Origin of the sequence: Billgrantia zhangzhouensis (assembly GCF_021404465.1) — a bacterium.
Taxonomy (GTDB): Bacteria; Pseudomonadota; Gammaproteobacteria; order Pseudomonadales; family Halomonadaceae; genus Halomonas; species Halomonas zhangzhouensis.
In genome coordinates, this window is the sequence record NZ_JABFTT010000016.1 from 57,672 (window position 1) to 110,868 (window position 53,197).

Annotated in this window: 52 protein-coding genes and 1 pseudogene; 44 read left to right on the plus strand and 9 right to left on the minus strand. The window is 63.0% G+C overall.

Features of this window, described 5'->3' with window-relative positions:
- The first annotated feature begins 21 nt into the window (after nt 1-21).
- Genes HOP51_RS18430 through HOP51_RS18440 form a run of 3 tightly spaced genes read left to right on the plus strand, consistent with a single transcriptional unit; the run spans nt 22 to nt 2,874 of the window.
- Nucleotides 22-1,056: a TRAP transporter substrate-binding protein gene (locus tag HOP51_RS18430; RefSeq protein ID WP_234275343.1), complete on the plus strand. Its 1,035-nt coding sequence runs from the start codon at nt 22-24 to the stop codon at nt 1,054-1,056.
- A 14-nt stretch (nt 1,057-1,070) separates the two neighbouring features.
- On the plus strand, nt 1,071-1,595 hold the full coding sequence (locus tag HOP51_RS18435) for a TRAP transporter small permease (RefSeq protein WP_234275344.1): 525 nt from the start codon (nt 1,071-1,073) through the stop codon (nt 1,593-1,595).
- Entirely contained in the window at nt 1,588-2,874 is a 1,287-nt protein-coding gene (locus HOP51_RS18440) for a TRAP transporter large permease (RefSeq protein ID WP_234275345.1), read from the plus strand. The genes HOP51_RS18435 and HOP51_RS18440 overlap by 8 nt, the downstream gene beginning before the upstream one ends.
- A gap of 61 nt (nt 2,875-2,935) precedes the next feature.
- On the opposite strand, the gene HOP51_RS18445 is transcribed toward HOP51_RS18440, so the two are convergent.
- Complete coding sequence (locus HOP51_RS18445; protein ID WP_234275346.1) at nt 2,936-3,850, minus strand: helix-turn-helix domain-containing protein; 915 nt, start codon at nt 3,848-3,850, stop codon at nt 2,936-2,938.
- A 142-nt stretch (nt 3,851-3,992) separates the two neighbouring features.
- On the opposite strand from HOP51_RS18445, the gene pobA reads away from it, so the two are divergent.
- Together pobA and HOP51_RS18455 are read left to right on the plus strand one after the other, a co-directional pair.
- Complete coding sequence (gene pobA / locus HOP51_RS18450) at nt 3,993-5,177, plus strand: 4-hydroxybenzoate 3-monooxygenase (RefSeq protein WP_234275347.1); 1,185 nt, start codon at nt 3,993-3,995, stop codon at nt 5,175-5,177.
- A gap of 337 nt (nt 5,178-5,514) precedes the next feature.
- Nucleotides 5,515-6,120, plus strand: coding sequence for a class I SAM-dependent methyltransferase (locus HOP51_RS18455; RefSeq protein ID WP_234275348.1), 606 nt, complete (start codon nt 5,515-5,517; stop codon nt 6,118-6,120).
- A 104-nt stretch (nt 6,121-6,224) separates the two neighbouring features.
- Here HOP51_RS18455 and HOP51_RS18460 read toward each other — a convergent pair whose 3' ends face one another.
- The 4 genes from HOP51_RS18460 to HOP51_RS18475 form a co-directional block, all read right to left on the minus strand.
- A complete protein-coding gene (locus HOP51_RS18460; protein WP_234275349.1) occupies nt 6,225-6,695 on the minus strand; it encodes a MarR family winged helix-turn-helix transcriptional regulator in 471 nt (156 codons plus the stop codon).
- A 151-nt stretch (nt 6,696-6,846) separates the two neighbouring features.
- A complete protein-coding gene (locus HOP51_RS18465; protein ID WP_234275350.1) occupies nt 6,847-8,106 on the minus strand; it encodes a TRAP transporter large permease in 1,260 nt (419 codons plus the stop codon).
- A 4-nt stretch (nt 8,107-8,110) separates the two neighbouring features.
- Nucleotides 8,111-8,629, minus strand: coding sequence for a TRAP transporter small permease (locus HOP51_RS18470; protein ID WP_234275351.1), 519 nt, complete (start codon nt 8,627-8,629; stop codon nt 8,111-8,113).
- Between the two features lie 46 nt (nt 8,630-8,675).
- Nucleotides 8,676-9,683 (minus strand): TRAP transporter substrate-binding protein, encoded by a 1,008-nt coding sequence (locus tag HOP51_RS18475; RefSeq protein ID WP_234275352.1) that lies wholly within the window; start codon nt 9,681-9,683, stop codon nt 8,676-8,678.
- 284 nt (nt 9,684-9,967) lie between these two features.
- Here HOP51_RS18475 and HOP51_RS18480 point away from each other — a divergent pair, with 284 nt between their 5' ends.
- Nucleotides 9,968-11,857, plus strand: a complete 1,890-nt coding sequence (locus HOP51_RS18480) for an FAD-dependent monooxygenase (RefSeq protein ID WP_234275353.1) — start codon at nt 9,968-9,970, stop codon at nt 11,855-11,857.
- Nucleotides 11,858-11,917: 60 nt separating this feature from the next.
- Here HOP51_RS18480 and HOP51_RS18485 read toward each other — a convergent pair whose 3' ends face one another.
- On the minus strand, nt 11,918-12,820 hold the full coding sequence (locus HOP51_RS18485; RefSeq protein ID WP_234275354.1) for a LysR family transcriptional regulator: 903 nt from the start codon (nt 12,818-12,820) through the stop codon (nt 11,918-11,920).
- A 102-nt stretch (nt 12,821-12,922) separates the two neighbouring features.
- On the opposite strand from HOP51_RS18485, the gene HOP51_RS18490 reads away from it, so the two are divergent.
- The 35 genes from HOP51_RS18490 (at nt 12,923) to HOP51_RS18660 (ending at nt 47,375) form a co-directional block, all read left to right on the plus strand.
- Nucleotides 12,923-14,041 carry a muconate cycloisomerase family protein gene (locus HOP51_RS18490; protein WP_234275355.1) on the plus strand — a complete coding sequence of 373 codons (1,119 nt, stop codon included), beginning with the start codon at nt 12,923-12,925 and terminating at the stop codon, nt 14,039-14,041.
- A 16-nt stretch (nt 14,042-14,057) separates the two neighbouring features.
- On the plus strand, nt 14,058-14,348 hold the full coding sequence (catC, locus tag HOP51_RS18495; RefSeq protein ID WP_234275356.1) for a muconolactone Delta-isomerase: 291 nt from the start codon (nt 14,058-14,060) through the stop codon (nt 14,346-14,348).
- 56 nt (nt 14,349-14,404) lie between these two features.
- Nucleotides 14,405-15,379, plus strand: a complete 975-nt coding sequence (gene catA / locus HOP51_RS18500; RefSeq protein WP_234275357.1) for a catechol 1,2-dioxygenase — start codon at nt 14,405-14,407, stop codon at nt 15,377-15,379.
- Nucleotides 15,380-15,489: 110 nt separating this feature from the next.
- Nucleotides 15,490-16,857: a Rieske 2Fe-2S domain-containing protein gene (locus HOP51_RS18505; RefSeq protein ID WP_234275358.1), complete on the plus strand. Its 1,368-nt coding sequence runs from the start codon at nt 15,490-15,492 to the stop codon at nt 16,855-16,857.
- Between the two features lie 14 nt (nt 16,858-16,871).
- Nucleotides 16,872-17,357 carry a benzoate 1,2-dioxygenase small subunit gene (gene benB, locus HOP51_RS18510; protein ID WP_234275359.1) on the plus strand — a complete coding sequence of 162 codons (486 nt, stop codon included), beginning with the start codon at nt 16,872-16,874 and terminating at the stop codon, nt 17,355-17,357.
- Between the two features lie 31 nt (nt 17,358-17,388).
- The gene (gene benC, locus HOP51_RS18515) at nt 17,389-18,447 is read left to right on the plus strand and encodes a benzoate 1,2-dioxygenase electron transfer component BenC (protein ID WP_234275360.1); all 1,059 of its coding nucleotides are present in this window, start codon (nt 17,389-17,391) and stop codon (nt 18,445-18,447) included.
- Entirely contained in the window at nt 18,444-19,226 is a 783-nt protein-coding gene (gene benD, locus HOP51_RS18520; RefSeq protein WP_234275361.1) for a benzoate diol dehydrogenase BenD, read from the plus strand. Before benC ends, benD begins: the two co-directional genes overlap by 4 nt.
- A gap of 70 nt (nt 19,227-19,296) precedes the next feature.
- On the plus strand, nt 19,297-20,550 hold the full coding sequence (locus HOP51_RS18525; protein WP_234275362.1) for a benzoate/H(+) symporter BenE family transporter: 1,254 nt from the start codon (nt 19,297-19,299) through the stop codon (nt 20,548-20,550).
- A 99-nt stretch (nt 20,551-20,649) separates the two neighbouring features.
- Nucleotides 20,650-21,867, plus strand: a complete 1,218-nt coding sequence (locus tag HOP51_RS18530; protein WP_234275363.1) for a benzoate/H(+) symporter BenE family transporter — start codon at nt 20,650-20,652, stop codon at nt 21,865-21,867.
- A gap of 1,011 nt (nt 21,868-22,878) precedes the next feature.
- Complete coding sequence (gene catA, locus HOP51_RS18535) at nt 22,879-23,853, plus strand: catechol 1,2-dioxygenase (RefSeq protein ID WP_234275364.1); 975 nt, start codon at nt 22,879-22,881, stop codon at nt 23,851-23,853.
- A 346-nt stretch (nt 23,854-24,199) separates the two neighbouring features.
- Complete coding sequence (locus tag HOP51_RS18540; protein ID WP_234275365.1) at nt 24,200-25,306, plus strand: NAD/NADP-dependent octopine/nopaline dehydrogenase family protein; 1,107 nt, start codon at nt 24,200-24,202, stop codon at nt 25,304-25,306.
- A 27-nt stretch (nt 25,307-25,333) separates the two neighbouring features.
- Complete coding sequence (locus tag HOP51_RS18545) at nt 25,334-26,329, plus strand: 3-hydroxybutyryl-CoA dehydrogenase (protein WP_234275366.1); 996 nt, start codon at nt 25,334-25,336, stop codon at nt 26,327-26,329.
- A 21-nt stretch (nt 26,330-26,350) separates the two neighbouring features.
- Nucleotides 26,351-27,397, plus strand: a complete 1,047-nt coding sequence (locus HOP51_RS18550) for a TRAP transporter substrate-binding protein (protein WP_234275367.1) — start codon at nt 26,351-26,353, stop codon at nt 27,395-27,397.
- A gap of 61 nt (nt 27,398-27,458) precedes the next feature.
- Nucleotides 27,459-28,445 (plus strand): TRAP transporter substrate-binding protein, encoded by a 987-nt coding sequence (locus tag HOP51_RS18555; RefSeq protein ID WP_234275368.1) that lies wholly within the window; start codon nt 27,459-27,461, stop codon nt 28,443-28,445.
- Nucleotides 28,446-28,521: 76 nt separating this feature from the next.
- Nucleotides 28,522-29,049 (plus strand): TRAP transporter small permease subunit, encoded by a 528-nt coding sequence (locus HOP51_RS18560; RefSeq protein ID WP_234275369.1) that lies wholly within the window; start codon nt 28,522-28,524, stop codon nt 29,047-29,049.
- Entirely contained in the window at nt 29,049-30,371 is a 1,323-nt protein-coding gene (locus HOP51_RS18565) for a TRAP transporter large permease (RefSeq protein WP_234275370.1), read from the plus strand. The genes HOP51_RS18560 and HOP51_RS18565 overlap by 1 nt, the downstream gene beginning before the upstream one ends.
- A 16-nt stretch (nt 30,372-30,387) precedes the next feature.
- Nucleotides 30,388-31,578 carry a mandelate racemase/muconate lactonizing enzyme family protein gene (locus tag HOP51_RS18570; RefSeq protein WP_234275371.1) on the plus strand — a complete coding sequence of 397 codons (1,191 nt, stop codon included), beginning with the start codon at nt 30,388-30,390 and terminating at the stop codon, nt 31,576-31,578.
- A 49-nt stretch (nt 31,579-31,627) separates the two neighbouring features.
- Nucleotides 31,628-32,359, plus strand: a complete 732-nt coding sequence (locus HOP51_RS18575; protein WP_267957798.1) for an arylmalonate decarboxylase — start codon at nt 31,628-31,630, stop codon at nt 32,357-32,359.
- A 365-nt stretch (nt 32,360-32,724) separates the two neighbouring features.
- Nucleotides 32,725-33,783, plus strand: coding sequence for a TRAP transporter substrate-binding protein (locus HOP51_RS18580; protein WP_234275373.1), 1,059 nt, complete (start codon nt 32,725-32,727; stop codon nt 33,781-33,783).
- Between the two features lie 65 nt (nt 33,784-33,848).
- A complete protein-coding gene (locus HOP51_RS18585) occupies nt 33,849-34,343 on the plus strand; it encodes a TRAP transporter small permease (RefSeq protein ID WP_234275374.1) in 495 nt (164 codons plus the stop codon).
- Nucleotides 34,340-35,629 carry a TRAP transporter large permease gene (locus tag HOP51_RS18590; RefSeq protein ID WP_234275375.1) on the plus strand — a complete coding sequence of 430 codons (1,290 nt, stop codon included), beginning with the start codon at nt 34,340-34,342 and terminating at the stop codon, nt 35,627-35,629. Before HOP51_RS18585 ends, HOP51_RS18590 begins: the two co-directional genes overlap by 4 nt.
- Nucleotides 35,630-35,706: 77 nt before the next feature.
- On the plus strand, nt 35,707-36,831 hold the full coding sequence (locus HOP51_RS18595) for an amidase (protein WP_234275376.1): 1,125 nt from the start codon (nt 35,707-35,709) through the stop codon (nt 36,829-36,831).
- A 17-nt stretch (nt 36,832-36,848) separates the two neighbouring features.
- Nucleotides 36,849-37,994: an acyl-CoA dehydrogenase family protein gene (locus HOP51_RS18600; RefSeq protein ID WP_234275377.1), complete on the plus strand. Its 1,146-nt coding sequence runs from the start codon at nt 36,849-36,851 to the stop codon at nt 37,992-37,994.
- A gap of 38 nt (nt 37,995-38,032) precedes the next feature.
- Nucleotides 38,033-38,377, plus strand: a complete 345-nt coding sequence (locus HOP51_RS18605; RefSeq protein WP_234275378.1) for an IacB protein — start codon at nt 38,033-38,035, stop codon at nt 38,375-38,377.
- A gap of 48 nt (nt 38,378-38,425) precedes the next feature.
- Nucleotides 38,426-39,715 carry an aromatic ring-hydroxylating oxygenase subunit alpha gene (locus tag HOP51_RS18610; RefSeq protein ID WP_234275379.1) on the plus strand — a complete coding sequence of 430 codons (1,290 nt, stop codon included), beginning with the start codon at nt 38,426-38,428 and terminating at the stop codon, nt 39,713-39,715.
- A gap of 6 nt (nt 39,716-39,721) precedes the next feature.
- Nucleotides 39,722-40,198 carry an aromatic-ring-hydroxylating dioxygenase subunit beta gene (locus HOP51_RS18615; protein ID WP_234275380.1) on the plus strand — a complete coding sequence of 159 codons (477 nt, stop codon included), beginning with the start codon at nt 39,722-39,724 and terminating at the stop codon, nt 40,196-40,198.
- Nucleotides 40,199-40,219: 21 nt separating this feature from the next.
- The gene (locus HOP51_RS18620; protein ID WP_234275381.1) at nt 40,220-40,963 is read left to right on the plus strand and encodes an SDR family NAD(P)-dependent oxidoreductase; all 744 of its coding nucleotides are present in this window, start codon (nt 40,220-40,222) and stop codon (nt 40,961-40,963) included.
- A 24-nt stretch (nt 40,964-40,987) separates the two neighbouring features.
- A complete protein-coding gene (locus tag HOP51_RS18625; protein ID WP_234275382.1) occupies nt 40,988-41,944 on the plus strand; it encodes a PDR/VanB family oxidoreductase in 957 nt (318 codons plus the stop codon).
- Between the two features lie 26 nt (nt 41,945-41,970).
- The gene (locus HOP51_RS18630) at nt 41,971-42,519 is read left to right on the plus strand and encodes a TRAP transporter small permease subunit (protein WP_234275383.1); all 549 of its coding nucleotides are present in this window, start codon (nt 41,971-41,973) and stop codon (nt 42,517-42,519) included.
- Nucleotides 42,512-43,843, plus strand: coding sequence for a TRAP transporter large permease (locus HOP51_RS18635; RefSeq protein ID WP_234275384.1), 1,332 nt, complete (start codon nt 42,512-42,514; stop codon nt 43,841-43,843). Before HOP51_RS18630 ends, HOP51_RS18635 begins: the two co-directional genes overlap by 8 nt.
- Nucleotides 43,844-43,886: 43 nt before the next feature.
- On the plus strand, nt 43,887-44,915 hold the full coding sequence (locus HOP51_RS18640; RefSeq protein ID WP_234275385.1) for a TRAP transporter substrate-binding protein: 1,029 nt from the start codon (nt 43,887-43,889) through the stop codon (nt 44,913-44,915).
- Nucleotides 44,916-44,920: 5 nt separating this feature from the next.
- Nucleotides 44,921-45,163 carry a 2-hydroxymuconate tautomerase gene (locus HOP51_RS18645; protein ID WP_338073054.1) on the plus strand — a complete coding sequence of 81 codons (243 nt, stop codon included), beginning with the start codon at nt 44,921-44,923 and terminating at the stop codon, nt 45,161-45,163.
- 45 nt (nt 45,164-45,208) lie between these two features.
- On the plus strand, nt 45,209-46,126 hold the full coding sequence (locus HOP51_RS18650; protein WP_234275387.1) for a flavin reductase: 918 nt from the start codon (nt 45,209-45,211) through the stop codon (nt 46,124-46,126).
- A gap of 48 nt (nt 46,127-46,174) precedes the next feature.
- Nucleotides 46,175-46,744, plus strand: a complete 570-nt coding sequence (locus tag HOP51_RS18655; protein WP_234275388.1) for a nuclear transport factor 2 family protein — start codon at nt 46,175-46,177, stop codon at nt 46,742-46,744.
- 154 nt (nt 46,745-46,898) lie between these two features.
- Complete coding sequence (locus HOP51_RS18660) at nt 46,899-47,375, plus strand: MarR family winged helix-turn-helix transcriptional regulator (RefSeq protein WP_234275389.1); 477 nt, start codon at nt 46,899-46,901, stop codon at nt 47,373-47,375.
- A gap of 467 nt (nt 47,376-47,842) precedes the next feature.
- Here HOP51_RS18660 and HOP51_RS18665 read toward each other — a convergent pair whose 3' ends face one another.
- Complete coding sequence (locus tag HOP51_RS18665; RefSeq protein ID WP_234275390.1) at nt 47,843-48,712, minus strand: LysR family transcriptional regulator; 870 nt, start codon at nt 48,710-48,712, stop codon at nt 47,843-47,845.
- A 105-nt stretch (nt 48,713-48,817) separates the two neighbouring features.
- On the opposite strand from HOP51_RS18665, the gene HOP51_RS18670 reads away from it, so the two are divergent.
- The 3 genes from HOP51_RS18670 to HOP51_RS18680 all read left to right on the plus strand — a co-directional run bounded on the left by HOP51_RS18670 (nt 48,818) and on the right by HOP51_RS18680 (nt 51,851).
- Nucleotides 48,818-49,936 carry a muconate cycloisomerase family protein gene (locus HOP51_RS18670; RefSeq protein WP_234275391.1) on the plus strand — a complete coding sequence of 373 codons (1,119 nt, stop codon included), beginning with the start codon at nt 48,818-48,820 and terminating at the stop codon, nt 49,934-49,936.
- A 32-nt stretch (nt 49,937-49,968) separates the two neighbouring features.
- Nucleotides 49,969-50,259, plus strand: a complete 291-nt coding sequence (gene catC, locus HOP51_RS18675) for a muconolactone Delta-isomerase (protein ID WP_234275392.1) — start codon at nt 49,969-49,971, stop codon at nt 50,257-50,259.
- An 89-nt stretch (nt 50,260-50,348) separates the two neighbouring features.
- Nucleotides 50,349-51,851 carry an SLC13 family permease gene (locus HOP51_RS18680; protein WP_234275393.1) on the plus strand — a complete coding sequence of 501 codons (1,503 nt, stop codon included), beginning with the start codon at nt 50,349-50,351 and terminating at the stop codon, nt 51,849-51,851.
- 378 nt (nt 51,852-52,229) lie between these two features.
- On the opposite strand, the gene gfa is transcribed toward HOP51_RS18680, so the two are convergent.
- A complete protein-coding gene (gfa, locus tag HOP51_RS18685) occupies nt 52,230-52,805 on the minus strand; it encodes an S-(hydroxymethyl)glutathione synthase (RefSeq protein WP_234275394.1) in 576 nt (191 codons plus the stop codon).
- A gap of 275 nt (nt 52,806-53,080) precedes the next feature.
- Nucleotides 53,081-53,197, minus strand: a pseudogene (locus HOP51_RS18690) (S-(hydroxymethyl)glutathione dehydrogenase); the annotation flags it as partial.

Sequence of the window (53,197 nt, forward strand, 5' to 3'; positions counted from 1 at the left end):
AACGATCTCCCGGAGGCACTCATGAACCGTATCCTGACGCGCTACCTGCTGGCCGCTTCCATTGCTGGTCTTACCGCGGCTTCCGCCGCCCAGGCCTCCACCACCCTGCGCATGTCGCATTTCTGGCCGGACGGCTCCGGCATCAACCAGGAGATCTTCCAGGCCTGGGCCGATGCCGTGCAGGAGGCCTCCGGAGGCGAGCTACAGGTCGAGAACTATCCGTCCCAGACCCTGACCCGTGCTGACCAGGCCTATCAGGGGGCGGTCAACGGCATCTCCGACATCGCCATCACCGCCCAGGGCTACACTGCCGGGCGCTTCCCGCTGTCGCAGATCGTCGAGCTGCCGGGCATTTCCGATACCGCCAGCCAGGGGGCGTGCATCCTGCAAACCCTCTACGACGATGGCCATATCGCCAGCGAGTACGACGACACCAAGGTGCTGTTCATGTTCACCACGGGACCGGGCTACCTGCACACCGTGGACAACGACATCCAGTCGCCCGCCGACCTGTCGGGCCTGCGCATCCGTCGCCCCACCGCCGTGGCCGGTGAGATGCTCGAGCAGCTCGGTGCGCAGCCGGTCGGCATGCCGGCACCGGAAATCTACACCTCCCTGCAGCGGGGCGTGATCGACGGCCTCAGCTTCCCCTGGGAGGGCATGAAGGTGTTCCGTCTCAACGAGCTGGCCAACTACCACACCCAGGTGCCGTTCTATTCACTGGTCTTCGTCGCCACCATGAACCAGAACAGCTTCGATCGCCTGAGCCCCGAACAGCAGGCCGCCATCGAGGCCAACATGGGCATGCAGTGGAGCGAAGTGGCCGGCCGGGTGTTCGACGGCCTGGACGAAGCCGGCAAGCAGGAAGCCGAGGAGGCCGGGCACACCATTCGCGTGATCGACAACCCGCTGGAGCACGACGAATGGGCCGGTCCGCTCGAGACAGGCATCGAGAACTACCTGCGCGAGCTCGAAGGCCGCGGCCTGGACAATGCTCGCGACGTCTATGATGCCGCCATGGCGGCGCGCGAGTCCTGCTCCGTCGAGCAGGGCTGAGCCGGGAGCCTGTGATGCAAGCCTTGTCGTTCGTGAGTCGCCAGTTGGCACGGCTGTGCCTGCTGGTGGCGGGTCTGGCGCTGCTCGGCCTGATGGGCGTGACCATCGTCGACGTGCTGCTGCGCCTAGTATTCCGGCTGTCGGGAGGCGCGCTGAACTGGAGCGTGATCGGCAGCGTCGAGCTGGTGCGCTACCTTCTTATGTTCTCCTTGCTGGCGGCTATGGCTGCCAGCGTGGAGCGTAGCCAGGTTGTGGTGGAGGCCTTTAGCCACGGTTTATCGCCAGCACTCAAGGAGCGTTTGGGGGGGATTTTTTTGATTGGCTTCGTAGTGCTGGGAGCGGTAATGGCGGTCGGGCTGTGGCAGGAAGCCAGCATCGCCTCTCAGCGTGGCCAGGTGACCCAGGACCTGCGCATTCCCATGGCGCCGATCTATCAGTTCGGTGCCGTGCTGTGCGCACTGCTGGCGCTGCGCAGCCTGGTTCACGCCGCGCTTGGGACACTCTTCGCCACCGAGGGAGGAGGTGTTCACCATGGGTAGCGAAATGATCGGTGGCATCGGCCTCGTCGGTTTGCTGCTGTTGCTGGTGCTGCGGGTGCCCGTGGCACTCTCGATGCTGATCGTCGGTGTGGTGGGCTTCGCCCAAGTGATCTCCTGGGGTGCGGCGCTCTCTATGGTCAAGTCGGTACCGGTGGACGTGCTCTCCAGCTACAGCTTCAGCGCCATTCCGATGTTCATTCTCATGGGCGTGCTCGCCGCACACTCGGGCATGGCCGGGATGCTATTCAACTCGACGCGCACCATCTGCGGCGGCTGGAAGGGCGGCATGGCGATTGCCACGGTGGGCTCCTGCGGGGTGTTCTCGGCGATCTCCGGTTCGTCGCTGGCAACCGCCAGCACCATGACCCGCGTTGCCCTGCCCGAGATGGAGAAGCACGGCTATGCGCGTTCGCTGGCGACCGGCACCCTGGCGGCGGGTGGCACTCTGGGCATCATGATTCCGCCCAGCATCGCGTTGCTGATCTACGCCGTCATCACCGAGCAGTCGGTGGGCGACATGTTCGCCGCGGGGATCATTCCCGGCCTGCTGGGGCTCGTCTTCTATGCCCTGACGGTCAGCGTGGTGATGCGTCTCAAGCCCGGCCTGGCGGTGCCCGGCGAACCCACCAGCTTCGCCGAGAAGTTTCGTTCGCTGGCCGGCCTACTGCCCTTCTTCACGGTGTTCGTGATCATCATTGCGGGCATCTACCAGGGCATGTTCACGCCCACCGAGGGTGCCAGCGTGGGTGCCTTTGCCACCCTGCTGTATGCCTTCTACAAGGGCATGCGCCTGGCCGGGCTGTGGCAGAGCGTGCAGGAGACCCTGGCGTTGTCGGCGGTAGTGTTCTTCATGCTGGTGGGGGCCGAGACGCTGGGCTATTTCATCTCGGTGTCGCGGATCTCTTTTACCATCAGCACCTTCCTCGGCGGCCTGGACGTACCGACTATGGTGATCCTGCTGCTGATCCTGCTGCTCTACTTCGTGCTCGGAATGTTCATGGACTCGATTGCCATGCTGGTAATCACGGTGCCGGTGGTGTTTCCGATCATCACCATGCTCGGTATTGATCCGGTGTGGTTCGGCATCCTCACCGTGCTGACGGTGGAGCTGGGGCTGGTGACGCCCCCAGTGGGCATGAACGTGTTCGTGATCAAGGCGATGGCGCCGCATGTCGGTCTGGGCGAAATCTACCGTGGGGTGGCGCCGTTCATCGTGGCGGACCTGCTGCGCCTGGCACTGCTGATCGCCTTCCCCATCCTCACGCTGTGGATGCTGTAGCAGGTTCGCCACGGCGTTTACGCTAATGGCGCATTGTGGCCCTGCCCTTCGGCAGGGCCTTTTACCGTGCGTGTTCGTCAAGACTCTGGCGCAGACGGAACGCCTTGGGGGAAAGGTCGGTGTTGCGCTTGAAGAAGCGGGTGAAATAGGCCGGTTCGGAGAAGCCCAGGCTGTCGGCGACCTGGCTGATGGTCATGTTGGTGTAGATGAGCTGACGCTTGGCCTCGAGCAGCAGGCGCTCATGGAGCAACTGGAGCGCGCTGCGGTCCGCCAGCCGACGGCACAGGGCATTGAGGTGTGCGCTGCTCATGCCTAACTGCTCGGCGAAGCGCTCGACGCTGGGCTGCTGGCGGTATTGCGCCTCGATCAGCGCCTGGAAGTTCGCCAGATGCTCGTGCCCGCGGTCGCGCTGGCGCGGTCTGGGGGAGCTGTCGTGCAGGCCGTGCGGTTCGGCCAGGCGGGAAAGCGCCACCGCCAGGGCCTGGACCAGGGCGCTCAGCATGCGGTCGCGCCCCGGCGCGGGCTGGCGGTATTCGGTATCGATCTGTTCCACCAGGGCGGCCAGGCGTCGGGCCTGCGGCGACTGCGTCAGCGGGTGATAGTCGGCGTGGTGCAGCACCCTGGCCTGCTCCTCGAGCCGCTGCCCGAGCTGCTCGGCCAGCGGTTGCGCCAGGGTGACGATATGGCCTTCTATGTCCTGAGAGAAGCGAAAGCCGTGGATGGTCATCGCCGGCACCACGATCACCAGCGGCCCCTGCAGCTCTTGCTGCGTGCCTTCGAGTTCCAGCTTCACCTGGCCGGAGGCGATATGCAGCACATGCACCAGGTCGGCATGGCGATGGGGGCGGATATGCCAATCGTGTAGCCGGCTGCGTTCGGGAATCGACTCGCAGTGAAGCAGGTCCGGCGTTGGCCAGTGGCGGGTTTCGCCGTAGAGTTTGAAGACGGGAACGGAAGCCTGCGCTGGGTGGCTCATGGGGGCCTCCTGGTCCGGCGGTGCGACCAAAGTCGATGTGGGATGCGTCAAAAATCCAAGTGATGATAGGAATCTTGCCTTAAATCCCACTCTTTTTCATTGAAAAATGCAACTCATATGACAGCGAGATGAGGCATCTTTCATGAAAACCCAGGTCGCCATCATCGGTGCCGGACCCTCCGGGCTGCTGCTCGGCCAGTTGCTGAGCCGCCAAGGCATCGACAACGTGATTCTCGAGCGCAAGAGCGGCGAGTACGTGCTTAGCCGTATTCGCGCCGGCGTGCTGGAGCAGGGCATGGTCGACCTGCTGCGCGAAGCGGGCGTCGATGCGCGCATGAACGAGGAGGGCCTGCCCCACGACGGCGTTGAGCTGGCCTTCGACAACCGCCGCGTGCGGGTCGACCTGGCCGGATTGACCGGCGGCAAGACGGTGATGGTCTACGGCCAGACCGAGGTGACCCGTGACCTGATGGAGGCCCGCGAGGTGACTGGCGGTACGACGATCTACGAGGCCGACAACGTTCGGCCCCATGATCTCGACAGCGACGCTCCCTACGTTACCTTCGACAAGAACGGCGAGACCATACGTCTCGATTGCGACTACGTGGCCGGCTGCGACGGCTTCCACGGCGTGTCGCGCCAGTCGATCCCCAAGGATCGCATCAAGGAGTTCGAAAAGGTCTACCCGTTCGGCTGGCTGGGGCTGCTGGCCGATACGCCACCGGTCTCCGACGAGCTGATCTACGCCCGCCACGAGCGCGGCTTTGCCCTGTGCAGCATGCGCTCGCCGACCCGCAGCCGCTACTACGTCCAGGTGCCGCTCGACGAGGAGGTCGAGGATTGGTCGGACGAGCGCTTCTGGGAGGAGCTCAAGCGGCGCCTACCGGAAGAGGTGGCGGCCAATCTGGTCACCGGCCCTTCGATCGAGAAGAGCATCGCGCCGCTGCGCAGCTTCGTGGTTGAACCGATGCAGTATGGGAGAATGTTCCTAGTGGGCGATGCTGCCCATATCGTCCCACCCACTGGCGCCAAGGGGCTCAATCTCGCCGCCAGCGACGTCAATACGCTCTACCGGCTGCTGGTGAAAGTCTACCATGAGGGCCGCACCGATCTGATTCCCAACTATTCGCGGATTTGTCTGAAGCGCATCTGGAAGGCCGAGCGCTTTTCCTGGTGGATGACCTCGCTGCTGCACAAGTTCTCCGACGAGGAAGACTTCGGGACCCGCATGCAGCAGGCCGAACTCGACTACCTCACCTCATCTGAGGCCGGTCTCAAGACCATCGCCGAAAATTATGTGGGCCTGCCCTACGAGTCGCTCGAATAACGGCGCCACCGTCGTACTGCGCCCGGGCATCGCTAATCGCCCGGGCTTTTTACGGCGCTCAGAAGCCACGAAACGTGGCGATACTCGCCAGCGGCTCGCGCTCGGTGATGAAGCGGTTCTCCGGCGCCTCGGGGACCTCTGCCCCAGGGCGATGGCGCAAAGCACCGGTACGTGACAAGCTCTTGTCATGTACCGTGGCGCCTGTCGCCAACCCATCACACAGTGAGACGACCCATGAGCCGAGCCGTGGGGCTGCCGCGGATCGCCCTGGGCTGATTCCCTGTGCTGTGCCGAAGGCGTCTTGATCGGCCGGCCTCCCTTTTGCTGAAATGCGCCCATGATCCGAAGCCTGATCTACGACACCCTCATCCTGCAGCTCACCACGCGCTGGTACGCCGAGGTGCTCAATCGACTTCCCGATAAGGCCACGCTGCTCGATGTGGGCATCGGCACGGCTGGCGCGCTGTTGGCCAATGCCGAGGCGGCGAAACGCAAGGGACTGCGCATCACCGGCATCGACATCGATACCGACTACGTTGCGCGTGCCCGCAAGCATCTACGGGATTCCATACTGGCAGAGCATGTCTCGGTCCGCCTCGAATCCCTCTACGATCACGAAGATGCCTCCTACGATGCGGTCTACTTCTCCGCCAGCTTCATGCTGCTGCCGGAGCCAGAGCGAGCGCTGCGCCACTCCATTGAGCTGCTGGCGCCAGGCGGACGTCTCTACTTCACTCAAACCTTCCAACAACGGCCCTCTCGCGGCATGGAACGGCTCAAGCCCATGCTCAAGCGGCTCACCAGCATTGAATTCGGCCGGGTGACCTACGAGGGCGTTTTCAGGGCGCAGCTCGACGCCGCCGGCCTGGCGCTAGAGGAGTTCACGGAGCTGGCGTGCCACGGCGACCGGGCGTCGTGCCTGGTGGTGGCCGTGCCTCGGTAGGCTCCGCCGGAAAAGTGAATCCCTCATGAACGATGTAGTCCTTGCCCGCTGCCCCGTTCGGCGTCGGCGGTCAGGGTGCGCAAGCTGGAAGGCTATCCATGGCCCTAGCCCGCCTGGCGTACTGGCACTCGGCTCAGGTGGTTGTTCTCGTCGGCAAGGGTCTGCAGTAGCCGGCACAGCGTCTCGCGCTCGCTCTCCTCAAGAGGGGCAAGGATCTCTTCCTGCACCTCGGTGACCGACGGCTCGGCGGCTTGGCGCAGCCGCTCCCCTTCCTCGGTCAGGGTCACCAGCATTGAGCGGCGGTCCTCCGGGTTGCGGTGCCGGCTGACCAGGCCACGCTCTTCCAGCTTTCTTACCACCACGGCCACGGTGTTGCGGTCCAGGGCCGTATGGCCACCCAGGGTAATCTGATCGATGGGCCCCTTCTCTTCCAGGGCGCAGAGGATGATGTATTGCAGTTGGGTCAGCTGGTAGGCCTCGCATTTACGCAGGAAGATCGCCACGCTGATCTGGTGGCAGCGTCGGAGGAGGTTGCCGGGAAACTGACTGGCCTCTGAGAAGGGAGCTGCGGTCATGATCTCGGTCTTTTCGAGGGGCTGAAGGTATCCGGTTGGGAGTCCAGGCGCGCCGGCAAGGCTTTAGGGCCGTAGCGTCTGCCGAGCCAGGCACAAACTTAGCAGAATGTGCCCGCCGGGGCATTCGCTGTCTGCCCCGGCGTGGCGTTGGCTAACGGAAGATGCTCACCAACCAGGGATTGAAGATAGTGAGAAGGATCACCATGCAGGCCGCCAGTACAAAGGGCGTGATCCACTTGGTGATACGCGGCAGGCTGACGTTGCTGATGGCCGAAGCGACGTAGAGGCCGGCGCCCACCGGCGGCGTCAGCAGCCCCAGGCTCAGGGTCATGCAGGTGACGATGCCGAAGTGGATGGGATCGATACCGTAGCTTTGTTGGGCCACCGGCAGCAGGATCGGCACCAAGATGATCAGCGCGGCGATGCCGTCGAGTACCATGCCCACCAATATTAGCATGGCGAAGACCAGCAGCATGAAAATTAGCGGACTCTCGGTGGCGCCCTGCATGAGCGCTGCCACCTGTTGGGGAATCTGGTTGTAGACCAGCACCCAGCCGAAGGCCTTGGCCGCAGCGATCAGGAACAGCACGATGGCGGTGTTGCGCGCCGTCCGTTGGAGAACCCCGGGAAGCTGCCCCCACTTCAGCTCGCGAAACAGCAGGCCGCCGATGATCAGCGCCATCAGGGTCGCCGCCGCGGCGGACTCGGTCGGGGTGACGATACCGAAGGCAATGCCGCCGACGATCACCAGCGGAATGCTCAGAGTGAGCAGAGCGCCGCGCGTCGCCCCCCACAGGGGGATGCGCTGCTTGTCACTGTCGCCGGCCTTGTGGGCGCGTTTCGCGATCAGGGCGACCAGACCGCTGATCAGCACGAACAGCACCAAGCCAGGAAGGATGCCGCCCAGGAACATCGCCCCGATCGAGACCTGGGCGATCACGCCATAGATGATGAAGACCATGGAGGGCGGGATGATCGGACCGAGCAGGCCGGCGCCCGCAGTGAGGGCGGCGGCGAACCCCTTGTCGTAGCCGTCACGCTCCAGCTCCGGGGTCATCACCCGGCTCATGATGGCGATCTGCGCCGTGGCCGACCCCATGATCGATGCCAGCATCAGGTTCGAGGTCAGGGAGACATAGGCGATGCTGTGAGGAATCCAGGCGAACCAAGCACGGGCCGCGAGGATGATCCGCCGGGTGATTCCACCTTCGTTCATGATCTCGCCGAGCAGGATGAACAGCGGAATCGCCAGCAGATCGAAGACCTCCAGGGAACCGAAGATCACCTGGGGCAGGTTATCGAGCAGGCGATAGTTGCCGGAAGTCATGATGAAGGTGAAGGTCGAGGCCAGTAGCACGAAGGCGATGGGCATGCCGAGCAGCATGAACAACAGAAAGGCGACAAGCGTCATGCGATCACTCCTCGTCGCTGGCCAGAGTGAAGACCGTGCGTGAGCGATCCGGCAACCTGGCGATGAGGTGGAAGAGGGAAGTGGCGCAGAAGATCGGCACGATCAGGTAGAAGTGCCGCTTGGGCCAGTCGAGGGTGATGGCGATGTCGAAGGCGACCGAGGGTGAGCGCAGCCAGCCGATGGAATACCAGAGCATTACCGCCAGGATCGCTAGGCAGACCAGCTCGGTCAGCAAGTAGCAGGCCCGCTGGGCTGAGGCAGGAAGCTGGCCCACCAGCATGGTCAGGCGGACGTGCTGGTCGTGGTGAATCGCGATAGAAATGGACAGGAAGGCCATCCAGATCAGGATATAGATCGCCAGTTCATTGGCGAAGTAAAGGGGGCTGTTGAGTAGGTAGCGTGCGAATACATTGGTGATCAGCAGCACGCCGAAGGCAGCAATCAGCAGGCTGCAGAGAAACTGCTCCACCCGGGCCAGCCCATGGCTGGCCCGGCTCAGCCAGGTGTCGTGTCGGGTATTCATGGGCTCTCCCTACCGAAGCGGGGCGCTCAGGCGTCCCGCCTCGGCCTTATTCGACGTCAACCAGCTCGGCGGATTGCTCCTGGAAGGCCTGGATCAGCGGATGATCGCCGAAGCGGTCGGCGAAGGCCTGGTTGGCCGGGGCGAAAACGCTCTCGGCGTTCTCGAGAGTAAAGACGTCGATGGCCTCCTGGAGGGTAGCGAGGTTGCGCTGCTCGGCCTCGATCTGAGCCTCGATCCCCCAAGCCAGGGCCTCTGCCATGGCCTCGTCGATGATCTGGCGCTCCTCGTCGGAGAGAGAGGCGTAGGTCGTCAGACTCATCACCGAGACGGCGGGGAAGGCCATATGGCTGGTGAGAGTCAGGTGCTCGGCCACCTCATAGAAGCCTGAGCCCACCAGGGCGTCGAGGTCGATATCCACGCCATCGAGAAGACCGTTCTGCAGCCCTTGATAGACGTCCGGCAGGCTGATGGGAGTGGGCCTGGCATCCATGGCGCGCCACCAGGCATTCATCGCGGCGAAAGGGATGATGCGCATGTTCTTGCCGGCGACATCGTCCACGCTTTCGACACGCGCATCGCGCATCAGAATATGGCGCATGCCGGCGAAGGTGTAACCGAAGGCGTGCAGACCCCTGCCTTCCAGGTTGGCCAGCATCTGCTGGGCGGCCTCGGTTTCGCTGGCCTGGGCGGCCTCTTCCACGCTGTTAAAGAGGAAGGGGGTGAACCAGCCGACGATGGAGGGCTCGCGCTGGCTGGTCAGTGCCGCCGTCATGATGCCCATGTCGAGTAGCCCGGTCTCCATCTGGGAGAACATGGCCGACTCATCGCCTAACTGACCCGCAGGGAAGAGGGCGATGGTCAGATCGCCATCGCTGCGCTCGGCGACAGCCTTGGCGAATTGCTCGGCGGTTTGGGTCCAGATGTGCTGGGACGGTGTGATCATGCCCAGACGCAGTTCCTTGGCCAGTACGGGGGCGCTTGCCGCAGTCATGGAAGCCGAGAGCAGGATCAGGGTCAGGGGGCGGCGGATCGAAGGGCGTGCAGCGGTTGTCATTGTCGGCTCGCTTGTCGGTGGTCAGGAAGTGGTCATTCTTTGATCTATGTCAGTATTATGATCATCACAATAATGATCAATAATCCGAAAGTCGACGTCATGTCCGGGGTGGCAGAACATCGTTGGATGTCGCCTCGCGACACATGGCTCGGCAAAAAGTCTAATTGTTTGTTCTGAAGTTGATCACAATACTGATCATTGTCATGACGATTCGCCGCTGCGGGCTCACCCTATCCCCTGATGGAACCCACAACGACCCGTAGCACACGGGATGGAGAAAACAGATGCAGTATTTCCTCAACGGCTACCGTAGTGGCGACCCGCGACTCCAGCCTGTGGCCGAGGGACGCAGCGAGGCACAGGGACCCCTACCGGAGGAGGTGGATGTGCTCATCGTTGGCTCTGGTCCCGCCGGACTGCTGCTGGCGGCCCAACTGTCGAGCTTTCCGAATATTATCACTCGCGTGGTGGAGAAGGCCGATGGAGCCCTCGCGGTGGGGCGCGCCGACGGCATCGCCTGCCGCACGGTGGAGATGTTCGAGGCCTTCGGCCTGGCCGAGCGGATGACCACCGAGGCCTACTGGGTCAACGAGACCCATTTCTGGGGCCCGGCCCCCGGCGACAAGTCACGGATCACTCGGCTCGGCCGCGTGCAGGACGTGCGCGACGGCCTCTCCGAGTTCCCCCATGTGATCGTCAACCAGGCTCGCCTGCTCGACTTCCTGCTGGAGTACATGCACAACTCCCCGAGCCGACTGCGGGTCGACTACGGCCACGAGACGCTCAAGGTGGAGGCGCCCGAGGCCCCCGGCGAGCGCGTCGCGGTGACCCTCAGGGCGGCGGAGGGCGAGAAGACCGTGCGCGCCCGCTACGTGGTCGGCTGCGACGGCGCCCACAGCGTGGTGCGCGACTCCATCGGTCGCGTGCCCCAGGGCCATGGCGAGGACAAGGCGTGGGGCGTGATGGACGTGCTGGCGGTGACCGACTTCCCGGACATCCGCTTCAAGTGCACCATCCAGTCCGCTGAGGCGGGCAACATCCTGCTGATCCCCCGCGAAGGCGGCTACATGGTCCGGCTCTACGTCGACATGGGCAACATCGCCCCGGACGCCTGGCTGACCAAGGAGGAGGTGCTGGCCAAGGCCCAGGCGGTGCTGGCGCCCTACACCTTCGAGGTGAAGGAGACCGCCTGGTTCTCCGTCTACCGGGTCGGCCACCGGGTCACCGACAAGTTCGATGACGTCGACGACGACCAGATGGAGAGCCGCACGCCGCGGGTCTTCATCGCCGGCGACGCTTGCCACACCCACACCGCCAAGGCCGGCCAGGGCATGAACGTGTCGATGCAGGACACCTTCAACCTCGGCTGGAAGCTGATCTCAGTGCTTGAGGGGCGCAGCCCGGCGAGCCTGCTGCACACCTACAACGCTGAGCGCCACGTCATCGCCGAGAACCTGATCGAGATGGATACCCGCTGGTCACGGGCGATCGGTGCGGCCCAGGACGCCGACGACCCCGAGGCCGCCATGAAGGGGCTGGCCGAAGTGCAGCGCCAGTTCGTCACCAACAGCGAGTTCACCGCGGGCTTCGCCACCCACTATGCACCGAATCTGCTCACCGGTGACGACAGTCACCTGCACCTGGCTACCGGCTTCCCGCCTGGGCGTCGGTTCCACTCCGCCGAGGTCATCCGGCTCGGCGATGCCAAACAGATCCACCTGGGGCACGTGCATCGCGCCGACGGCCGCTGGCGTCTCTACGCCTTCGCGGACATGGTCGACCCGAGAAGCCCCGGCTCGCGCTTCAACCAGTTGATGGACTTCCTGGCCAGCGACGCCTCGCCGATCCGGCGCTTCACCCCGCAAGGGGCCGACCCGGACGCGATCTTCGATGTCCACGGCATCATTCAGCAGTCGCATCTCGAGGTGGACTGGGCCGAGATGCACGATCTACTCAAGCCCCACAAGGGCTCCCTCGGCCTGCAGGACTACCAGAAGGCCCACGCGCCGGTGTCGGGCACCGACCAGGACATCTTCGACCTGCGCGGCATCGACCGCGGCGCCGGTGCCCTGGTGGTGGTACGCCCGGACCAGTATGTCTCCCTGGTGCTGCCGTTGGATGGCTTCGATGCGCTCGACGCGTTCTTCTCTAACTTTATGGTAGAGCTGGACTGAAAGCATCGTCTCGCCATTCACCGGGGCCAACGACGGCGTTGACCCTTTCGTGCCGGCAGCTCATGGATACCTACCGCTGCGGCGATTCTCCACCAACACCTCGAGAATGGCGTTGGCCTCTTGCATGATCGGCGAGGGCGCTTCCCCCTTGCGTCGGCTGCAGAGCACCGGCGAGGTCAGCCCCGGGGCGGCGAGGTAGACGTAGACGATGCCGTCGCGGCGGACGCGCTTGACCTGCTCCGGCACTAGGGTAATGCCGATTTCCGAGGCGACCAACGCTAGCGCTGTCTGCAGCTCGTTGGCTTCCTGGGCCACGGTGACTTTGAGCCCGCGGCGACGAAACAGTCCCAGTGTCATGTCGGCCAGGCTGGGGCGCGGCTGGGCCGGAAACAGTACCAGGGGATATTCGGCGAGCTGGGCCAGTGTCGGCGTGGTCTCGGCCAGCGGATGACCTTCGGGCAGAGCGGCCATCAGCGGCTCGTCGAACAGGTTTTCCTGCTCAACGTCGGGATCGTCAATACGCATGCGGCCGAAGCCCATATCGATGCGCCCGCTCTTGAGCGCTTGCACCTGCTGCACCGTGGTCAACTCTGCCAGTACCAACTCGACATTATCCTTTTGTCGTAACTCGCGCACCAGCAGGGGCAATTGCCCGTAAAACACCGAGGGAACGAAGCCGATGCCGAACATCACGCGCTTGCTGCGGGCCAGGCGTTGGGTGGCGGCCACGGTGGCGTCGACCTTCTCCAATATCTGCAGAGTATGCTCATGAAAGAACTGGCCCGCTGGCGTCAGGCGCAGCCCACGTGCGCTCCTCTCGAACAGATAGGCGCCTATCTCTCCTTCCATTTGCTTGATTTGTCGAGATAAAGGCGGCTGTGCCATGTGCAGCTTGGCGGCCGCTCGGGTCAGGTTAAGCTCCTCCGCCACGACGCAGAAGTAGCGCAGATGTCGCAGCTCCATGATACCTCCAGGGTATGGATGACGACCTAAACGATATTGGTTCGGCCGCGCCGGGGCAATCAGACTGCCATGGTATCGAAACACCGAACCGCCGGAGCGCGCATGTCATCTGTCATCGAGTCCATCGAAACGCTGCTGGTCGACCTGCCGACCATCCGCCCCCACAAGCTCTCCATGACCACCATGGCCTGCCAGACGCTGGTCATCGTGCGCCTTCGCGACAGCGACGGCATCGAGGGGCTGGGCGAAGGCACCACCATCGGCGGGCTCGCCTACGGCCCCGAGAGCCCCGAGAGCATCAAGCGCAACATCGACGCCTACCTGGCGCCGCTGCTGATCGGCCAGCCGGCAGGCGCCGTCGCCACGCTACGGGCCCGACTCGACCGCCATGCCCGCGGCAACGCCATCGCCAAGTCGGCGCTGGAGACCGCGCTGCTCGACGCCCAGGGCAAGCGCCTGGGACTGCCCGTGGCCGAGCTGCTCGGCGGCGTGCGCCACGACCACCTGCCGGTGCTATGGACCCTGGCCAGCGGTGATACCGCCCGCGACATTGACGAGGCCTTCCAGCGCCTGGAACAGCGTCGCCACTGTGACTTCAAGCTCAAGATCGGTGCCAACGCCGTGGACGACGACGTGCGCCACGTGGCCGCGATCAAGCAGGCGCTGGGCGAGCGGGCCAGTGTGCGGGTCGACGTCAACCAGGCCTGGGACGAGAGTACCGCCGTGCGCGGCATCGCCGCGCTGCAGGCCGCCGGCATCGACCTGATCGAGCAGCCGATTCCCGCCCGCGAGCAGGCCGGGCTGGTACGCCTGGCCAACCGCTTCGAGGTGCCGATGCTGGCCGACGAGGCGGTGGCCGACGCCCGCGACGGCTTCGCCCTGGCCGCGGCCGGCTTCAATGGCGCCTACGCGCTGAAGATTGCCAAGGCCGGCGGCCCGCGCGGCGCCCTGGCGCTGGCCCAGGTCGCCCAGGCGGCCGGCATCGGCCTCTACGGTGGCACCCTGCTCGAGGGCACCATCGGCACCGCCGCCTCGTTGCACGCCTGGGCGACGCTGCCCGAGCTGGCCTGGGGCAGCGAGATGTTCGGCCCGCTGCTGCTCAAGGAGGACATCGTCGCCGAGCCACTGGCCTACGGCGAGTTCGGCGTCGCGCTGCCCACCGGGCCGGGGCTGGGAGTCGCCCTGGATGAAGACAAACTCGCGCACTTCACACGCAAGTAAACGGAGGACCTCACGCATGCTGTTTCAGGTGGAAATGACCGTTAGGCTGCCGCCGTCGATGCCGGCTGAAGAGGCCGCCGCGATCAAGGCGCGCGAGAAGGAGTACGCCCAGGAGCTTCAGCGCCAGGGCAAGTGGCGCCACCTGTGGCGGGTCGCCGGCAGCTACGCCAACGTCAGCATCTTCGACGTGCGCGACAACGCCGAGCTGCAGGAGATCGTCGCGGGCCTGCCGCTCTTCCCGTGGATGGAGATCGGCGTCAAGCCGCTGTGCCGCCATCCGTCCTCCATCCGCGACGACGACAGCTGAGTCACGACGCATCACGCCAGCCCCGTAGGGCAACCAACGACAACGAGGAATGACCCATGACCGTGAAGATCTTCGATACCCCCGAGGTGCAGAACTTCCTGAAGGCCGTCTCCGGCTTCGACGAGCAGGGCGGCAGCCACCGCGCCAAGCAGATCATGCATCGCCTGCTCTCCGACCTGTACCGGCTGATCGACGACTTCGACGTCACCCCGGAGGAGTACTGGTCGACCGTCAGCCTGCTCAATGCGCTGGGCGGCCAGACCCAGTTCGGCCTGCTCTCGCCGGGGCTCGGCTTCGACCACTACCTCGACATGCGTCAGGACGCCATCGACGCCGAGGCCAAGCGCAACGGCGGTACGCCGCGCACCATCGAGGGCCCGCTCTACGTCGCCGGCGCCCCCGAGGCCGAGGGCTTCGCGCGCATGGACGACGGTCAGGACCCGGACGGTGAAACCATGTGGTTGACCGGCCAGGTGCGCGATGTCGACGGCAAGCCGGTGGCCGGCGCCAAGGTCGAGATCTGGCACGCCGACTCCAAGGGCGGCTACTCCTTCTTCGACAAGACCCAGAGCGAATACAACCTGCGCCGCACCATCGTCACCGATGCGCAGGGCCGCTATACCGCGCGCAGCATCATCCCCTCCGGCTACGGCGTGCCGGAAGGTGCCCCCACCGACCAGGTGCTCAAGGCTCTGGGCCGCCACGGCCAGCGCCCGGCGCACATCCACTTCTTCATTTCCGCGCCGGGGCACCGTCACCTGACCACCCAGATCAACCTGGCCGGCGACCCCTATACCTTCGACGACTTCGCCTTCGCCACCCGTGAGGAGCTGGTCATTCCGGCGAACCGCATCGAGGACCCGGCCGAGATCGCCCGGCGCGAACTGGACGGCCCGTTCTCCGAGGTGGTCTTCGATGTCGAGCTGGCGCGTACCGAGGCCCCCGAGCTGCAGGTTCGCCACAAGCGCCCGCGGGCCCTGGAAGACGCCGAGGATCAGGCCAGCCAACTGGCCGGCGCCGCCGAGGTCTGAGCGCCCGCCGCGTCCCGACCCCATCCCAACATGCAGCGCTCCCCCGCCGGCCCCGGGCCGGTGGGTAGGGGAGCCTCACGACCTGACAAGAGCCACGAGGAGTTGGAGCCATGACCGCACAGCTTGATCGTCTCGAGAAACGAGTTCGCGGCGCCGTCGTCGACGACCCCGAGAACGGCATCTTCCGCTGCCACCGCAGCATGTTCACCGACCCGGCCTTCTTCGAGCTGGAGATGAAGCACATCTTCGAAGGCAACTGGCTGTTCCTGGCCCACGAGAGCCAGATCGCCGAGCCGGGCGACTACATGACCGTCACCATGGGCCGCCAGCCGGTGATCATCACCCGCGACAAGCAGGGCGAGCTGCACGCGCTGATCAACGCCTGCGCCCACCGCGGCGCCACCCTGTGCCGCAAGAAGCGCGGCAACAAGGGCACCTTTACCTGCCCGTTCCACGGCTGGTCGTTCAAGAACGACGGCAAGCTGCTCAAGGCCAAGAACGAGAAGACCGGCGCCTACCCCGAGGGCTTCAAGCAGGAAGGCTCCCATGACCTCAAGCGCGTGGCGCGCTTCGAGAGCTATCGCGGCTTCCTGTTCGGCAGCCTGAGCGCCGACGTCGCCCCGCTCACCGAGTACCTCGGCGAGACCACCAAGATCATCGACAACATCGTCGATCAGGCGCCGGAGGGCATAGAGATCCTGCGCGGTACCTCCTCCTACACCTTCAACGGCAACTGGAAGCTGGGCGCCGAGAACGGGGCCGACGGCTACCACGTCAGCACCGTGCACTGGAACTACGCCTCGACCATGGAGCGGCGCAACTATGAGGCCGGCGGCACCAAGGCGGTGGACGCCAACGGCTGGTCGAAGAGCATGGGCGGCTTCTACTCCTACGAGAATGGCCACATGATGTTGTGGACGCGCCTGCTCAACCCCGAGGTGCGCCCGGTCTACGCCCAGCGCGAGCGTATCGAGCAGGAACTCGGCGAGGCGCGCGCCGACTCCATCGTCAACCAGACCCGCAATCTCTGCCTCTACCCCAACGTCTACCTGATGGACCAGTTCTCCACCCAGATCCGCGTGATCCGGCCGATCGCCGTGGACAAGAGCGAGGTCACCATCTACTGCTTCGCGCCCAAAGGCGAGTCCGCCGAGAACCGCGCCCTGCGCATCCGCCAGTACGAGGACTTCTTCAACGTCAGCGGCATGGGCACGCCCGACGACCTGGAGGAGTTCCGTGCCTGCCAGAACGGCTACGCCGGCCTCGATGCCGAATGGAACGATCTCTCCCGCGGTGCCAAGCAGTGGATCGAGGGTGCCGACGACAATGCCCGCGCCATCGACATGAAGCCGCTGCTCAGCGGCGCCTCGCCCGAGGACGAGGGCCTCTATGTGATGCACCACAAGCACTGGGTCGAGGAGATGCTGCGCGCCATCGCCAAGGAACGCAGCCAGTTCATCGCCACCGCGTCGGCCTGAGGGAGGACACCGTCATGACTTATCTCGATATTCAGGCCTTTGTCCATCGCGAGGCCCGCCTGCTCGACGACCGCCAGTGGGACGAGTGGCTGACCTGCTACCACAAGGACGTGGTCTTCTGGATGCCGGCCTGGGACGACGACGACCGGCTGACCGAGGACCCGCAGAGTGAGATCTCGCTGATCTACTACCCCAACCGCGAGGGGCTCGAGGACCGCGTCTACCGCATCAAGACCGAGCGCTCCGGGGCGACCAGCATCCCCGAGCCGCGCACCACGCACCAGGTCTCCAACCTGGAGGTGCTCTCGCAGGAAGGCGACACGGTCGAGCTGCGCTTCAACTGGCACACCCTGAGCCACCGCTACCAGCAGGCCAGCGCCTACTTCGGCACCTCCTTCTACACCCTGGACGTGTCCGGCGACGCGCCGCTGATCACCTACAAGAAGGTGGTGCTGAATAACGACTACATCCACCAGGTCATCGACGTGTACCACGTCTGAGTGACCGCGATCCCGGTGGGAGGAGACGAGCATGAGCTACACCATAGCCCTCAACTTCGAAGACGGCGTGACCCGCTTCATCAGCTGCAAGGAAGGCGAGACGGTGCTCGACGCCGCCTATCGCCACAAGGTCAATCTGCCGATGGACTGCTCCGACGGCGTCTGCGGCACCTGCAAGGGCACCTGCGAGCAGGGTGAGTTCGACCTGGGCGATGAGTACATCGACGAGGCGCTCTCCGATGAGGAGGCCGCCGAAGGCAAGGTGCTGACCTGCCAGATGGTGCCGTCGTCGGACTGCGTGGTGCAGGTGCCGGTAGCCTCGACCCTGTGCAAGACCGGTGTCGGCGAGTTCCCCGGCCGTGTCGCCGAAGTCGAGCGCCTCTCTGAGGACAGCTTCGAGCTGGTCATAGATCTTGATAAAGAGTATCTCGACGAAGGCGAGAGGCTCACTTTCCTGCCGGGGCAGTACGTCAACATCCAGGTGCCGGGCAGCGACGAGACTCGCTCCTACTCGTTCAGCTCGCTGCCCGGCGAGCGCCGCGCCAGCTTTCTCATCCGCAATGTGCCGAATGGCCTGATGAGCGGCTACCTGAGCGGCCCAGCAAAGCCCGAGGATGTGCTGACACTGACCGGGCCGATGGGCAGCTTCTACCTGCGCGAGGTCGAGCGCCCCGTGCTGATGCTGGCCGGCGGCACCGGGCTGGCGCCGTTCCTCTCCATGCTGCGCCAGTTGCAGGCGCGCGGCTGCGACCAGCCAGTGCGTCTGCTCTACGGCGTGAACGTCGACGACCACCTGGTCAAGCTCGACGAGCTCGACGCCTTCGCCGAGGCGCTGCCCGACTTCGCCTATACCACGGTGGTGGCTGATGCGGCCAGCGAGCACCCGCGCAAGGGCTATGTGACCCACCACATGGCCACCGAGCTGCTGCACGACGGCGAGGTCGACGTCTACCTGTGCGGGCCGCCGCCGATGGTCGATGCCGTGCTCGCCCACTTCCGCGAGCAGGGCATCTCGCCGGCCAGCTTCCACTACGAGAAGTTCACCCCGAGCCTGGCGCCGGAAGAGGCGAAGAAGGAGGCGGTGGCATGAACATGCGCTTTGCCGAGCAGGTCATGGTGATCACCGGCGCCGCCCAGGGCATCGGCCGGCGCGTCGCCGAGCGCGCCGGCGCCGAGGGCGCCCGGCTGGCGCTGGTGGATCGCGCCGAGCTCATCCATGAGGTGGTGGCCGGGCTGTCCGATCAGGGTGTCGAGGCCATCGCGCTGCAGGCCGACCTGGAGACATGGCAGGGTGCCGAGGAGGCGATGCTCAGGACCGTCGAGCACTACGGTCGCCTCGACACCCTGATCAATAACGTGGGGGGCGCGATCAATTTCAAGCCCTTCACCGAGTTCACCGAGGCCCAGATCTCGGCCGAGATTACCCGTTCGCTAATGCCGACGCTGTGGTGCTGTCGTGCGGCCTTGCCCACCCTGGTGGAGCAGGGCGGCGGTGTCATCGTCAACGTGTCGTCGGCGGCGACGCGTGGCATCCATCGAATTCCCTACTCGGCAGCCAAGGGTGGCGTCAACGCCCTGACCGCCTCCCTGGCCTTCGAGTATGCCAAGCACGGCATACGTGTGGTGGCCACCGCCCCCGGCGGCACCGAGGCGCCGTCGCGGCGCATCTCGCGCGGCACACCCGAGCCGCGCAACGAGCAGGAGCAGGCCTGGTTCCAGGCCCATATCGACCAGACCAGAAGCAGCTGTCTGATGGGGCGCTACGGCACCCTGGACGAGATGGCGGCACCGATCCTGTTCCTGGCCTCGCGTGAGGCCAGCTATATCACCGGGACGGTGGTTCCGGTGGCAGGAGGCGATAGCGGCTGAGCGGCCGCACGCAACACGTTCACTACTCGCACCAACACTTCAATCATAAAAAAATCCCCTGGAGCACAACGTGAAACATATCGAGAAGGGTGCCGGACTCGCCACGGCGCCACGTGACTTTATCCGCGACCTCAACGCCGACAACCTGAGTGCCGGTGTGGTGGCCGGGATCTTCGGCCTCAGCGCCGGCGTCATCCACATCAGCGCCGGCACCGCGGCGGGGCTCCCCCAGGAGTTCACCCTGTTGTGGGTGATCAGCTACCTGATGATCAACGGCCTGTTCGGGCTGTTCTTGCCGGCCTACTACCGGCTGCCGTTGCCGATAGCCAACTCAATCCCCGGCGCGCTGCTGTTCGCCGCCGTCATTCCCCTGGTGGGCCTCAACGAGGCGCTGGGCGCCACGCTGATTGCGGGCGCCATCGCGCTGGTGGTAGGCCTGGCGGGGTGGATGAGCCTGGTCATGCGTTTGATTCCGATGCCCATCGTGATGGGCATGGTGGCGGGCGTGTTGCTCAAGTTCGGCACCAACATGGTGATGCCGCTGCAGAATGCGCTTCTGCCGGCGTCGGTGATGATCCTCTCCTTCTTCTTCGCCGCGCGCTACCTGCGCCGGGTGCCGCCGCTGGTGGTCACGCTGCTGGTGGGCGTCGGCTACATGGCGTTTTCCGGGGCCGATTTCTCCAGCGTGACGCTCTCCTTCAAGCTGCCCGAATTCATCATGCCCACCTTCACTCTGGAGGCCTTTCTGGCCTATGGCCTACCGCTGGCGCTGATCCTCGTCGGCATGGAGACCCCGGCCGGGGTGGGGCTGGTCAAGGGCATGGGATACAAGAGCGCGCCGGCCAATGCGATTACCGCCCTCGGGGGCTTCGGCACCATGGTCTCGGCCTTCTTCAACCTGCACAGCACCTGTATCGCCGCGCCGATGACTGGGATCTGCTCGGGGCCGGAGGCCGGCAGCCACGACAAGCGCTGGGTAGCGGCGGTCATCGTTGGCATCATTTTCATCACGGCGGCGCCCTTCTACGGCTTCGTGTTCAGCCTGATTGAGGCGATGCCGAGCTACTTCATCGCCATCATCGCTGGGTTGGCGCTGCTGCGGGTGATCAGCTCGGCCATGCACATGACCTTCTCTGGCAAGCATGAGGTGGGGGCGATGTTCTCCTTCCTGATTGCCGTCTCGGGGATCCAGATATTCGGCATCGGTTCCTCCTTCTGGGCGCTGGTGCTGGGGGCGGGGCTCTCCATGCTGGTGGAGTTCCGGGACTTCGATTTCTCCCGCAAATCCGCTCCCTCGCGCGAGGCGGCCGCCTCGGCACGCTAGCGGGAGGCCATATTTTCCTCCATTGGTCCGCGATCGATTCTTCGTCGCGGGCCTTTTTTCCCGTTTCGAATCTCCATCCAATCGAGCACGAGGTGAACGATGTCATTGCGCCAGGACGCGTCTCTGTCGGCCGTTACCGCCGGCTTCGTGGCGGTGCTGATCTCCTACGCCGGCCCGCTGGCAATCTTCTTCCAGGCCGCGCAGAGCGCGGAAATCTCTACCCAGATGATGAGCTCCTGGGTGTGGGCGATCTCTATCGGTGCCGCGGTGTCCGGCATTGGCCTGAGCCTGTGGCTCAAGGTACCGGTGATCACCGCCTGGTCGGCGCCCGGCACGGCGCTGCTGGTCACGCTGTTTCCGGGGCTGTCTTTGAACGAGGCGGTGGGGGCCTACCTCTCCGCCGCCTTGATAGTCTTCGCGGTGGGGGTGAGCGGCACCTTCGACCGCCTCATTGCGCTGATTCCGCCCGGCATTGCCGCGGCGATGATGGCCGGCATCCTGTTCCAGTTCGGCATCGGCGTGTTCACTTCGCTGGAGAACTCGCCGGCTCTGGCCATGGGCATGCTTACTGCCTACCTGGTGTTCAAACGGCTCTTTCCGCGCTACTTCCTGGCGCTGTTGTTGCTGGCGGGGATCGTGCTGACGGTGCTGCTGGAAGGTGCCAGCCTGGCAGGTGTTTCGTGGCAGCTGGCCTCACCTGAGCCGATTCGTCCCGAGTGGACGCTGCACGCCACGCTCAGCCTGGCGCTGCCCCTAGCGCTGGTCAGCCTCACCGGCCAGTTCCTGCCGGGCATGACGATTCTGCGCGGTGCCGGTTATGACGCCCAGGCTCGCCCGATCCTTACCATCACCGGACTGGTATCGCTGCCGATGGCGCTGTTCGGCGGCATTACCACCGTAGTGGCAGCCATCACCGCGGCGCTATGCACCGGCAAGGCGGCCCATCCCGACCCCGGCAAGCGCTACGTGGCTGGTGTGGCCAACGGCGTGTTCTATCTGCTCGGCGCGTTGTTCTCGGGCAGCATCGTGCTGTTGTTCACCTCGCTGCCGGTGACCTTCGTTGCCCTGCTGGCGGGGCTGGCGCTGATCAGCGCCATCACCAGCAACCTCAGCGCAGCGGCCGCCGAGAAGGGCCATCTCGAAGCCTCGGTCATCACCTTCCTGGCCACCGCTTCGGGAGTGAGCCTGTTCGGCCTGGGCTCGGCCTTCTGGGGCGTGACGATCGGCTGCGCGGCCTACCTGATCCTGCATCGGCCCTGGCGAGTGGAAAAGGAGCTAACGAGACAGCGCCAGGCAGCGGGAACCGCCCGACACTGAGCTGTCGGCTATAGGCGCGGCGGACTATCTACCGGTCCGCCGTGCTGCATATCGGCTGTTTACAGCCCCCTTCGACTTGGCTGTATGCGTGCCGATGGCATCCATCAGCGGCGGCGACAGGCAGTCGTAAGGTGGCAGGCCGAGCTCCTTGAGCCGCGAGTGCACCGCATCCATGTTCTGCGGATCCGATACGAATGCTCTTGCCCGCGTCAGCAGTTAGAACGCCCCGTTGAGCTCGGACGGCATGTCATGGTTGATGAATTCGTCGATATTGAGTTCGCCGCCCAAGGGTACTCGCTAAAAGCGAAGCAGCCCATGTAGTAGCATCTGGCCGTCGACGTGAAGCGCGAGGTGTCATCGGGCATCAACCCCCTGCCCCTGAGTGGTGCGCACCGTCTGGCTCAGGTTGGTCTGTCTGAGCGATAGAACTTGCATTGCCGCACTCGGTGGTGTCGGTTCAGTACTTGCCAGCGCTCGGAAGCGGCAGAGGCATGCCAGAGGAATCGACTCTGCTCAGGAATCAGCCAGGGCGGCGTTGCCCCTCCCGGTGCTTCGTCGAAGGGGGGCATCGCGCCGGCCAACTGCCTGGCGTAGCGCTGGGGCCAGGAGGTGGCGACCGAATGCTAAGGCTTCGGGCTACGACTTAAGACGGGCGCATTCCTTGGCTCCCGGTGGATCCGTGCCCAGTCCAGTTGGGGCTTATCGCCATGAGCAGCTCCGCAGAGTGTACCGCGAAGCCCATGAAGAAGAACGATTCAAGTTTTATATATTTTCTTTAATATCAGTTGTTTATAGTGTTTTTTAAGCTGCCGAAAGTCGATGGGATTGCCATGGAATATGGTGAACCGAAATGGTGGAAGAAGCGCCTTTTCCATACCTGTCAGGGTATGGTCCCTTGCCGAAACGGTATTGGCGGTTGCGACCAGCGTTGATGAATATGGTTGAAAAGTTAAGTGAAAAGGCATTTATTTTAATGCGCCAGTAATAACCACAACAGAGAGAGCAACCTCCATGACCGTGAAGATCTTCGATACCCCCGAAATACAGGAGTTTCTCAAGACCGTCGCCGGTTTCGGCCAAGAGGGCGGCAACGATCGCGCCAAGCAGATCATGTACCGCCTGCTCTCCGACCTCTATCGCCTGATCGACGACTTCGACGTCAGCGAGGAGGAGTACTGGTCCGCCGTCAGCCTGCTCAACGCCCTCGGCCACGACACCCAGTTCGGCCTGCTCTCTCCGGGTCTGGGCTTCGATCACTACCTGGACATGCGCCAGGACGCCGCCGACGCCGAGGCCAAGCGCACCGGTGGCACGCCGCGTACCATCGAGGGCCCGCTGTACGTGGCCGGCGCCCCGGAAGCCGAGGGCTTCGCACGCCTGGACGACGGCAGCGACCCCGACGGCGAGGTGATGTGGCTGACCGGCCAGGTACGCGACGTCGATGGTAACCCGATCCCCGGGGCCAAGGTCGAGATCTGGCACTGCGACTCCAAGGGCAACTACTCGTTCTTCGACCCCAGCCAGGACGAGTACAACATGCGCCGCACCATCTACGCCGATAGTGATGGCCGCTACACCGCGCGCAGCATCATCCCCTCCGGCTACGGAGTACCCGAAGGCGCGCCCACCGACCAAGTGCTCAAGGCTCTGGGCCGTCACGGCGAGCGCCCGGCGCACATCCACTACTTCATCTCCGCGCCGGGCCACCAGCACCTGACCACCCAGATCAACCTGGCCGGCGACAAGTACACCTGGGACGACTTCGCCTTCGCCACCCGCGAGGAGCTGGTGGTGCCGGCGACGCGTATCGAGGACCAGGGCGAGATCGCCAAGCGTGAACTGGACGGCCCATTCTCCGAGGTGGTGTTCGACGTCGAGCTGGCCAAGACCGACAAGCCGGAGCTGCAGGCCCGTCATGCCCGTCCGCGGGCCAAGGAAGACGAGCAAGACCAGCACAGCCAACTGGCCAGCACAGCCAAGGTTTGATCTTTCTGCCTCATTCGGCAGGAAGGGAAGCTCCCTAGCCTGAGGCAATAGGTGTGGCTCTATTCTGGTGTCGATAGCGTTTGGGGTGCACCAGAGTGGTGTGAGGTTGGGGCTTGTAACGACAAGGGTTTAAGTTAGTTTGTTGTTTTAAAAATTTTTTCTGTCATTTGGCATGTTGTTCGCTTGTTGCTGTGGTAAGTAAAAATACAAGAAAACAAGAGAATATGATTGAAAATTCATGTGATATTGAGTGTTTTTTCAATTTATCGCCTATGACAGATGCTCTGCGTGATTAAAACCTCATGAAAAGCATGTGGAACGAACAAGAGAAAAGGAGTGTTGAAGAATGAAAGTGAGTGTAATCGGTGGTGGCCACGGCTGCTTTGCAGCGGCGGTAGAAATGGTTGAGCAGGGGTTCGATGTCGTCCTATGGCGGCGTAATGGCCAAGCTTTGAAGGAGCTTGCCGAGCTAGAGGGTATCGAAGTCAAGGATTTTAAAGGCGAGAGGCGTATTCTCATTGGCCAAGGGAGGGGGAAGCTAGCACTGACGGAGAGCCTGGAAGCAGCGGTGGAGCATGCTCAACTGCTGGTTATGCCGCTGCCTGCGACCACCCATGAGAGTCTGGCAAAAGAGATGGCGCCGATGTTCAGGGACGACCAAGTGGTCTTTCTACCGCCGGGCACTTTCGGTTGCTACCTTTTCCACCGCACCATGCGTGATGCTGGCAACTTAAGCCGAGTGGCTTTCTGCGAGACCGGCACGCTGCCCTACTTGGCTCGCAAGCACGGCCCCAATCGCGTGGTGATTAGCGTCTACGCCACCCGGTTGCCCACGGGAGTGTTTCCCGAAGAGTTGTCGGATTACGCTTTCGGTATCCTGCGCGAGGCCTATCCTAGCGTTGAACCCATCGAGGATGGCCTAAGCGGTGCACTGATGAACGCCGGTCCTATTATTCATCCGCCGCTGATCATGATGAATGCTGGGCCACTGGAGCACTTCGACGCTTGGGACATCCACAACGAAGGTACCCAACCCTCGATCCGCCGCGTTACCTCCGTGCTGGACGGCGAGCGTATTGCCGTGCGCGAAGCGCTGGACTATGGCCCCTCGCATTTTCCGTTGGCTAACCACTACGCCAGCGAGGGCGAGGAGTGGATGTATGGTCGTGGCGCCCATGGCAAGTTAACCGACAGCGGCGATTGGCGGGAGAACATTGACCTGCTGAATCACCGCTACATGCTGGAGGACACCCGCCTAGGACTCTCCTTTATCGTTTCCGTCGGACGCTGGGTCGGACAAGCCACACCGGTTGCTGAAGGACTCTTGAACTTGGCTTCGGCGATCACCGGACGGGATCTCTACGCCGAGGGCCGCACCCTGGAATCGTTGGGACTGGCGGAACTCTCCAGGGAGGAGATGCGGCAGCTGCTGACCCATGGTGCCTGGAACTGAAGGCCCGCCGCACAGGAGAAAGCGACCATGAACGAGCGGATCGCCGTGTTGGGCTCTGGGCGCATGGGGGAGGGCATTGCCCTTTCCTACATGCTGGCGGGCCACGAAGTGGTGATGATCGATTTCAAGCGGCGCGATGTCGACGAGCGCGATTCCTACTATGTGGCCATTCGTGAGCGGCTGCGGGAAGAACTGCGCTATCTTGAGGAGCGGGCAGTCGTGCCCGAGGGAGCCGGCGAAGCCATCCTGGTGCGCCTGAGCCTCGTCGAGCATGAGGCAGAGGATGGCTCGGACGACGGGAACTGGTCCGACATCGCCCTCGCCTTCGAGGCGTTGCCGGAGGTCAAGGGGGTCAAGCGCGACGGCTTCGCCTGGGCCAGCCGGCACTTCGCCGACGACTTGGTGATCGCCTCGACCACCTCGACCTTCCTGGTCACCGAACTGGCCGGAATGGTCAGTCATCCCGGGCGCTTCATGAACGCCCACTGGCTCAACCCCGCTCATCTGATGCCGCTGGTGGAGGTGAGCAAGGGGCTGAATACCACCCAGGAAGCGATCGATACCCTATTCGAGAGCCTTGGCGCCATCGGCAAAGTACCGGTGCTGTGCGGCGCTTCGCCGGGTTACATCGTGCCGCGCCTTCAGGTACTGATCATGAACGAGGCGGCACGCATGGTGGAGGAGGGAGTCGCAAGTGCTGATGACATCGACACAGCGATTCGCATTGGCTTCGGGCTGCGCTATTCGGTGCTTGGTGTGCTGGAGTTCATTGACTGGGGAGGCGGCGATACTCTTTATTACGCCTCGAACTACCTAGTCGACGCCCTTGATGAACGTTTCCGGGCACCCGAGGTGATCCATACCAATATGCGTGAGGAGCGACGCGGCTTTCGCGATGGACGAGGCTTCTTCGACTACACCGGCGTCGATCTTATGGCGAGGCGGCGACATCGCTCCGACGAATTTCTCGAACGGCTGCGGTTGTCGGATTTGCTACCCATAGTCGCCATTTCAGATGACTGACAAAACAACGAGGGCTCTGTGATGACAATAAACTTACAAAAGATCAGTAAACGAGCCGGATTGGTTATCGCTTTCATGGGGCTAGGCTTGTTAGTGGGGCATGGTACCGTCCAGGCTCAAGAGCGCATTATCCTGCGCTACGCCTTCTTCGCTCCTGCGCAGAGTTTCCCAGCGGTGCAGATGCAACACTGGGCTGATGAACTGGAGAGTCGTACCGATGGCCGTGTCTCGGTGGAACTCTTCCCCGGCGGCACCCTGCTTACCGCCAATAATATGTACGACGGGGTATTGAATGGAGTAGCGGATATCGGTCTGTCCGCTACTTCCTACGAGCCAGGGCGCTTTGCTCTGCTTAATCTAGCCGGTAGCCTGACTGGCCAGGAGGTTAATTCTGAGATCGCTAGTCAGATGACTTACCAGCTGATCCAAGAGTTCAAAGAGCACATGCCGGAGTTTGACAATTTCAAGGTCGTTACTGCCTTCACCTCTGAGCCGGCCTATCTTCAGACCCGCGATCCAGTACGCAGCCTGGAAGACCTGAAAGGGGCGGAAATTCGTATTTCCGGCGATAACTCGATTGCTCTTGAAGCGCTTGGTGCGACAGCTATCGGTATGTCCCAAGCGGATGCGGGTGAGGCATTACAGACTGGAATTATTGACGGTTACGCGGCCTCTCGTGAGGTACTGAAGGACTTGCAGTTCGCACGAATGGCTAAATATGTCACCGACTATCCGCTGACCAATACTCTGTTTGCTGCGCTGATGTCGCAAGAGCGCTGGGAGTCGTTGCCTGAGGATATACAGCAGGTTATCGACGAGCTGGCATCAGAAATGGCGGCCTTCACAGGACGCTATCTTGACGAGCATATCGAGCGCTCTCTGGAGTGGGCCCAGGCGGAGCAGGACGTGGAGATCGTCACCCTCTCCGAGGAGGAACTCGCACGCTGGAATGAGCGGCTCGTTCCAGTCAACGAGGTGCTGCTTGATGAGGTCGAAGCGCAGGGCCTACCCGCACGAGAGTTTGCTCAGCGCATGCATGAATTGATGAAAGAATACCGTAATCCCTGAGCCTGATCATGTCACAACGGCAACAACACTAACAACAGTATCCTGACGAGGAATCGAGACCATGATGCGTACAATAAACAAAACGCTTCTTCCCCTGGCAGTGGCCCTGGCGAGCCAGGCGGTATTCGCCAGCGAGATCCTGCGTTTCAGCCACTCCTATACGGAAGGCGATGCTCGCCACGAATGGGCGAAGTTCATCGCCGAGCGGGTTGAGGAAAAGACCGACGGCGAGGTGAGGATTAATCTATACCCCAATCAGGAGATATTCCGTGCCCAGGCTCAGCATGGCGCGCTACGCCAAGGGTTGATCGACCTTACCATCTATCCGCTGCCATGGCTATCTGGCATGGTGCCGCTGGCTGAGATCGGTGCGCTGCCCGGCTTGGTGGCTGATCCCACCGATGGTCTAGTGTGGCGCGAACGTACCATCTGGCCCATGTTGGCCGAGGCCATCGAGAGCACCGGTGTTATCCTGGCAGGCTCGGGTTGGGCCATGGCCTCCATCGGTAGCACCGGTGACCCGGTGGCGCTACCAGAGGATGTCGCCGGCCTGCGGATGCGAGGACTGGGCGGGGCCTCCGAACAAATGCTGAATGCCAATGGCGCCACTATCACCTCGTTGCCGGCCTCGGAGCTCTATCAGGCCCTGCAGACGGGAGTACTGACAGGCGTGCTGACTCAGTACGCCTCGTTCGAAGGCTACAACCTGCATGAGGTCATCGACTACCTGCAAGTGGGGCCGGGGTACGTCGGTGGCATGCATGCCATCTTGCTCTCCGCCGGTCTGGAGCAAAAAGTCGGTAGCGAGCACTTCGCGCACATCATGGAAGCGGTCCAGGAGTCCGAAGTCTGGTTCGCCGAGAAGATGATTGAGGATAGTCAGCGGATCGCCGAGGAGTTCGAACGTCAGGGCGTGCAACTGTACGAGCTCTCCAACGAGGAGCTAGCAGCCTGGATCGAGAACGCTCGCGAAACCGCATGGCCCTACTTCATTGAGCGGGTCCCGGAGGGAGCGGCTGCCCTGGAGGCGGTGAATACACCTCTCTGATGCTTTTTCCACAAGTGAAGAAGAACGAAGCCTGGGCGCGTATCCCGGGCTGGGGCCTGTACGTTACGAGGTAACTATGCTCAATGCACTCAATCGATTCCGGAGGTGGCTCGACAGGTTAAACGTCCTAGTCAGCTGCATCGCGGCAAGCGGCATCGTGTTCGCCTGTAGCGTCATCACCTGGGCGGTGATAGGACGTGGCCTGTTCGGCATGAATACAATCTGGGAGCTTGAGGCCAGCGTCTATCTGCTCATCTATGCCGCCTTTCTGGGGCTGGCATACTCAGACCGTGCGGGTAGTCAGGTCGCCATCGGCATGCTGCGCGAGCGTCTAACCGGCAGCGCCAAACGTATACACCGCATTGTACTGGATGCGATCGCTCTGGCTCTTTTCAGCTTATTGTTCTGGTCGTCACTGGAGATGTTTCTCAACGCCTGGTACACCGGCTGGCGTTCTATCAGCCTATGGGGGCCACCGCTGTGGGTTCCTTACCTGGCCATGCCGATCGGCAGTGCAATTATGATGGTCAACCTCGTTTTGGACATCCTGATTCGGCTGTACGGTCATGAGGTCCCCGCCGACAACGTTCAGGGGGAACACTGATGGATCCCATTATCTTGAGTGCGCTGACGGTCGGCCTGCTGTTGCTGCTAATCTTCATTGGGTTGCCCATCGCCTATTCCCTGGCGGTGTCGACCTTGGTCATGATGATTGTGACCGGCTCGGGGCACGATGCACTCTACATTGCGGAATATGCTTTCCAATCTCTGGACTCTATAGATCTCGTCGCTGTGCCTATGTTTATTTTCATGGGCACGATCATTGCGGTCAGTCCTGCGGGTAAGGACATCTACCGGGCGCTTAGTCTGGCGCTACCCATTCCGGGCGGCTTGGGTGTTGCCTCTGTGGGAGGTTGCACCATCTTCTCGGCCATGTCTGGTTCGTCCCCCGCTACTGCCGCGGCCATCGGCTCTTCGGCGATTCCTGAGATGAACGCGCGGGGTTACCCGCCGGCATTGGCCTGTGGCCTAGTGGTGGGCGGCGGCACCCTGGGCATACTCACGCCGCCTTCCATCGTCCTGCTGTTGTATGGCGTGGTGACGGGCACCTCCATTGGCCAGCTGTTTATGGCAGGCGTCGTGCCGGCGATCATGGTGGCTGCGATGTTCTCCTTATATGTGGTATGGACCATGTGGCGCTACCAGGCGGCTCACCCGGAAGTGCTGGAGATATCCCGACGCTACGAGGAGCAGGAGGGCAGGGCCAAGTATCCGTTGCTGCGGGTGCTGCCTTTCTTCCTTATGGTACTGATGATCATGGTGGCGCTCTATGGCGGCTGGGCGACGCCCTCGGAGTTGGCCTCGGTGGGGGCGGTGGCTTCGATTCTGTTAGTGCTGGCGATCTACCGCGTCACCTCGTTCGCCGTCTGGTCCCGCCTATTGCTGAAAACCGTACGCGATACGTCGATGGTGCTGATCATCGCCGCCTTTGCCTACTACCTGGGCTCCTTTCTTTCCTATAACGGCGCGGTGACGGCAATTTCGTCCGGCCTGCTCGAGCTGTTCGGCAACAAGTGGCTGACGTTGCTGGCGGTATGGCTGATGATGCTGGTACTTGGCACCTTCCTGCCACCCTTCGCCATCGTGGTCATTGTGGCGCCCATGTTCCTGCCGTTCGTGCTCGAGTCGGGCTTCGATCCTGTCTGGTTCGGCGTGCTGATCACGCTGAACATGGAGTTGGGCTGCATCACGCCGCCCCTGGGCATCAACTTGTTCGTGGTCAAGAGCATTGCCAGCAAGGTTTCCATGAAGGAGATCATGCTGGGCTCCTTACCCTTCTTCTTCATCCTGGTGTTCGCCTCCCTGCTGCTGGTGCTGTTCCCACAGATCGCCCTGTGGCTGCCGGAAAGGATGTGGGGCGCCTAATCGTCTGGAGGTATCGATGAGCGAAAACGCAAATGCACAGCCGCGGCTTCGGCCGCAGCGCATCGTTCGGGTCAAGGCTTGGCCGATGAACATTCCGGTCAAGATCGAGGTGGTGGGCGTCAGTCGCACCATGCCACTGTCGGCTTGCCTGTGCGAGGTCGAGACTGCTGATGGGTTCAAGGGCCATGGCTTCACCGCGATCACCGAGGAGGACGTTGTATCCGAGGCGATAAACAAAGTCATAGCACCCACGGTCGTGGGGTGTGATGCCATGGCTACCGAGGCGATTTGGGAAGAGCTGAATTGGGTACTGACGCCCAGAGGGCAATCCGGCTATGCTTCGCACGCCATTGCCGCCTTTGACATCGCGCTGTGGGATATCAAGGCCAAGGCATTGGGAATGCCCTTGTGGCGGCTGATAGGAGGCGCACGTGCTGAAGTGCCCATATACACTACTTTCGGCTTCGGCTTCCTGAGTCGGGATGAGCTGGTCTCTGCGGCCAAGTACTGGGTTGCCAAAGGCAACAAGCGGTTGAAGATGACGGTGGCAGGGGAGGCGATGCGGCATCGCAATAGGAGACCTTTAGGGGAGGTGATACGCGAAGATGCGGCGCGGGTCATGGCGGTGCGTGAAGCGGTGGGAAATGACGTAGAAATCTATATTGACGCCAATTGCAACTTGGATGCCGTACACGCTTGCAAGCTGGCGAAAATGCTTGAGTCGGCCAACCTCGGCTTCTTCGAGGAGCCTGTGCTGCAGAATGACGCACGTCACCTAGCTGAGCTTCGCCAGCGTACCTCGGTTCGCATTGCTGTGGGCCAGAATGAGGGGCAGGCGTTTCGTTTCCGTGACTTGTTGATGCAGCAGGCTGTCGATTTCATCCAGCCCAATGTGGCGATCACGGGTGGCTTCTCCCAATGCATCAAAATTGCCGGCATGGCTGCGGCCTTCAATACAAGCATCGCTAACGGCGGAGCCTGGCCCTTTCATAACATGCATCTACACGCAGGCTTAGCCAATGGTGGGTTGGTGGAGTATCACCATCCAGCGGTGCAGCTGTGCGAACAGATATTCACTGGTCTACCGGTTCCCGAGAACGGTGTTCTGGCTCTTCCGGAAGCCCCTGGGCTGGGTTTTTCCCCTATTCTGGAGGCTGTGGAGGAGTTTAGCCGGTACCCGTCCGCACGTGGTAAAGGCAAGGGATAATGTCCGGTTTGGGGATAGCGTTATGAGTACAACGAGACCTAAGGTAGGGATGATAGTACCGCCGGCTGCCGGAGAGGTGCCTCCGGAAGCCCCGGGGCTGTATGGTGATCGAGTTGATTTCGTGGCAGCGGGGTTGGGACTGTGGAAACTGACCCCTGAAGGCTATAATGGCGTGATCCAGAGGGTTGGCAAGCTTAGTCGAGAACTCGCTTCCGAGGGGGCCCAGGCTGTCTCGCTAATGGGCACTTCGCTTAGTTTCTATCGTGGTCCAGAATACAACACTCGTTTAATTGAGATCATGCGTGCGGAGAGTGGGCTGCCGGCTACAACCATGAGCACATCGGTACTGGATGCCCTCGCTATGGTTGGGGCTAAGCGACTAGTGGTGGCGACACCGTATGTAGCTTCCGTGAACCGGTTGCTGGCAGATTTCTTAGTTGCCAGCGAGCTAGAGGTGACGCGGTTGCATGGTTCTGAGATCGAGCGTGTCGAGGATATACTCGCTGTGTCTCAGGAAGAGCTATTGCGGTTGGGAAGGGATGCTATGCAGGGCGTGGAATCCGCCGATGCTCTGTTGATCTCGTGTGGCGGATTGCGTACAGAAGAGGTTACGCGAAAGCTGGAGGTGGAGTTCGGTATTCCTGTCATTTCCAGTGCTCTGGCGGGGGCCTGGGGGGCGGTGCGTCTGGTGGGACTATCGGGACAGGCTAGAGCTGGGGGGTGCCTGTTTTCCTGGGATTCGAGCAATAAGTACAATAAAAATATTGGTCGGTTCACTTGATGTTTCCCAGGAATACATATTGCCGGTGCTCAGGGTTCCTCAGGCGTTCGGCAGGATGAAGATTAGGCAAATTCCGTGTTGCAACCGAGAGTCAAATGCTCGTTCTATAATTAGCCGCTTTGCTTGAGCGATAAATGTTAAGCAAACACCCATCACAGTGTCAGGAGTATGTTTTGAGTCCTCTGGTGCTAATTCTTCATGCTTTGTTTTATAAGAACTCTATGGGGCATCCTGCTCGCTGATTTATGGATAGGGCTGGCTTGTGCGATGGCGAATCTCATGCTATGTTTAGTTGAAAATTCATGTGATATTGGATGTAAGTGGTGCTGAGGCACCTTGGACAAAAATAACCATTAGGTAGACCCATGACGACGAAACAGCTAATTATTCAGCTTTCAACTCCACGGCGACTCATCGGCGCCGCCTGCCTGGGTGCGCTCCTGACCGGCTCGCTCTTGACGACCCAGGCCCGGGCGAGTGACATCACCCTTAACTACGCCTTCTTTGCTCCTGCCCAAACCTTTCCCGCAATACAGATGGAGCGCTGGGCCGAGGAGGTAGAGCGGCGCACCGACGGTCGCGTTTCGGTCAATACCTTCCCGGGGGGGACCCTGCTGACCGCCGGCAATATGTATGACGGCGTGCAGAGCGGTGTCGCCGATATCGGCCTCTCCGCCACCTCCTACGAGCCGGCGCGCTTTCCGCTGCTCAACTTGGTTGGCAACCTCACCGGTATCGAGGTCGACTCCACTGTGGCCAGCCAGGTGGTCTACGACCTGATCCGAGAGTTTCCCGCCGATCAACTGGGCCTCGAGGAGTTCAAGGTGGTCACCGCCTTCACCTCCGAACCCGGTTATCTGCATAGCCGCACCCCGGTGAGGTTCCTCGAAGAGTTACAAGGCCAGGAAATTCGCGTGCCTGGTGACAGCACCGAGGTGTTGCGCACCCTCGGCGGCGTGCCCGTGGGGCTCTCCCAGGCCGAGACCGGCGAGGCCCTTCAGTCCGGTGTGGTCGACGGCTATGTGGGCTCCCGGGAGACGCTGATGGACCTGCAGTACGCCCGCAGTGTCCAGTACGTCACCGACTACCCGCTAACCAATGTGGTCTTCGTCGCCGCCATGAATCGACAGCGCTGGGAGTCGCTGCCCGAGGATGTCCAGCGGGTGATCGACGAACTGGGCGCCGAGATGGCCCACTTCTCCGGCGACTACCTGGACAACCATATCCAGACCTCCCTGGATTGGGCAGCCGAGAACCACGGCGTCGAGACCCTGTCCCTGAGCGACGCGGAGGCGGCACGCTGGGCTGAGCAACTAGCGCCCATCAATGAGGCACGCCTGGCCCAGGTGGCCGAGATGGGGCTGCCCGCCCATGAACTGCATGAGCGCATGCTGGAGCTGATCGAGAGCCATCGCCAACCCTGAGACAGGGATAGAACCCGGCGATGCCATGTCGCCGGGAGTGATCGACGCAGCGAGGCATCCGACCCATGCATAGACTCAATTTTCTAATCAGCCGTGGCCTGCTGTTCGTGGCCGGAATGGCCCTGCTAGCCATGGTGTGCCTGGTCACGGCCAATATCGTGATGCGCCAAGTGGCGTCTTCCTTCGGCGGCACCACCGAGATCGTCGGCTGGCTGACGGCTGTGGTGGTCTCCCTCTCCCTGGCTTATGCGCAACTGCACAAGGCTCATGTAGAGCTGGATATCCTGGTGGCGCGCTTCCCTGCGCGCTTGCAGGCCCTGCTGCAGGCCCTGGTGGCCCTGGTCAGCCTGCTGTTCTTCGCCATGGTGGCCAGCAAGCTCTGGGAGTACGGCTACAGTGCCATGCAGCGTGGCATGGTCTCCCAGACCCTGCGTCTGGTTCTCTATCCGATGATCTATCTGGTGGCGCTGGGCTTCTCCGCCTTCTGCCTAGTGCTGCTGTCGGATTGCCTCGGTGCGCTGAAGCGCCTGGTGGTGATGAAACGAGTGGTGATGCCATGAGCATGGTTTCGATGGCACTGGTCGGCATAGTGGCGCTCTTCCTGCTGATCCTGCTCAAGATGCCGATCAGCTTCGCGATGTTTATCGTCGGCTTCATCGGTATGCTGCATATCACCAGCCCGATGGCCGCCTATAACATCATCAGCTCGGGGATCTGGGAGCAGTTGTCGGCCTACTCGTTGAGCGTGATTCCGCTGTTTATCTTCATGGGGGAGTTGCTGTTCCGATCGGGGATTACCGAGAAGATCTTCGCCTCCGCCTATGCCTGGATTGGTCACCGCAAGGGCTCCATGGCGACTACGACCATCCTCAGCAGCGCCGGTTTCGCGGCGGTCAGCGGTTCTAATACCGCCACAGCGGCCACCGTTGGCACCATCGCCCTGCCGGAGATGAAGAAGTTCGGCTACCACCGGGCGCTCAGCGCCGGTAGCGTGGCCACCGGTGGCACCCTGGGGGTGATCATTCCGCCCAGCTCGGTGCTGATCGTGATTGCCCTGCAGGCGGAGCTGGCCATTCGCGATCTGTTTATTGCCAGCATCGTGCCGGGGCTGATCCTGGTGGCGCTGTTCGTGATGACCATTGCCTATCTCTGCCACCGTCGCCCCGAGATGGCCCCCGTGGGGGAACGCTCTCCATGGCGGGCGCGCTTGGCTTCCTTCAAGGGGGTGCTGGAAGTGGCGGCGCTGTTCGCCCTGGTGCTGGGCGGCCTCTTCGCCGGCTGGTTCACCTCCACCGAGGCCGCCGCCGTGGGCTGCGTGGGCGCCCTGGTCATCGTAGCGCTGCAGGGACGCCTGACCCTGGAGGTGCTCCAGGCGGCCCTGGCCAATGCCCTCAAGTCTTCTGCCATGATTCTGATGCTGGTGGCCGGCGCGGTGATCTTCGGACGCTTCCTCACTGTGACGCGGCTGCCCTTCTTGGTCGGTGAGTGGGCCGCTGCCCTGCCGCTGCCGGCAGTGCTGATCATGGCCTGTGTGCTGCTGATCTACGTAATCGGCGGTGCCCTGATGGACGCTATGGGTTTCCTGATTATCTCGATCCCGATCTTCTTTCCGGTGGCCTTGGCGCTGGGCTACGACCCCATCTGGTTCGGCATCATGGTGTGCATCGTCACCAGCATGGGCGCGATCACACCGCCGGTGGGGGTCAACGCCTTTATTGTCAAGAGCCTTGATCCGGAGCTGGGGTTCGGTGATATCTTCCGCGGGGTGGGCTACTTTATGCTGCCCTACCTGGCCTGCATTCTGCTGCTGCTGGCGATTCCCGAACTGGTCCTGTTCGTCTTGTAGGGAAGTGGAAGTCGTATGCATTCATTGCGCCAGAAAATACTTGAAATTTCATGTGAAAAAGAGGGGAGGAGAGAGCCATGGCCTCGGTGATCGAAGCCCTTGCCCTGGGCCAGGGCCCCAAGCGAGTGGTAGTCAAGGACAGCATCGATATCGCCGGCTACCCGACCCGGGCCGGTTCGGCGGCTCTCGCCGAGGTGCCACCGGCCGAGCGCCATGCCGAGATCGTTGAGCGCAGCCTGGCGGCGGGCTACCGCCTCGTCGGCAAGGCCAACCTCCACGAGCTGGCTTTCGGCATGACCGGCCTCAACGCCTGGACTGGTACTCCCCAGAACCCGAGTTTCCCGGAGTGGATTCCCGGCGGATCCTCCAGCGGTTCGGCAACGGCGGTAGCGGCGGGACTGGCTGAGGTGGGCATCGGCACCGATACCGGCGGCTCGATCCGCCTGCCCGCTGCTTGCTGCGGCCTCTATGGCCTCAAGCCGAGCTTCGGGCGTCTCGATCGACGCGGGGTGATGCCGGCGCTCAGCAGCCTTGATTGCATTGGGCCCATTACCGCCGACCTGGAGGAACTGATCGCTTTCATGGCAGCGGTGGATCCGTGCTTCGTTATGCCATCAAGCGGCGAGGCACCGCGGCTGGCCTGGCTTCGGGTGGCAGCCGACGATGCCATCCAGGCCGCGGTGGAGGAACGTCTGGCCGCCTCGTCACTGCCCGCTTCGCCAGCCAGCCTCGCGCTGCTGGAGGAGGCCTATGGGGCGGCTATGGCGGTGATCAACCGCGAGACCTTCGAGGGCTACGCGGCCTGGCGGGACGACCCTCGCCTGGGCGCAGACGTGGCCAAGCGGCTGCGGGCGGCGGGACAGACCAGCGATGCCGAGCTGCGCGAGGCCGAGGCGCTGCGCCGTGCTTTTACCGCCGAGGTGGATCGGCTGCTCGAGACTCACGATGCCCTAGTCTTGCCGACCCTGCCCCACGCGCCCTTGACCCGGTCGGCGGCGGAGGCTGGCGAGCAGGACCTGATGATTTCCGCGCTGTTGCGGCCCTTCAACCTCTCCGGACACCCCGCCCTGACACTGCCGCTGTCACCCCAGGCGGGGTATCCGCTGGCGCTGCAGCTGGTGGGGCGGCGCGGCGATGATGCCGGCCTCTGTCGGGTCTCGCGTCTCCTGGCCGGAGCCCCACGAGCGAACGCCACCGACTAAAACAGCAGGAGTTGCTTATGCATAGCACTGTCGACAAGTCCCAATGGGGTGGGGAAGCCCGCTTCGATGCGCTACTCGCGGCCATTCGCCAGCGTAGGGGGGAATTCGAGGCACAGCGCCATATTTCCCAAGATATCATCGAGGAGTTCCAGGCCATCGGCGTCTATCGAGCCATGGTGCCGACCCGCTATGGTGGCGACGAGAAGGCCCCTGCCGAATTCCTGAAAATGGTCGAAGCGGTCTCGGCGGCGGACGGCTCCGCCGGCTGGGTGGCGAGCTTCGGCATGAATCCCGCCTACCTGGCGGCCCTGCCTCCGGAGACCATCGCCGAGGTGTGGAAGGACTCCCCCGACGTGGTCTTCGCCGGCGGCATTTTCCCGCCCCAGCCCGCCGAGCGGGTCGATCGTGGTTTCCGCATCTCGGGGCGCTGGAAGTACGCCAGCGGCTGCATGGGCGCCTCCCTGTGCGGGGTGGGCATCCTGCCTGATGAGGAGGGGGCTCTGCCACGCATGGCAGTGCTGCCCCGCGACCGGGTGGTGATCGACCCGACCTGGGACATGCTGGGCATGGTGGCCACCGGCAGCCACGACCTGGTGGTCGAGGACGCCTATGTGCCGGAGGAGTGGACTTTCGTGCGCGGCGGCAAGCCCACCATCGAGGCGCCCTTCTTCCGCTACCCCTCGCTTTCCTTCGCCGCCCAAGTGCTGGCGGTGACCACCCTGGGCCTGGCCCGGGAGGCGCTGGACATCGTTCGCGCCATGGCCGGCGGGCGCAAGTCGGTCACCGGGGCCCCCAACTTGAGCGAGAGGGAATATGCCCAGATCGCCCTTGGCAAGGCCGAGGCCAGGGTGCGCGCCGCCAGGGCCTTCTTCTATGACAGCACCGAGGCCGCCTGGGCGGCCATTGAGGCTGGGGGCGAGCCGAGCCGCGACCAGGTCAACCTGCTGCGTCTCTCCACCACTCACTTGACTCAGGAGTGCGCCGGGGCGATTCGTGACGTCTACCACATCAGCGGCATGACCGGGGCCGATAACGGCCACCCTCTATCACGAATCCTGCGCGACGCCCAGCTCTGCACCCAGCACGCCTTCATGGGCGAGATCACCTGGAAGAACGCCGGAGCTATCTTCTTCGGCCATGAGCCCTTGCCGGGCTACCTCTAAGCGACGTTGTCCACATCGACCCAACGGAGATCACCCCTATGCATCGTGTACTTTTCTGCATTGGCATCAACCAGAACTTCATGGACGCCCCCACCGAGGAGGGCAAGCAGGTCTGGCAGGCCTTCAGCCAGATGATGCAGGGCATCGATGAGCTGCCCGGCGTCAACATCCTGGGGATCATGGATGACGACCGCATCATGGTTGGTCCGTCCGCCACCGCCCCCTGGACCTGCTACATCATGGCCGACGTCCCGGACTACGAGAGCGTCGTCGCCGCCTGCAACTTTTTCCGCACTATCCCGGTGGGCGAAGGCCCCTACAAGCTGTGGAAGTACGCCCGCGTCGAGGCGCGTATTGGCCGCGAGCTGGTCGTCCCCGATTAGGGAGTGGCCATGGCCTGCCGACCCGGATCATTCGACAAGGAGACGACAATGAACAAGCTGATCGATATCGAAAACATTACCGCCGATCCCGCCCGCTTGGTGGAGGAAGGGCGCATCCATAAGAGCCTCTACTCCAATCCTGCGATCTTCGAGCAGGAGCTGGAACGGATCTTCAACAAGACTTGGGTGTGGGTGGCCCACGAGAGCGAAGTGGCCGAGGCCGGCAGCTACAAGACCGCCTTCATTGGTCGCCAGCCGGTAATCATCAGTCGCGACCGCAAGAAGAAAATCCATGTGTTACTCAACCGCTGCCGCCACCGGGGCGCCACCGTCTGCGAGGGAAAAAAGGGCAAGACTCGTGCCTTCACCTGCCCCTATCACGGTTGGGGCTACTCTTTGGATGGCGAGCTGCGCGCCATTCCTAAGGCCGAAGAGTATGAGGGCGTTATCGACAAGCAGGAATTGCCGCTGGAGCGCCTTCGCCACGACTCTTACCAGGGGATGATCTTCGCCACCTTCAATGAGGAGGCCGAGCCGCTGGAGACCTTCCTAGGCGGCGCCAGGAAGTGGATCGACCTCTTCATGAAGCAATCCGGTGGCTATCCGCTGCAGGTGCTTGGCGATCACCGCTTCCGCTTCCCCGGCAACTGGAAGATTCAGTTGGAGAACACCACCGACGCCTATCACTTCCCCATCGTTCACAAGTCCTTTATCTCGTCGCTGGACGACCAGACCTCCGAGGTTTTCGACTTTCTCGACGGTGAGGGCTTCGTTGAAGACTTGGGTAACGGCCACAGCGTCATGGTGATGATCCCCGAACTGGTCGACCTGGAAGCCAACCTCGACGACCCCATTCCCGAGCGCTTCGCGGAGCTGGCCGAGGCGCTGCGCGCCGAGGGCCATGAGGAGGCCGAGGTGCGTCGCCTGGTGCGCGCCGTGGGCGGCTCGGGCTTCAACCTTAACCTCTTCCCCAACGTGGCTTGCTCTATGGCCTTTTTCCGGGTGCTGACCCCAATCAGCGTCGAGGAAACCGAGATTCACCATGTGGCTATCGGCGGTGCCGGGGCTCCGGCTCCCTTCAACCAGATGCGCATGCGCCTTCATGAGCACTTCCAGGGCCCGATGGGCTTCGGCACTCCGGACGACGCTGAGGGCTGGGAGCGAGTGCAGAAGGGTTCGCTGGCCGGCCCTGACGGCTGGATTCTGGTCAATCGAGGCCTCAAGCGCATGCAACCCTCCGCCGACGGTAACCCGGCCGGTGCGGTCTGCTCCGAGACCGGCATGCGTGCTGCCTACCAAATGTGGAAGCAACTGATGACCGACGAGGCAGGGGAGTAAATAACCATGGCAGACAGCATGTTTCAGCAGGCGATCGACTTCCTCAACCGCGAGGCCGACCTGCTCGACCATAAGGCCTACGCCGACTGGCTGGGGCTCTGGGAGCGCGATGGCAAGTACGTGGTGCCGGTGGATACCCACGAGACCGACTTCGCCAACACCCTCAACTTCGCCTACGACGATCACGCCATGCGCGAGATGCGGGTGGCGCGACTGCAGAGTGGCGAGTCGGTCTCCAGCGAGGCCCAGGAGGGCACGGTGCGCAGCCTGTCGCGCTTCTGCCTGCTCGACGAGGACGAGACGTCGATTCACCTGCGCTGCGCCATGTTCCTCAGCGAGGTGCGTCTGGCCAAGCCATTGCTCTATCCCGCCAACGTGGAGTACCGGCTGACCAAGACTTCTGAGGGACTGCGCTTGCACACCAAGGTGGTGCGCCTGATCAACGCCGGCCATCACCTCAACACCGTCGCCTTTATCTTCTGAGGCCTTCTTGAGGAGAGGCATATGCAACCGATTGCCGTGATCACCGGCGCGGCCCAGGGGCTGGGTAGCGTCATCGCCGAGCAACTGCTGGTGGATGGCTTCCGCGTAGCCATCACCGACCACGACCGGGAGGGCGCCGAGCGCCTGGCCCGGGAACTCGACCCCACGGGGGAGCGAGCCCTGGCCCTGGGCCTGGACGTGACCCGCAAGGGGGACTTCAGCACGGCCCTGACGGCGGTGGAGGCGCGCCTCGGCGCGCCCACCGCCCTGGTCAACAACGCCGCCATGACCCCGACGACCCCGGTGATGGAGATCACCCCCGAGGAGTTTGATGCCGTGGTGGCCATCAACCAGCGCGGCACCTTTTTCGGCTGCCAGGTGTTCGGCGACTATTTCGCCGGTCGTGGCTACGGGCGCATCGTCAATATCGCCTCCCTGGCGGGGCAGAACGGCGGCACTGCCTCCGGCGCCCATTATGCCGCCAGCAAGGGCGCCATCCTGACCTTGACCAAGGTCTTCGCCGGCCAGCTGGCGGCGGCCAATGTCACCGTCAACGCGGTGGCTCCGGGCCCCCTGGACTTGCCCTCAGTACGCGCCGCGGTACCCGCCGACAAGCTGGTGGGCATCGTCGAGCGGGTGATTCCCGTCAAGCGCCTGGGCAACCCGGCCTTCGTGGCCCAGACCGTGGCGCGCCTGCTGGGCGACGAGGCTGACTTCGTCACCGGGGCAGCCTGGGACATCAACGGTGGCATCTACATGCGCTGAGCGTCCGTCGGCGAGGAGCGAACTATGACACAAGAGACTCTGACCCTGAGGGTCGCCCGGCGCCAGGAGGCCACCGACGAGATCGCGGTGCTCGAGCTGGTTGCCGTCGACGGCTCCGCCCTGCCGCCCTTCGAGGCGGGGGCCCATATCGATTTGTACCTGGACCAGGGGCTGGTGCGCCAGTACTCCCTGAGCAATGCCCCCGACCAAGGGGATCGCTACCGCCTGGGAGTGCTCAAGGACCCTAACTCCCGGGGCGGCTCCCGGGCGGTGCACGAGCGCCTCCACGAGGGCGTCGAGGTGGCGGCCAGCGCGCCACGCAACCACTTTCCCTTGGATGCCTCGGCGGGGCACAGCCTGCTGGTGGGTGGTGGCATCGGGATCACCCCGATGATCGCCATGGCCCATGCGCTCAAGGAAGCGGGCAAGTCCTTCGAACTTCACTACTGTTGTCGCTCGCGCAGCAAGGCGGCCTTCCTAGAGGAACTCGAGGCCTCCTTCGATGGCGCCCTGAAGCTGCACTTCGACGACCAGGGCCAGGGGCAGATGCTGGACATCGCGTCCTTGGTGGATGGCTGCGGCGAGCAGACCCATCTCTATGTCTGCGGTCCCACCGGGTTTATGAACTGGGTGATCGGCACCGCCAGGGAGCGTGGCCTGCCCTCCGAGCGCGTGCACTTCGAGTACTTCAACGCCGAGATCGACACCAGCGGCGGCGCCTTCGAGGTGGAGGCCGCGGCCAGCGGCGTTACCGTCCGGGTGGAAGAGGGCATGTCCATCGCCCAGGCGCTCAAGGCCGCCGGAGTCAAGGTGGACGTCTCCTGCGAGGAGGGTATCTGTGGCACCTGCATCTGCGATGTGCTGGAGGGCATTCCTGACCACCGCGATCACTTCCTCAATGACGAGGAGAAGGCCGACAACGACCAGATGGCGGTGTGCTGCTCGCGGGCCAAGAGCGAGCGCCTAGTCATCGACTTGTAGCACAGCCTGACGAGGAGGACGTTAAAATGGGTGCATGGAATCGGCGCTGGTGCGAGCGAATCCTTGACTTCTGTGGCCTCTGCCTTCTGGCTATCGCCTTCGTCATCGGTCTCGGCGTGGCGATGCACCTGCTGGGGCTGTCGCGGCTGATCGACTTCGAGCGCTCCTACTGGCTGGTGGGGCGGGCGATCACTTTCAACAGCCTGATGGGGCTGCAGGTGCTGCTCTTCTCCATGGCAATCATGCTGGCGCTCGCCCCGGTGCTGCTGCTGAATCGCCATGTGCGGGTCGATGTCCTGCACGGGCGGCTGTCGCGGCGCGGGCAGCGTTGGCTCGAGCTGGGCGGTCATCTGGGCTTCGCGCTGCCCTTCTTTGGTTTCCTGCTGTGGCCCGCCTGGCGCTTTGTCGAGCGTGCCTTCTTGACCGGTGAGCGCTCGACGGATGGCGGGCTGAATGATCTCTATTTGATCAAGGCGATGCTGCCCCTGGGCATCGTCATGGTCCTGGTGGCGCTACTCATCGCGATTGCTTGCCTGCTGCGCGGGCGCACCCCGCGGGAGGTGGCCCATGGCTGAGCTGTGGATGCCGCTGATAATGGTGGCGCTGCTTTTTGTGGGCATCCTTTCCGGTTACCCCGTAGCGCTGGTGCTGGGAGGCGTCTCGACGCTCTTCCTGCTGCTCTCCGACTTGCCCCTGGCTTTCGCCAACCTGATGCTGTCACGGGTCTATGCCAACGCCTTGAGCAACTGGCTCTATGTGGCCATCCCGATGTTTATTCTGATGGGATTGCTGCTTGAGCGCACCGGCCTGGCACGGGATGCCTTCGGGGTCAGCGAGCGGCTGCTGCACCGCTTGCCGGGACACCTCTCCCTGACCGTGCTGTTCGTGGGCGGGCTGCTGGCGGCGACCACTGGCGTGGTCGGGGCCTCGGTGGTCCTGCTATCGGTGCTGGCGCTACCGCGGATGCTCGATGCCGGCTATTCGGCGCGTGCCTCCTCGGGGTTAATCTCGGCCTCGGGGACCCTAGCGATCCTGATGCCGCCTTCGGTGATGCTGATCATCCTCGCCAGCCTGGTCGCGGTACCTGTGGGCCAGCTGTTCCGCGCCGCCCTGGTGCCCAGCGCCTTGCTGATCCTGCTTTATATTCTCTACTCGCTGATCGGAGCCTGGTGGCGGACCCGCCAAGTCGGGATGCCCGAGCCCATCCCTGGGGCGCACGATCCGAGGGCCTCCGGCCCATGGCGGGATGCCCTGGCACTCTCGCCCTTTCTGGTGCTTATTCCCCTGGTGCTGGGGGCGATCATCACCGGGGTTGCCACGCCTACCGAGGCGAGCGGTATCGGCGTGCTGGCGGTGCTGCTGTTCGCCTGGCTCACTGGCAAGGCGCAACCGACCGAGGTGCTGGGCGCGGCTCGGGAGGCCGCCATCGCTACCGCCATGATCATGCTGCTGGTGATCACTGCGACCTGTTTCTCGCTGATCTTCAAGGGCGTCGGCGGCGACCGCCTGATCCTCGCGGCCCTGGGGCTGCTGGGAGCCGGCGACTGGAGCGTGATCCTATTGATCCTACTGCTGGTCTTCCTGCTCGGCTTCTTCCTGGACTGGCTGGAGATATCGCTGATCCTGATGCCGATCTTCGTGCCCATCGTCGGTCAGCTTGACCTCGGCAATGGCCTGGCCGGCGGCGCCCTGATGGTGTGGTTCGCCGTACTCTTCGCCATCAATCTGCAGACCTCCTTTCTCACCCCGCCCTTCGGCGTCTCGCTGTTCTACCTCAAGGGGGCCATGGGCGACCGGGTGGCTACCGTCGATATCTATCGCGGCGTGATCCCTTTCATCGCCATGCAACTGCTGGTGCTGCTACTCATCTTGCTGTTTCCCGCGGTCCTGCTGCTCTAGCGAGGCACTGGCTGCCCAATCCGATTCATCAAGGAACCCAACAATGAACAAGACCCTGACCCGATCCCTCGTCTTCGCTGGGGCCGCCCTGGCCACGAGCGGAGCCTTGGCCCAGACCCTGACGCTGCAGTCGGCCTTTCCCTTCAGCCTGAAGGTGATCGACGACTCCATCCATCGCTTCGCTCAGGATGTCGAGACCGCTACCGCAGGGGCTCTGAGCTTTACACCCTATGATGCGGGGGCCTTCTCACCACCCTTCGAGATTCTCGCGAATGTCGGCAACGGCAGTCTGGATGCCGGTTGGTCGGCGGCCAGCTACTGGGCCGGACAGATTCCCGCCGCGGCGCTGTTCCAGAGCATCCCCTTTGGGCCCGACGTGCCCCACTACCTGGCTTGGCTCTATGGCGGCGGTGGCATCGAACTGTGGGAGGCGCTTTATCGCCCCCACAACGTGGTGCCGATCCCCTGCGGGGCAATGATTTCCGAAGCCGGGGGCTGGTTCGTCGCCGAGATCTCCGGGGTCGATGACCTGAGCGGCATGAGCATGCGCATCAGTGGGCTCGGCGGCGAGGCGATGAGCCGGCTGGGCGTCTCCCCGGTCTCACTGCCCGCCGGCGAGACCTTCCTGGGGCTTGACACGGGGCGCATCGGCGGCGCGGAGCTCAGCTTCCCGACCATCGATGCCAGCGCGGGCTTCCAGGAGGTGGCAAGCCACTACTACTTCCCCGGCTGGCATCAGCCCGGCAGCCTTAATGAGCTGATCGTCAATGCCGACGTCTGGAACGGCCTGAGCGAGGATCAACGGCTGGCCGTTCGCCATGCCTGCAGTGACCTAAGCATTCATATGTATGCCCAAGACATGCAGGCCCAGTCGGCGGTGCTGCAGGAGTTCCGCGAGGCGGGCGTCGAGGTGAAACGCTTCCCCGACGAGGTGCTGGAGGCGCTGCGCGAGGCATCTCGCGACGTGCTGGAGGAGAACGCCGCCGAGCATGACGACTTCCACGAAGTGCTCGAGTCCTACCGTGCTTTCAGCGAACGCTACGAGGAGTACCGCGAGCTGACCGCCTTCTAGTGCGAGTGCCCCGGTCTTTGCCGGGGCAGAGCATAAACCCTGACAGGAGCCACGATATGCCTACCGTTCACGTCTATATGATGTCGGGTCGTTCCCAGACCCAGAAGGAAACCCTGATTCGCCGAGTGACGGATGCCGTCATGGCCTCCGTCGATGCCCCCGAGGAGAACGTGCGGGTGATCATCAGCGAGATCCCCAAGGGCGATTACGGCATCGCCGGCACCACCGGCGAGAAACTGGGACGCTGATGCCGTCCCGACAACAGCACTGGAGGATGGCCGATGAGCCTTGATATGAGAGATTTTCGCCGCGCCCTGGGAAAGTTTGCCACCGGGGTCACGGTGGTCACCACCCGCGATGGCGGTGGTGAGCACTACGGGATGACTGCCAGCAGCTTCAATACGGTGTCCATGGACCCGCCGCTGATTCTGTGGAGCATCGACAAGGGAGCCTACAGCCTGGCCGCCTACCGGGAGGCCGAGCACTTCGTGGTCAATGTGCTGGGCAACGACCAAGTCGAGGTCTCTAACCGCTTCGCGAGTCGTGGCGAAGACAAGTTCGCCGGTATCGCCATCGAAGAAGGCCTTGGCGGCGCTGCCAAGGTCAAGGACGCCGTGGCGCATTTCGAGTGCCGCACCTGGAATGTCTACGAGGGCGGCGACCACCTGATCGTCGTTGGCGAGGTGGTGCGCTACGGCTACCGGGACGGGGGCAGCGCCCTGGTCTTTCATAACGGCCGCTATGCGGTGCCCGAGCCACACCCTTTGCTGCTGCCGGTGGACGAGCAGAGCGTGCTGGATGGCCGCCTGGGCAAGCACCTGCTCTACTTGATGCGCCAGGCGCTGTCTGCCTACTGCGGCGACTTCTATCCGCGGCTCGCCAGTCTGGGCGTCAACGACAAGGAGTGGCGGGTGCTGACCCTGCTGGCGGATCGCGGTGCTCTGGATCGCGACACTCTCGCCCGGCGCGTGGCCCAACCCCTGGCTGACCTCGACGACACCCTAAGTGGCTTGAGGGAGCGGGCCTTGGTGACCGTTGACGAAGAGAACCGGATCGTCTTGAACGACACGGGGCGGGCGTTGGCGCTGCGCTTGTTGGCCATGGCTGACGACTACGAGCGGCGCCTGCTCGAGGGGCTATCGGCGGCGGAGGTCGAAACGCTCAAGGCGGGCCTGGGGTGTGTGATCGAGCGCCTGGGCGAGCCGCATTAGAGGCCACCGATTTTTCCTCTTCATGAACACGACCAGGAGAACCCTGTGATGTCGGATGTATCCCATGCCGAGCTGTGTGCCCTGATGGAGCGTCTCGAAGTCCTAGAAGCCGAGGCGGAAATCCGCCGGCTCCAGGCACGTTATATGTTTCTCTGCGATACCCCGCTCCCCGAGTATGGCGTCAAGGACGATGCCGAACGCATCGATCTCATCATGGCGCTCTATAGCGATGACGCCATCTGGGAAGGGGTCGGCGACTATTACGGCAACCAGTTCGGAAGGCTCGAAGGGGCGGGCGCTATTCGTCGTCACTTCGAGAGCTTCTGGGGCCAGAAGCGCGATCCCAAACTACTATTGAACGTGCACTACTTGACCTCCGAGCAGATCCATGTCGATGGCAATACGGCGGAAGGGCAGTGGGTGCATTGCCAACCATGGATCTTCTCCGATGGCAAGTCCCTTTTGCGTTCGTCACGGCTCAACAATGCCTTTCGTCGCGAACCGGACGGCAGTTGGAAGATTACTCGTACCCGCACCGAGAATGTCTTCGTTGCCCCGCTCACTCAAGGGTGGGCTGAGGATTTCGCTAGGACTTCGGTGCTGATGCAGGAAACCTGACTGCCTGCTCAGTTACCTCCTTGAGCGCTGAACCCCGGCATTGATCTGGATTTTGCGTATAGATGAGCTAGGCAGCTGGTTGGTTCTAGCTGTCTCAGAAGTGAGCACATGCTAGAATATTCCACTATTTCTTCCGCTGCCTGGGAGTGCCCTTATGGTTGACAAGGATGAGCTGGCGTCCTCTTTCTTTCCCCTATCGGAAGATTTCCGCTCCCAGGACTTTCCCTTCTATTGGGTCGCCAGGCTCAATGCCAAGTACAGTGCCGATATGGATGTGCTGCTCAAACCGCATGGGCTGAGCTCCTCCAAGTGGCGGGTACTAATGATCCTGAACGAGCATGGTCGCTTGAGCATGTCGGAAATTGCCATCCATGCCGTAGCCAAGCTCTCTACCATCACCAAGATCGTCTACAAGATGCAGGAGGCCGGATTGCTCAAGACTTCGCCTTCTCCCCAGGACGGCCGAGTCACAGAGGTGGAGCTGACCGTGAGCGGCGAGGCCAGGCTGGCCGTGGCCAGGGAACTCACCGGTCGTCTGGTGGAAAAGGCCTTTGCCGGCTTGGGTAAGGACGAGATCGTCTATATCAACCAGTGTCTGAGCAAGATATTCCGCAACCTGAACTCGTTATGATTCCGCGACTGCCGCTTCTGGCAAGACACACGGATAGTGATAGTGCCCGATACGCCGACTCTCTACCAGCACCTTGAGGATGACGGACCGGTGAAGGCTTCTCGCCGCGGCGGCTGCACAGCACCGGGGAGGTGAGGCTCTTGTCGGCCAGATAGTTGAAGCAGATGCCATCCCGGCGCACCTAGTTGACCTGCTCGGGGACCAGAGTGATGCCGATATCGGAGGCCGCTAGGCCCCGCGTGGTCCCCTGGCGGTCCTGCCACCGATCGCGTCGACCTTCAATAACTGGCGCGATGCCGCCCTTTGGCAACTTCTTCGGGTGGAGGTGTTCGTCTCGCCGTACCTGGCTGCATCCAACCTCATCTCCCCCAATGCTGGCAGCCATCGTGAGGTCAAGTAGTTCTCCTATAGCGCCTTTGACCGGCTGGTAAAGCCGGACGAAGTGGCGATGTAGAGAGCGTTTAACGCTAGCGCGCCAGGAGCGCACTAATCTCCTGCATCCGGGGCGAGCCTGCCTCGCCCCGGCGCCGACTGCAGATCACCGGCGTAGTGAGGGTGGCGTCGGCCAGATGCACATAGACAATGCCGCTGCGCTGCACGTTCTTAACCTGTTCGGGCACCAGGGTGATGCCCAGCCCCGAGGCCACCAGGCCCAGTGCGGTCTGCAACTCGTTGGTCTCCTGCACCACTCGGGTCTTGATGCCGCGGCGGTGGAAGAGCCCCTGCACCATGTCGGCCAGGCTGGGGCGGGGTAGGGCGGGAAAGAGAATCAGGGGATAGCGGGCCAGTTCTTCTAGGGTGGGCGTGGTGCCCTCAAGGGGATGGGCCTCGGGCAGGGCGGCTAGCAGCGGCTCGTCTAATAGCACCTCCTGCTCCACGTCGGGGTCGTCGATCTTGAGCCGGCCGAAACCGATGTCGATGCGACCGGTCTTCAGCGCCTGGACCTGTTGCACGGTAGTCAATTCGATCAGGGAGAGTTCGACCTCATCCTTTTGTCGTAGCTCCCTCACCAGCAGCGGCAGTCGGTCGTAGAACACCGAGGGCACGAAGCCGATACCGAGCAGCGGGCGCAGGTGGCGCTCCATGCGCCGGATGGTCATCGCCGTGGTTTCCACCTTGTCCAGGAGCTGGCGGGCCTGCTCGTAGAGGAACTGGCCGATGGCTGTCAGGGCCAATCCCTGAGGGCTCCTGATGAACAGGCGTGAGCCGAGCTCCTCCTCCAAAGCCTTGATCTTGCGGGAAAGCGGCGGCTGGGTCATATGCAGGCGCTCGGCCGCTCGGGTTAAGTTGAGCTCCTCAGCGACAATGCAGAAGGTGCGTAGCTGGCGCAGTTCCATTATGCCTTCCAGGGTATGACAGGGTGTCCAAACAATATTGGTTTCGTTATCGCAGCGCAATCACACTGCTCGTTAATCTCGATATCTCCCGGACTGAATACTGTCATGACACCTTTGATCGTCTCCATTGAGACGCTGCTGGTCGACTTGCCGACCATCCGTCCCCACAAGCTCTCCATGACCACCATGGCCTGCCAGACCATGGTCATCGTGCGGCTGCGCGACAGTGACGGCGTCGAGGGGCTGGGCGAGGGCACCACCATCGGTGGCCTGGCTTATGGCCCTGAGAGTCCGGAGAGCATCAAGCGCAACATCGATGCCTACCTGGCGCCACTGCTGATCGGCCAGCCTGCCGACAACCTCAATGTTCTGCGCGCCCGGCTGGCGCGCCATGCCCGCGGCAACAGTATTGCCAAGTCGGCGCTGGAGACGGCGCTGCTCGATGCCCAGGGCAAGCGCGTGGGCCTGCCGGTGGCGGCGCTGCTGGGCGGCGCCCGTCAGACCCACCTGCCGGTGCTGTGGACGCTGGCCAGCGGCGACACCCGCAAGGACATCGACGAGGCCTGCCAGCGCCTTGAGGAGCGTCGCCACTGCGACTTCAAACTCAAGATCGGCGCCAACCCGGTGGACCGGGACGTGGCCCATGTGGCGGCCATCAAGGAGGCCTTGGACGGCCGGGCCAGCGTGCGCGTCGACGTCAACCAGGCCTGGGACGAGACCACCGCGGTGCGCGGCATCGCCGCGCTGCAAGCCGCAGGTATCGACCTGATCGAGCAGCCGATTCCCGCCCGCGAGCATGCCGGCCTAGTACGCCTGGCCAGCCGCTTCGAGGTACCGATGCTGGCTGACGAGTCGGTCCAGAACGCTCGCGATGGCCTCGACCTGGCGGCCGGCGGCTTCCACGGCGCCTTCGCCCTGAAGATCGCCAAGTCCGGTGGGCTGTACGGGGTGCTGGAGCTGGCCCATGTGGCCCAGGCGGCGGGGATTGGGCTGTACGGCGGCACCCTGCTGGAGGGCACCATCGGCACCGCCGCCTCGCTGCACGCCTGGGCGACGCTGCCCGAGCTGGCCTGGGGCAGCGAGATGTTCGGCCCGCTGCTGCTCAAGGACGACATCGTCACCGAGCCGCTGCGCTACCACGACTTCGGCGTCGAGCTGCCGACCGGCCCAGGGCTCGGCATTTCTCTCGACGAAGACAAGCTGGCCCACTATTCGCGCAAGTAAGCCGTCGAGCAGAGACTGAAGAGGAGAGAGCGATGCTGTTTCAAGTGGAAATGACCGTCAAGTTGCCCCCGGAGATGCCGTCCGAGCAGGCCGCCGAGATCAAGGCGAAAGAGAAGGCGTACTCCCAGGAACTGCAGCGCGCAGGCAAGTGGCGTCACCTGTGGCGGGTGGCGGGAAGCTACGCCAACGTCAGCGTGTTTGACGTAGAGGATAACGCTGAGCTGCAGGAGATCGTCTCGAACCTGCCGCTTTTTCCCTACATGGAGATCAGCGTCAAGCCGCTGTGCCGCCACCCGTCCTCGATTCGCGACGACGATAGCTGACATTCTTGATTTCGATCTATTCTTGCGATGCCTTCTCTCATGGCCCATCGGGCTCGTGCGGGGCGGGCATCTGACCAGTGAGCCTTGCCATGAACTCTTCCGGTACCAATGCGCCATCCGTCGACAGGGCTGCCGTCTCCGACTTCAAACCCTTTTCTTTGGCCGCGGGAGTGATAATTGCCCTGGCCTCCTTCTCGCTCTTGCCCGATAGCCTGGGCCTCGATGCTCGCATCGTGGCGGGGATCGCCATGCTGATGGCGGTCTGGTGGATGACCGAGGCACTGCCGATTCCCGCCACCTCGCTGCTGCCGCTGGTGCTCTTTCCCTTCTTCGGTATCGCCACCGTAGGAGCCACGGCCTCGCCCTATGCGCACTCCATCGTCTTCTTGGTACTGGGCGGGGTGCTGTTGGGTCTGGCAACCCAGCGCTGGCAATTGCACCGGCGTTTCGCGCTGATGACGGTGCTGCTTGTCGGCACCCGGCCGGCCCAGATCGTCTTCGGCCTGATGGCGGCCAGCTGGTTTATCACCATGTGGGTCAGCAACACTGCAACGGCAGTGATCATGATGCCCATCGGCGGCTCCATCATCGCCCTGGTGAAGTCGCTAGGTAATGGAGAGGCGACGCCCAAGTTTTCCGCGGCGGTGCTGATCGGCATCGCCTATGCGATCACCATCGGCTCCATGGCGACCCTGATCGGTCAGCCGCCCATGGCGCTGATGCGTGCCTACCTCGAGGATTCTCACGGCCTCGTCATTGGCTTCGGCCACTGGATGTTGATGGGCCTGCCGTTTTCCTTCGCTATGTTGCTGCTGGCCTGGTGGGTGCTCAACAAGCTGGTGTTCCGTGCCGAGATCGAGGACATCCAGGGCGGACGGGCAATGATAGAGTCGGAGCTCAAGGCCATGGGGCGGCTGACGCTCGAGGAGCGTCGTGTGCTGATGGTCTTCGCCGGGGCGGTATTTTGCTGGGTGTTCCTGCCGCTGCTGGCGCGGGTACCGGCCATCGCCGCGGCCTTGCCCTGGCTGACCAATATCAATGACACCAGCGTCGCCATCCTGGCGGCTATCCTGATGTTCGTGATTCCCGCGTCACGGGGAAAGGGGACCCTGCTGGAGTGGTCGGCGACCCGCGAAGTGCCCTGGGGCGTTCTGATCCTGTTCGGTGGTGGCCTGACTCTATCGGCCCAGTTCACCGCTACCGGGCTGAGTGCCTGGATCGGCGAGAGCGTCTCGGGTCTGGCGGGGTTGCCGCCGCTGCTGGTGCTCGGGGTGACCGCTGTGGTTATCATCCTGCTTACCGAGCTGACCAGCAACACTGCCACGGCTGCCGCCTTCTTCCCGATCATGGGTGCCATCGCCACGGGGCTGGGCATCGACCCGCTGTTGATGACCATCGTGGTTACCTTCGCCGTCAGTTGCGCCTTCATGCTGCCGGTGGCCACGCCATCCAATGCGGTGGCCTTCGCTACGGGCGACCTACCGATCGGCCACATGATCCGTGCCGGTATCTGGATGAACCTGATCGGTTTGCTGGTGATCGTGGCGGCGCTCTATACCATCACCCCGTTGGTGTTCGGGGTCGGATTATAAGCAATATTCTAAACTCACTCCGCCGACGCTCATCGCCACGGCACCTGCGAGTATTCTGCCTCTTGGAATCCCCTGGGCCCGAACGTATCGACCGCAACAAGAGAATCAATACCGAGGTGAGTGAGATGCCCGGTGGTAGTTTACCCGTCGTCGACACCCGGGTGGGCCGAGAACTTCGCCTGCCTCAAGCAGTGCATCGCCAAGGCGCCGGAGGTTCGCTTCGTCGACGCCACGAGCGGCAAGACGTACCTGCGCGCCAGCTCGGGCCGCTTCGCGGTGGAGGACGCCGAGTTGCTGCAGGCCAGGCGCCGGAGTGTTAGCTGGCAACGCGCCCGGGCGCCAGAGCGGGCGCGTTGCATGGTTCGATTTTCGCTACGCTCAAAGCACCCCCTTGGCCTTGGCAGTATGCGTAGCGATGGCATCCATCAGCGGCGGCGAGAGGCAGTCGTAGGGCGGTAGGCCCAGCTCCTGTAGCCGTGAGCGGACTGGGCCCATGTTCTCCGGGTCGGCACCGGATTCGATGATCGACGAGACAAAGGCAGCGAACTCGGGGCCGGCCCAGCCCTCGTCGTAGGACAGCTCGGTATGGATGAAGTCGAGCCCATGGAAGGGATGCCCGGTGTTCTCGATACGGCCGTACATGTGCACGCCGCACTCCTTGCAGGCATGACGCTGGATGGCGGCGGCTGGATCGACCACTTCGAGCTTCTCCTCGTGGGCCGTGACCCGGAGCTTGTCGCGGGGCACTACGGCTACCATTGAGAATAGCGCGCCTTCGGGCTTCCAGCACTTGGTGCAGCCACAGACGTGGTTATGGGCGCACTGGGCGTCGACCGTCAGCTCTACCTGGTCGCCGTTGCAGTGGCAGTAGAGTTTCCCGCCGGTAAAGCTCTCGCTGCCGCGCTTGACGCCGTCATCGACAGCGGGATGAATGTGAACGCTATGGTGGCTCATGGTGGATCGACTCCCCTGTGTTGTCGTTGTCGAGGGGCTTGCTGCCGCGGGAGGCGGCGTGTGAGATGCGCTCGTTGCCGAGGCGGTTTTTGTTCCACTGTCGGATGCGGCTCTCGGTGGGGCGGGCTTGCCGCCGAACCAGCGCTGGATCATGTCCATCAGGCTCATGAGTGCCTCCTTGCCCTTGGCATTGTTATCGTTGGTACAGCTTCGGACGTGTATCGCTCCTCTCTGGGCTTCTGACGCCTGCGCCTTGGCGCGTCACCGGGCTCCTATTAAAAGTGCAGCACCGTACGAATGCTCTTGCCCGCGTGCAGCAGCTCGAATGCCTCGTTGATCTGCTCGAATGGCATGTCGTGGGTGATGAACTCGTCGATCTTGATCTCGCCGTC

Excerpts from the sequence above, each read along its gene's own strand:
- HOP51_RS18575 (WP_267957798.1), top strand. The coding sequence starts at position 31,628 with ATGATAGTACCGCCGGCTGCCGGAGAGGTGCCTCCGGAAGCCCCGGGG.
- HOP51_RS18615 (WP_234275380.1), top strand. The coding sequence starts at position 39,722 with ATGGCAGACAGCATGTTTCAGCAGGCGATCGACTTCCTCAACCGCGAG.
- HOP51_RS18610 (WP_234275379.1), top strand. The coding sequence starts at position 38,426 with ATGAACAAGCTGATCGATATCGAAAACATTACCGCCGATCCCGCCCGC.
- catC (WP_234275392.1), top strand. The coding sequence starts at position 49,969 with ATGCTGTTTCAAGTGGAAATGACCGTCAAGTTGCCCCCGGAGATGCCG.
- HOP51_RS18640 (WP_234275385.1), top strand. The coding sequence starts at position 43,887 with ATGAACAAGACCCTGACCCGATCCCTCGTCTTCGCTGGGGCCGCCCTG.
- HOP51_RS18480 (WP_234275353.1), top strand. The coding sequence starts at position 9,968 with ATGCAGTATTTCCTCAACGGCTACCGTAGTGGCGACCCGCGACTCCAG.
- benD (WP_234275361.1), top strand. The coding sequence starts at position 18,444 with ATGAACATGCGCTTTGCCGAGCAGGTCATGGTGATCACCGGCGCCGCC.
- HOP51_RS18600 (WP_234275377.1), top strand. The coding sequence starts at position 36,849 with ATGCATAGCACTGTCGACAAGTCCCAATGGGGTGGGGAAGCCCGCTTC.
- HOP51_RS18585 (WP_234275374.1), top strand. The coding sequence starts at position 33,849 with ATGCATAGACTCAATTTTCTAATCAGCCGTGGCCTGCTGTTCGTGGCC.
- benC (WP_234275360.1), top strand. The coding sequence starts at position 17,389 with ATGAGCTACACCATAGCCCTCAACTTCGAAGACGGCGTGACCCGCTTC.
- HOP51_RS18435 (WP_234275344.1), top strand. The coding sequence starts at position 1,071 with ATGCAAGCCTTGTCGTTCGTGAGTCGCCAGTTGGCACGGCTGTGCCTG.
- HOP51_RS18625 (WP_234275382.1), top strand. The coding sequence starts at position 40,988 with ATGACACAAGAGACTCTGACCCTGAGGGTCGCCCGGCGCCAGGAGGCC.
- HOP51_RS18490 (WP_234275355.1), top strand. The coding sequence starts at position 12,923 with ATGTCATCTGTCATCGAGTCCATCGAAACGCTGCTGGTCGACCTGCCG.
- HOP51_RS18635 (WP_234275384.1), top strand. The coding sequence starts at position 42,512 with ATGGCTGAGCTGTGGATGCCGCTGATAATGGTGGCGCTGCTTTTTGTG.
- HOP51_RS18665 (WP_234275390.1), bottom strand. The coding sequence starts at position 48,712 with ATGGAACTGCGCCAGCTACGCACCTTCTGCATTGTCGCTGAGGAGCTC.
- gfa (WP_234275394.1), bottom strand. The coding sequence starts at position 52,805 with ATGAGCCACCATAGCGTTCACATTCATCCCGCTGTCGATGACGGCGTC.
- HOP51_RS18580 (WP_234275373.1), top strand. The coding sequence starts at position 32,725 with ATGACGACGAAACAGCTAATTATTCAGCTTTCAACTCCACGGCGACTC.
- HOP51_RS18530 (WP_234275363.1), top strand. The coding sequence starts at position 20,650 with ATGTCATTGCGCCAGGACGCGTCTCTGTCGGCCGTTACCGCCGGCTTC.
- HOP51_RS18540 (WP_234275365.1), top strand. The coding sequence starts at position 24,200 with ATGAAAGTGAGTGTAATCGGTGGTGGCCACGGCTGCTTTGCAGCGGCG.
- HOP51_RS18620 (WP_234275381.1), top strand. The coding sequence starts at position 40,220 with ATGCAACCGATTGCCGTGATCACCGGCGCGGCCCAGGGGCTGGGTAGC.
- pobA (WP_234275347.1), top strand. The coding sequence starts at position 3,993 with ATGAAAACCCAGGTCGCCATCATCGGTGCCGGACCCTCCGGGCTGCTG.
- HOP51_RS18560 (WP_234275369.1), top strand. The coding sequence starts at position 28,522 with ATGCTCAATGCACTCAATCGATTCCGGAGGTGGCTCGACAGGTTAAAC.
- HOP51_RS18680 (WP_234275393.1), top strand. The coding sequence starts at position 50,349 with ATGAACTCTTCCGGTACCAATGCGCCATCCGTCGACAGGGCTGCCGTC.
- HOP51_RS18565 (WP_234275370.1), top strand. The coding sequence starts at position 29,049 with ATGGATCCCATTATCTTGAGTGCGCTGACGGTCGGCCTGCTGTTGCTG.
- HOP51_RS18445 (WP_234275346.1), bottom strand. The coding sequence starts at position 3,850 with ATGAGCCACCCAGCGCAGGCTTCCGTTCCCGTCTTCAAACTCTACGGC.
- HOP51_RS18660 (WP_234275389.1), top strand. The coding sequence starts at position 46,899 with ATGGTTGACAAGGATGAGCTGGCGTCCTCTTTCTTTCCCCTATCGGAA.
- HOP51_RS18605 (WP_234275378.1), top strand. The coding sequence starts at position 38,033 with ATGCATCGTGTACTTTTCTGCATTGGCATCAACCAGAACTTCATGGAC.
- HOP51_RS18595 (WP_234275376.1), top strand. The coding sequence starts at position 35,707 with ATGGCCTCGGTGATCGAAGCCCTTGCCCTGGGCCAGGGCCCCAAGCGA.
- HOP51_RS18505 (WP_234275358.1), top strand. The coding sequence starts at position 15,490 with ATGACCGCACAGCTTGATCGTCTCGAGAAACGAGTTCGCGGCGCCGTC.
- HOP51_RS18460 (WP_234275349.1), bottom strand. The coding sequence starts at position 6,695 with ATGACCGCAGCTCCCTTCTCAGAGGCCAGTCAGTTTCCCGGCAACCTC.
- catA (WP_234275357.1), top strand. The coding sequence starts at position 14,405 with ATGACCGTGAAGATCTTCGATACCCCCGAGGTGCAGAACTTCCTGAAG.
- benB (WP_234275359.1), top strand. The coding sequence starts at position 16,872 with ATGACTTATCTCGATATTCAGGCCTTTGTCCATCGCGAGGCCCGCCTG.
- HOP51_RS18590 (WP_234275375.1), top strand. The coding sequence starts at position 34,340 with ATGAGCATGGTTTCGATGGCACTGGTCGGCATAGTGGCGCTCTTCCTG.
- catC (WP_234275356.1), top strand. The coding sequence starts at position 14,058 with ATGCTGTTTCAGGTGGAAATGACCGTTAGGCTGCCGCCGTCGATGCCG.
- HOP51_RS18545 (WP_234275366.1), top strand. The coding sequence starts at position 25,334 with ATGAACGAGCGGATCGCCGTGTTGGGCTCTGGGCGCATGGGGGAGGGC.
- HOP51_RS18455 (WP_234275348.1), top strand. The coding sequence starts at position 5,515 with ATGATCCGAAGCCTGATCTACGACACCCTCATCCTGCAGCTCACCACG.
- HOP51_RS18430 (WP_234275343.1), top strand. The coding sequence starts at position 22 with ATGAACCGTATCCTGACGCGCTACCTGCTGGCCGCTTCCATTGCTGGT.
- HOP51_RS18485 (WP_234275354.1), bottom strand. The coding sequence starts at position 12,820 with ATGGAGCTGCGACATCTGCGCTACTTCTGCGTCGTGGCGGAGGAGCTT.
- HOP51_RS18555 (WP_234275368.1), top strand. The coding sequence starts at position 27,459 with ATGATGCGTACAATAAACAAAACGCTTCTTCCCCTGGCAGTGGCCCTG.
- catA (WP_234275364.1), top strand. The coding sequence starts at position 22,879 with ATGACCGTGAAGATCTTCGATACCCCCGAAATACAGGAGTTTCTCAAG.
- HOP51_RS18475 (WP_234275352.1), bottom strand. The coding sequence starts at position 9,683 with ATGACAACCGCTGCACGCCCTTCGATCCGCCGCCCCCTGACCCTGATC.
- HOP51_RS18670 (WP_234275391.1), top strand. The coding sequence starts at position 48,818 with ATGACACCTTTGATCGTCTCCATTGAGACGCTGCTGGTCGACTTGCCG.
- HOP51_RS18440 (WP_234275345.1), top strand. The coding sequence starts at position 1,588 with ATGGGTAGCGAAATGATCGGTGGCATCGGCCTCGTCGGTTTGCTGCTG.
- HOP51_RS18470 (WP_234275351.1), bottom strand. The coding sequence starts at position 8,629 with ATGAATACCCGACACGACACCTGGCTGAGCCGGGCCAGCCATGGGCTG.
- HOP51_RS18550 (WP_234275367.1), top strand. The coding sequence starts at position 26,351 with ATGACAATAAACTTACAAAAGATCAGTAAACGAGCCGGATTGGTTATC.
- HOP51_RS18630 (WP_234275383.1), top strand. The coding sequence starts at position 41,971 with ATGGGTGCATGGAATCGGCGCTGGTGCGAGCGAATCCTTGACTTCTGT.
- HOP51_RS18650 (WP_234275387.1), top strand. The coding sequence starts at position 45,209 with ATGAGAGATTTTCGCCGCGCCCTGGGAAAGTTTGCCACCGGGGTCACG.
- HOP51_RS18465 (WP_234275350.1), bottom strand. The coding sequence starts at position 8,106 with ATGACGCTTGTCGCCTTTCTGTTGTTCATGCTGCTCGGCATGCCCATC.
- HOP51_RS18655 (WP_234275388.1), top strand. The coding sequence starts at position 46,175 with ATGTCGGATGTATCCCATGCCGAGCTGTGTGCCCTGATGGAGCGTCTC.
- HOP51_RS18570 (WP_234275371.1), top strand. The coding sequence starts at position 30,388 with ATGAGCGAAAACGCAAATGCACAGCCGCGGCTTCGGCCGCAGCGCATC.